Annotated in this window: 27 protein-coding genes, 5 tRNA genes, 1 rRNA gene and 3 pseudogenes; 22 read left to right on the top strand and 14 right to left on the bottom strand. The window is 42.0% G+C overall.

The annotated features are described in order from the left end of the window. Positions 1–74: ribosomal RNA gene (rrf, locus tag SB724_RS22225) — 5S ribosomal RNA — on the top strand; the annotation flags it as partial. A 94-nt stretch (positions 75–168) separates the two neighbouring features. Here rrf and SB724_RS18810 read toward each other — a convergent pair. Continuing rightward, a complete protein-coding gene (locus tag SB724_RS18810) occupies positions 169–1,380 on the bottom strand; it encodes an MFS transporter (protein ID WP_171006735.1) in 1,212 nt (403 codons plus the stop codon). Positions 1,381–1,608: 228 nt separating this feature from the next. On the opposite strand from SB724_RS18810, the gene SB724_RS18805 reads away from it, so the two are divergent. The 5 genes from SB724_RS18805 (at position 1,609) to SB724_RS18785 (ending at position 7,601) form a co-directional block, all read left to right on the top strand. Further along, positions 1,609–2,877 carry an aspartate aminotransferase family protein gene (locus SB724_RS18805; protein WP_029326112.1) on the top strand — a complete coding sequence of 423 codons (1,269 nt, stop codon included), beginning with the start codon at positions 1,609–1,611 and terminating at the stop codon, positions 2,875–2,877. Continuing rightward, complete coding sequence (locus SB724_RS18800) at positions 2,874–3,824, top strand: inositol monophosphatase family protein (protein WP_061581703.1); 951 nt, start codon at positions 2,874–2,876, stop codon at positions 3,822–3,824. Before SB724_RS18805 ends, SB724_RS18800 begins: the two co-directional genes overlap by 4 nt. Next, positions 3,799–4,845, top strand: a complete 1,047-nt coding sequence (locus SB724_RS18795) for a zinc-dependent alcohol dehydrogenase (protein WP_061581704.1) — start codon at positions 3,799–3,801, stop codon at positions 4,843–4,845. Before SB724_RS18800 ends, SB724_RS18795 begins: the two co-directional genes overlap by 26 nt. A 230-nt stretch (positions 4,846–5,075) precedes the next feature. Next, a complete protein-coding gene (locus tag SB724_RS18790) occupies positions 5,076–6,509 on the top strand; it encodes a SulP family inorganic anion transporter (RefSeq protein WP_410572287.1) in 1,434 nt (477 codons plus the stop codon). 150 nt (positions 6,510–6,659) lie between these two features. Then, the gene (locus SB724_RS18785) at positions 6,660–7,601 is read left to right on the top strand and encodes a bile acid:sodium symporter family protein (protein WP_099567254.1); all 942 of its coding nucleotides are present in this window, start codon (positions 6,660–6,662) and stop codon (positions 7,599–7,601) included. On the opposite strand, the pseudogene SB724_RS18780 reads toward SB724_RS18785, so the two are convergent. The 12 genes and pseudogenes from SB724_RS18780 to SB724_RS18725 all read right to left on the bottom strand — a co-directional run bounded on the left by SB724_RS18780 (position 7,590) and on the right by SB724_RS18725 (position 21,150). Next, positions 7,590–8,343, bottom strand: a pseudogene (locus tag SB724_RS18780) (alpha/beta hydrolase). The gene SB724_RS18785 and the pseudogene SB724_RS18780 sit on opposite strands and share 12 nt — an antisense overlap. Then, a complete protein-coding gene (gene feuC / locus SB724_RS18775; protein ID WP_032872817.1) occupies positions 8,340–9,350 on the bottom strand; it encodes an iron ABC transporter permease FeuC in 1,011 nt (336 codons plus the stop codon). Before feuC ends, SB724_RS18780 begins: the two are co-directional and overlap by 4 nt. Before the next feature lies 1 nt (position 9,351). Beyond that, complete coding sequence (locus SB724_RS18770; RefSeq protein ID WP_007609051.1) at positions 9,352–10,359, bottom strand: FecCD family ABC transporter permease; 1,008 nt, start codon at positions 10,357–10,359, stop codon at positions 9,352–9,354. Positions 10,360–10,378: 19 nt separating this feature from the next. Continuing rightward, positions 10,379–11,335 carry an ABC transporter substrate-binding protein gene (locus SB724_RS18765; RefSeq protein ID WP_410572284.1) on the bottom strand — a complete coding sequence of 319 codons (957 nt, stop codon included), beginning with the start codon at positions 11,333–11,335 and terminating at the stop codon, positions 10,379–10,381. Between the two features lie 87 nt (positions 11,336–11,422). Further along, on the bottom strand, positions 11,423–13,018 hold the full coding sequence (btr, locus tag SB724_RS18760; RefSeq protein WP_410572282.1) for a bacillibactin transport transcriptional regulator Btr: 1,596 nt from the start codon (positions 13,016–13,018) through the stop codon (positions 11,423–11,425). 137 nt (positions 13,019–13,155) lie between these two features. Further along, entirely contained in the window at positions 13,156–14,400 is a 1,245-nt protein-coding gene (locus SB724_RS18755) for an exo-beta-N-acetylmuramidase NamZ family protein (RefSeq protein WP_410564456.1), read from the bottom strand. A 15-nt stretch (positions 14,401–14,415) separates the two neighbouring features. Beyond that, a complete protein-coding gene (locus tag SB724_RS18750; RefSeq protein WP_410572280.1) occupies positions 14,416–16,329 on the bottom strand; it encodes a glycoside hydrolase family 3 protein in 1,914 nt (637 codons plus the stop codon). Positions 16,330–16,375: 46 nt separating this feature from the next. Beyond that, complete coding sequence (gene pbp4b / locus SB724_RS18745; RefSeq protein ID WP_265973579.1) at positions 16,376–17,659, bottom strand: penicillin binding protein PBP4B; 1,284 nt, start codon at positions 17,657–17,659, stop codon at positions 16,376–16,378. 18 nt (positions 17,660–17,677) lie between these two features. Continuing rightward, positions 17,678–19,045: a PTS transporter subunit EIIC gene (locus SB724_RS18740; protein WP_410572278.1), complete on the bottom strand. Its 1,368-nt coding sequence runs from the start codon at positions 19,043–19,045 to the stop codon at positions 17,678–17,680. 128 nt (positions 19,046–19,173) lie between these two features. After that, entirely contained in the window at positions 19,174–20,103 is a 930-nt protein-coding gene (gene murQ, locus SB724_RS18735; protein WP_224181510.1) for an N-acetylmuramic acid 6-phosphate etherase, read from the bottom strand. Between the two features lie 99 nt (positions 20,104–20,202). After that, a complete protein-coding gene (locus tag SB724_RS18730; protein ID WP_265973576.1) occupies positions 20,203–20,679 on the bottom strand; it encodes a GNAT family N-acetyltransferase in 477 nt (158 codons plus the stop codon). Positions 20,680–20,697: 18 nt separating this feature from the next. Beyond that, positions 20,698–21,150, bottom strand: coding sequence for a 2-thiouracil desulfurase family protein (locus tag SB724_RS18725; RefSeq protein ID WP_007408014.1), 453 nt, complete (start codon positions 21,148–21,150; stop codon positions 20,698–20,700). A gap of 180 nt (positions 21,151–21,330) precedes the next feature. Here SB724_RS18725 and SB724_RS18720 point away from each other — a divergent pair. From SB724_RS18720 to SB724_RS18660, 13 genes and pseudogenes are all read left to right on the top strand, one after another. Beyond that, positions 21,331–21,402 (top strand) — tRNA-Glu (locus SB724_RS18720). Positions 21,403–21,405: 3 nt separating this feature from the next. Beyond that, a tRNA-Val gene (locus SB724_RS18715) sits at positions 21,406–21,481 on the top strand. Positions 21,482–21,486: 5 nt separating this feature from the next. After that, positions 21,487–21,559, top strand: a tRNA-Thr gene (locus tag SB724_RS18710). A gap of 19 nt (positions 21,560–21,578) precedes the next feature. Beyond that, a tRNA-Tyr gene (locus tag SB724_RS18705) sits at positions 21,579–21,663 on the top strand. Between the two features lie 4 nt (positions 21,664–21,667). Next, positions 21,668–21,739 (top strand) — tRNA-Gln (locus tag SB724_RS18700). Positions 21,740–21,969: 230 nt separating this feature from the next. Beyond that, positions 21,970–22,533, top strand: a complete 564-nt coding sequence (gene sigW / locus SB724_RS18695) for an RNA polymerase sigma factor SigW (protein ID WP_003156766.1) — start codon at positions 21,970–21,972, stop codon at positions 22,531–22,533. Between the two features lie 13 nt (positions 22,534–22,546). Next, positions 22,547–23,173 (top strand): anti-sigma-W factor RsiW, encoded by a 627-nt coding sequence (rsiW, locus tag SB724_RS18690; protein ID WP_003156765.1) that lies wholly within the window; start codon positions 22,547–22,549, stop codon positions 23,171–23,173. A 165-nt stretch (positions 23,174–23,338) separates the two neighbouring features. Beyond that, positions 23,339–24,160: a diadenylate cyclase CdaA gene (gene cdaA / locus SB724_RS18685; protein WP_003156763.1), complete on the top strand. Its 822-nt coding sequence runs from the start codon at positions 23,339–23,341 to the stop codon at positions 24,158–24,160. Beyond that, positions 24,153–25,592: a CdaA regulatory protein CdaR gene (gene cdaR / locus SB724_RS18680; RefSeq protein WP_410572275.1), complete on the top strand. Its 1,440-nt coding sequence runs from the start codon at positions 24,153–24,155 to the stop codon at positions 25,590–25,592. The genes cdaA and cdaR overlap by 8 nt, the downstream gene beginning before the upstream one ends. Positions 25,593–25,609: 17 nt before the next feature. Next, positions 25,610–26,956: a phosphoglucosamine mutase gene (glmM, locus tag SB724_RS18675; protein ID WP_007408011.1), complete on the top strand. Its 1,347-nt coding sequence runs from the start codon at positions 25,610–25,612 to the stop codon at positions 26,954–26,956. 431 nt (positions 26,957–27,387) lie between these two features. Beyond that, entirely contained in the window at positions 27,388–29,190 is a 1,803-nt protein-coding gene (gene glmS, locus SB724_RS18670; RefSeq protein WP_007609074.1) for a glutamine--fructose-6-phosphate transaminase (isomerizing), read from the top strand. A gap of 419 nt (positions 29,191–29,609) precedes the next feature. Beyond that, a complete protein-coding gene (locus SB724_RS18665) occupies positions 29,610–30,482 on the top strand; it encodes an ABC transporter ATP-binding protein (RefSeq protein WP_410572272.1) in 873 nt (290 codons plus the stop codon). Then, positions 30,460–30,555: pseudogene (locus tag SB724_RS18660) on the top strand (ABC-2 transporter permease); the annotation flags it as partial. The gene SB724_RS18665 and the pseudogene SB724_RS18660, both read left to right, overlap by 23 nt. A gap of 3 nt (positions 30,556–30,558) precedes the next feature. Here SB724_RS18660 and SB724_RS18655 read toward each other — a convergent pair. After that, positions 30,559–31,031: pseudogene (locus SB724_RS18655) on the bottom strand (helix-turn-helix domain-containing protein); the annotation flags it as partial. 527 nt (positions 31,032–31,558) lie between these two features. Here SB724_RS18655 and SB724_RS18650 point away from each other — a divergent pair. The 3 genes from SB724_RS18650 to SB724_RS18640 all read left to right on the top strand — a co-directional run. Further along, entirely contained in the window at positions 31,559–35,401 is a 3,843-nt protein-coding gene (locus SB724_RS18650; protein ID WP_410572270.1) for a beta-ketoacyl synthase N-terminal-like domain-containing protein, read from the top strand. 220 nt (positions 35,402–35,621) lie between these two features. After that, complete coding sequence (locus SB724_RS18645) at positions 35,622–42,599, top strand: amino acid adenylation domain-containing protein (protein ID WP_410572268.1); 6,978 nt, start codon at positions 35,622–35,624, stop codon at positions 42,597–42,599. Between the two features lie 120 nt (positions 42,600–42,719). Then, the coding region (locus SB724_RS18640) for an amino acid adenylation domain-containing protein (protein ID WP_410572266.1) at positions 42,720–48,162 on the top strand (5,443 nt) is incomplete at its 3' end.

Below are 48,162 nucleotides of genomic sequence, written 5' to 3'. Positions count from 1 at the left end.
AACACGGAAGTTAAGCTCTTCAGCGCCGATGGTAGTCGGGGGTTTCCCCCTGTGAGAGTAGGACGCCGCCAAGCTATATTACCCAGTTCTTGATGAACTGGGTTTTTTATATGAAAGATCACATAGATATATAAAGCTAATGCCTTTCAAAGGCATTAGCTTTTTTGTTTACATTGATTTTGCTTTGCTGTTGTGATGTTGAAGATTGTTTGATTTTATTGTCTCGAGCATTCTTAAACTGAACACAATCAGCAGCATAAGGAGCATCAGTGCAGTAAACAGCCAGAACGCAGTTTGTGCGGGATATTCATCTAAGCTCCAGCCGACGGCGATCGGAAGGAGTGAACCTCCTAATCCGTTTGAAGCGAGCAGAATACTGGTAGTCGTTTCTGTCTTTCCGGGATAAAAATGATTCGTGATGATTAGGGCTATCGCAAACATGCCTGCCATGAACAGTCCTAAAAAGAAGCAAAGGGCAAAACCGAACCATACGTTTTTGCTTAATGCTAATACGGTAAGTGCAGCCAGACCGCCAATGCTTATGAGACGAAGATAACGGTGATATGTCAGCTTTTCTGATACCGGGCCTGTTAATAACCTTCCGATGATCATACCCGTCCAATACACTGTAACTGTTATCGTTGCCAAAGAGTTGGGGATATCCCATTTCTCAGCGAAGATGGAGGGGATAAAATGTACAATGGAAACTTCACTGCCGCCGTAAAAGAAGAAGTAAGCACCCGCCAAGGCAATAAACAGCAATCCGTGTGACCGATAACCGGTGCTTTCTTTTTGAGTGTCATCGGAAGGGACCTCTTTGCGGATGAGAAGCTGATCAATACTGCCGAAACTCATCTGCTTCCATGCAATTAATAGTGCAAAACTAGATAACCCTAATACTAAAAAAGCAATTGTCCACATGTGGTTGTTGATAAGAAAGCCTGAGAGCAGGGGCATGAAAAGCGCACCCAATCCGTAGGCCACTTCCATCTTGCTCATGGCCACAGCTTGTCTTTCTTTAATAGCGGTGAGGATGATTGTGCCTACGCAGGATTCCACCAACCCGGCGCCAAGCCCCGCGATGCTGACGAGAAGAAAGAGCAGCGGCCAGGGCGGCAGGAAGGTGATGAACATTTCACAGCTGATGAGGGCCAGACCAAAGATAACGACGTTTTTGCGCCCAAGCTTTTTCACCATGTAAGGCATTCCGATGACACCAATGAGAAAGCCCATGAACTGAGAGAATACCAATACTCCGCCATTACTGTAGCTTTGTGAATAATGTGTGAGTAACTCAGGCAGTACGGCTCCCAGAATAACAAGTGTAAAAGCAATCGATCCATAAGAAAAACAGCTTATCCACAGCAGACGAGTTTTCATCATTTTATCTCCTTATTGGTAAAATCATATTTCTCTCTACTCGTATGACATGACGTTTTTACAAAAAATCCAATTATTGTTACTATATCACATAACTTTTGCTCGTACATCCCTTATGGTAACGTTAACAAATTGTTAACATTTTTTACAAGAAAGATCGTTGACATTATTTTCAATAATTTATACGATAAAAAGCGAAATTCTAATAATTTCATAGGGGTGGTATTTGTGGGAACGAAGGAAATCACGAATCCAGACAGCTTGTATTACAGTGTTGACGATGTAGTAATGGAGCGCGGAGAAGGGATTTACCTGTACGATCAAGAGGGAAATGAGTACATTGATTGCGCCTCTGCCACGTTTAACTTGAATTTAGGATACGGTAACAAAGAGGTCATTGATACGGTTAAAGAACAAGCCGATAAACTGATCCATGTAACATCATCTTTTCAAACAGACGCCGTAAATAAACTGGCAGAAAAACTAGCAGAAATCGCCCCCGATAATCTCACAAAAGTACACCCTAAAGTCAGCAGCGGTTCCGGTGCAAATGAAGGAGCTATTAAAATGGCTCAGTATTACTCCGGAAAAACCGATGTCATCTCCTTATTTCGAAGCCACCTCGGACAAACGTATATGACTTCCGCTTTGTCCGGCAACTCATTCAGAAAAGAACCTTTCCCGCCGCAAATTTCTTTTGGCCTGCAAGTCCCCGATCCCTATTGCAGCCGCTGTTTTTATAATCAGAAACCTGATTCATGCGGTATGCTGTGCGTAGAAAGAATTAATGATTTTATTGAGTATGCGAGCAATGGAAAAATTGCCGCAATGATTATTGAACCGATATCCGGAAACGGTGGAAACGTCGTTCCGCCTAAAGAGTATTTTAAACAGCTGAGAAAGCTTTGTGATGAACATGATATCGCTCTGATTTTTGATGAAATTCAGACCGGATTCGGACGGACGGGCAAAATGTTTGCCGCGGACCACTTCGATGTGAAACCTAATATGATGACGGTAGCAAAAGGGCTCGGGGGCACAGGCTTCCAAGTCGCCGCCACTCTGACGGAGGACAAGTATACCGGGCTTCCGGGGTATACGCACTCCTTCACGTACGGCTCAAATGTGATGGCCGCCGCTGCCGCGTGTAAAACCATAGATATCATGCAGCGCCCGGGATTTTTGGAAAATGTAACGACGGTCGGTCATTATATTATGGATCGCTTAGAAACGATGAAAGAGGATTTCGCTTTTATTTCTGAGGTAAGAGGCGTCGGTCTTATGATCGGTGTGGAGATTGTTAAAGAGAACAATGAACCGGATGTGGAGCTGACCAATTATATTGCTAAACGGGCAATGGATTACGGGCTGATTCTCCGGACATCCCGTTACGGATTCGGAAATGTATTTAAGATCCGTCCGCCTTTAACCATAACACTTAGTGAAGCCGAAGTGCTCTGCTACAGACTTCGTAAGCTATTGGAGGAAATCAAGTGAGAGACTATATCATTGGGCTTGGACAATTTGTTTATCAAAAGGTGAAAAATCAAAAAGGCACACTGAAAAACCGGCTTGTAAACGGCTATTCCCCGGGAGGCGACGCCCAATTTAACATAGACGCCGCTGCTGAGGAGGCGGTGCTGGATTATATTCAAGAAAAGGGTCATCCGGTTGCTTTTTACACGGAGGATGGCGGCCTGAAGCTGATTGGAGAAGATCCGCAATATATTTTAATTGTAGATCCGATAGACGGAACGCGCCCGGCCGCCGCGGGACTTGAAATGTCGTGTATTTCGATTGCGCTTGCTTCGTATAAGCCAAACGCAAAGATTAAGGATATCGAATTTGCTTTTTTACTTGAATTGAAATCAGGCGCTTTTATGTACGGTGATATATACAGCGATGCCATTCATTTTGAAGGGTATCATGGAGAATTGCCGAATTTGAGCGGAGTGCGGGATATTAAAAATATGTTTTGGAGCCTTGAATTTAACGGGCATCCGGCGCAGCTGATGACGGACGCATACGGCCATCTGATTGACCAGTCAGCCAATAATGGCGGGGTTTTTGTTTTCAACAGCGCTTCTTATTCGATTTCACGAATTATCACGGGACAGATGGATGCTTATGTGGATATCGGCAATCGTCTGCTGAAAGATGATCCGAAGCTGCTTTCAGATTTTCAGCAGGTCGGGAACGGGCAGGTGCTGCATTTGTTTCCTTATGATATTGCCGCAAGCGTCTTTTTGGCGAAGAAGGCGGGAGTGATCATTACGGATGCATACGGCCGGTCTTTGGACGAAACACTTCTGACAGATTTAAGTTATCAGAATCAGCAATCATGTATTGCGGCATCAACGAAAGAGCTTCATCAAACATTGTTAGACCAAATCCGCTGGGGCAGAAAGGAAGAGAAATATGAAGGCGTTGGTCTGGACTCCTAATGATAAGCTTGAATATCAAGAGGTGGACGAGCCTCAAATTCGGAAATCCAATGATGTGAAAGTGAAAATTTTCGGCACCGGTATCTGCGGAACGGACTTAAATGTGCTGAAAGGAAAAATGAATGCAACCCATCATATGATTATGGGGCATGAATCGGTGGGAGCGGTCGTGGAAATCGGACCGGACGTGACAAATGTAAAAGTCGGAGACCGCGTCGTGATAGATCCTACGCAGTTTTGCGGGAAATGTCATTATTGCCGGAGAGGGCTGACGTGTTATTGCGAAACCTTCGAGGATTGGCAGCTCGGAATCGGGGCGCACGGAACGTTTGCGGAATATTACGTGGGGGAAGACAGGTTCATGTACAGAATTCCGGATTCAATGGAATGGGAGCGGGCCACATTGGTTGAGCCTCTCTCCTGTGTACTGAATGTTGTGGACAAGGCTTCGATTCAGCCGCAGGACTCGGTCTTGGTTTTGGGCTCCGGACCGATCGGACTGCTTGTGCAAATGATGGTGAAAAAACTGGCGCGATTGACGGTTGCGACTGAAATAGGCAGTTTCCGAAGCGAGGCGGCGAGCCGGATATCGGATTATGTCTACCACCCTGAAGCATTAACCGTGGATGAAGTGAAACGGATTAATCAAGGAAGAAAATTTGATGTGATTTTTGACGCCATCGGCAACCAGCTTGATTGGGCTTATCCTTTCATTGAAAAGGGAGGCAGAATCGTGCCGATGGGCTTTGATGATACGTATGAGATGACGGTCAGGCCGTACCAGCTGCTGTCAAACGGCGTAACGATTGTGGGCACAGGTGAAGCCCGCCAGATCATGGAGGCTGCGTTAGCATGCGCGTCCGACCTTCCGCAGCTCTATGATTTTATTACGGAAAAGACGGAACTGAAGAATTATGAAGAAGCCATTGATCATCTCATGGGCATCGACCCGGTGACAAAAGAAAGAAAGGATATCAGCGCAATAAAAACGATTCTTGTGTCTGATCCGGAACTTTTATAAAAGCGGAAACGGCTCCAGTGAGAGTCGTTTTCTTTTCTTATTTATACGGTCTTGCACATTTCTTTAAAATTTAATATGATACTCTTTGTTAACAATTCCTTTCCTCAACGACATTATACTCTGAGCGTGTCCTCTTTTTCCCCGTAAGCTTGCCTCATATTCCACAGAGAAAATCAATGTTTCCAACTGATAGGGTGCGGATTTTTATAGTGAAAAGGAGTCGTTATCATTTGAAAGATTATACATTACAGCAGCAATGGTTCGGAAATGTCCGTAAAGACATTCTGGCCGGTATTCTGGTTGCTCTCGCTCTGATCCCTGAGGCGATCGGATTTTCAATTATTGCAGGTGTCGATCCGATGGTCGGCCTTTATGCATCATTTTGTATCGCGATTATTATTTCTATCTTCGGCGGCAGACCGGGAATGATTTCAGCCGTTACGGGTTCAATGGCGGTTGTCATGGTGACATTGGTGGCTGATTACGGGCTGCAGTATTTGTTTGCGGCAACCATTCTGACAGGTATTATTCAATTTATTCTTGGTGTCAGTAAGATAGCGAAATTGATGAAATTTATTCCGCGTTCGGTCATGATCGGATTTGTGAATGCTTTGGCGATCTTGATTTTTTCTGCGCAGCTGCCGCAGTTCAAAGGAGCTTCATGGGTCATGTACGCCATGCTTGCCGGATCACTGGCTATCATATATCTATTGCCGAAGGTTACGACGGCTGTGCCGTCTCCGCTGGTGGCGATTATTGTCATGACGATCATTGCGGTGGTCTTCCATGCGGATGTCCGCACGGTCGGTGATATGGGCGGGATTACAAGTTCACTTCCGCATTTCTTGATACCGGATGTTCCGTGGACGTTTGAGACATTGCGGATTATTTTCCCGTATTCTCTGGCGCTTGCATTCGTCGGATTGCTCGAGTCATTGCTGACAGCCCAGATCATTGATGAAATGACGGATACGGATAGTGATAAGAACAAAGAAAGCCGCGGACAAGGCATCGCCAATATTGTGAACGGATTTTTCGGAGGCATGGCCGGATGCGCCATGATCGGCCAGTCTGTCATTAATACGAAAGCCGGCGGACGCGGCCGGTTATCGGCTTTTACGGCCGGCGCGTTTTTAATGTTTTTAATTGCCGTATTAAGCGGTATCGTCGTGAAAATTCCGATGGCTGCGCTGGTGGCCGTGATGGTTATGGTGTCCGTCGGCACGTTCGACTGGTCATCGATTAAAGGTTTGCGGAAAGCGCCCCTTACTGATTCGATCGTTATGGTTATTACCGTCGTGACGGTCGTCCTGACAAATGATTTATCAAAGGGTGTCTTCGCGGGTGTGCTGCTAAGCGCGATCTTTTTTACGGCGAAAATTTCTAAGCTGAAGATTGTGTCACATTCCGAACAGAAAGATGTCAGAACATATAAGGTAACGGGACAGATCTTTTTTGCTTCCGTGTCTGAACTGATGAATGCCATCGTTTATGATGAAGACGTGAAGCGGATTGTCATTGATTTGACCGATGCCCATGTGTGGGATGATTCGGGAGCGGCGGCTCTTGAGAAAATTGTCGCCAAATGTAAAGAATACGGAATTGAGGCTGAATTAAAGGGATTAAATCAGAAAAGCCGAGATTTAATGAAACAAATGGCATAGAATTTGTGAAGTCCGGATGAATATATCCGGGCTTTTTTTCGGTTAAATTTGCCGGGGTGCATTGTTATAATGAATGAGACTTGAAAACCGTATATAGGAGACTTGCATATGATGTGGCTTCATAAGTTGAACCAAGTGTTGGGGAGAATCATGCCGCTTTTGACTCCGTCAAGTGTGGCGGCGGGTGTGCTGTTATCTCAGCATATCAGCTGGATGGCCGGCGCTGTGCCGTGGATATTTGCATTTATTACATTTACGGGCAGTCTGAGTGCCAATTTTCAATCGCTGAAGCGCAGTATCGAGAAGCCGCTCCCGATGATCATGGCATTGTTTGTTCTGCATATTTTCATGCCTGTTTTTGCATGGGGAAGCGGCCATCTGATTTTCAGCGGTGACCCTTTAACTGTGACGGGGCTGATTATGGGTGTGGTGATTCCGACCGGAATTACGAGTTTGATTTGGGCTGCGATGTATAAGGGAAATGTCGGATTGACGCTGTCTATTATCCTGGTTGATACCGTGCTTTCTCCTTTTATCGTGCCGTTAAGCCTGTCTGTCCTGGCCGGGGCGAATGTTCAGATGGATGTGTGGGGAATGATGAAAGGGCTGGCGGAGATGGTGGTGATTCCATCCATCGCAGGGATGATAGTCAACCAGTTTTCCCCGCCGGTAAGGACTCAGGCGATAAGCCGGTCGCTGTCTCCTTTTTCAAAAATCTGTCTGATGATTGTCATTGCCATTAACAGTTCGGAAATCGCGCCGTATGTCACGCACGTGGATATCAAATTTGCGGGCATCGCAGGCATGGTATTTTTTATTGCCATGACGGGTTATGCCGTGGCTTGGCTGATCGGAAGACTGATGAAGCGGAGCCAGGATGAAATCGTGTCTCTGATTTATACGGGGGGCATGCGCAATATCAGCGCCGGAGCCGTTCTCGCCGTGTCTTTCTTTCCGTCTCAAGTGGCGGTTCCGGTCGTCATCGGGATGCTTTTTCAGCAAATCCTTGCCGCTTTGTTCGGCTATTTGCTGAGACGCTTTGAACTTAAGCCGGTCGTGATGAAGTATGAAAAAAACCGCTCAGCTACGTGAGCGGTTTTTTTCCGTACAGCCATCTTAGTGCTGCATTGAATTGTCGTTTGAATGCTTCTTGATGGTGCACGGTGCCTTCTTCAACAGTGAAAGAGAGCTGAGATTGAGAAAAGCCTTTTTGCCTCAGGCTTTCATGCACGTCTTGATTTTGTCGGATCATGGTGTTTTGGATGTTGTTTTTATGCTCAGCTTCGCGGCTGCCGACAGACATATAGATACGCCGCCGTGCCGGACGCAAAGATGCGGAGCGGACATACTCTGTTGATTTTTCATACCAGAAGGAACCGGAAATACAGCCGATTCTGCCGAATATTTCAGGCTTCTGTAACATCGCGTATACCGAAAACAGTCCGCCTAATGACGCGCCGATCAGGCCTCTCGTTTCCGGATGTGCAGAAATGTGATGCATATCTTCAACAGTGGGAATGATGACATTTGTCAGCTCCTCGAGAAAGAGCCTCCCTTTGCCGCCGAAATCATGAAACGCAGGGCTCAGGGAAGGCGCGGGCCACGGCGTGTACTCATCGAGCCTGTCAGCCGGTTTGATGCCGATGAAAATCAATTCGGGAAGTGTTCCGTTCGCAAATTGGGATTCAAGGTTATCCATCTGTTCTAAAAACAAAGAACCCCCGTCCAGTACGTATACACAGGGTACAGCCCCTGTTTGAACCGAATAGGAGTGAGGAAGATACACAGTGCATTCCTTTCCGTTTATCCGGTGTTCTGTAAGGGTGCCTCTCATGCATCCAGCCCCTTCTTCTGCTTAAACAGAAGAAAAAAGAAATAAGGAACGCCGAGAATCGCAAGAATAATTCCCGCCGGCACTTCTGAAGGCTGAAAGAACAATTTGCCCGCAAAGTCGGCGGATATGACGAGGAGCATACCGACCAATCCGCTGACCGGTAATGAGTATCTGTGCTCAATCCCGGCGAGCCTGCGGGAAATATGGGGCGCGATCAGTCCGACAAATGCCATGCTGCCCGCTGCGGTTACACATGCGCTGATCAAAGCGATGCAGGCAATGAGTAAAATCGTTTTTTCTTTATTGGTTGAAACGCCGAGGCTTTTCACCGTGTCCTCATCGAAACGAATGGTATCCAGCAATGACGTTTTCGCCATAAGAAGAGGAATGAACAAGATCAGCCACGGAAGGATCGCCGTAATGGTCATCCAGTTTGCCGACCAGATGCTGCCGTTTTTCCAAACCATCGCCATCTCATAATCCTGCGGGTCCATTTTTAATGAAAGAAATAAAGACAGCGCGCTGAAACCGGAATTCATGGCGATCCCGACGAGAATAATTCTGCCCGATTCCAGATGCCCCCGGTGCCAGGCGAAAATATAGATCAGCACGGCCGCCATCAATCCTCCGATGAGGCCGAAGACAGGCATACCCATCGCAGAGGCAAGTGCCGTCGCTTCAGATTGTCCCTGAAACAGAAGCATAAACGTGACGATTCCGGCTCCGGCTCCTGCATTAATGCCCAAAATACCGGGATCGGCAAGACCGTTTTTGGTAATGGCCTGAATAACAGCTCCGGCTATCCCCAACCCGAGTCCGATGGCAGCAGCCATGACAATGCGCGGCAGCCTCAGCTGAAACAGCAAAATGTCATATTGCGGATTCGGATGGATGCGGAAAAGCGTACTGAGCAGTTCACCCGGCTTTGCGGAAAAAGAACCGCTTGTCATGCTGAAATAGCTTACGAGCAATATGAGAGCAATCAGAATGATATAAATTCCGGCCATTTTACGCACCACGCTGATCCCCTCCTTTTCTTTTAATCAAATAAAGAAAGAAAGGAACACCGATGATAGAAGTGACAACTTCAATAGGCGTCTCAAACGGGTAATTGATGAATCGGCTGGCAAGGTCACAAAGGGTCAGGAAGACGCCGCCGATGATGCACGCGCATGGGATCAGCCTGCTGTAGTCCGATCCGACGAGAAAACGTGTGATGTGCGGAACGACCAAACCGACAAAGGCAATTTTTCCGGCGAGTGCCACCGAGCTTCCGGTCAATATGACAACGGCCGCCATCGCCATGAGTTTGATGGTTCTTTTCTGTTGTCCCAGACTTTTTGAAATGTCGTCTCCTAATGATACGGCAGTGACCTTTTTGCTGAGAATCATGGCCGTGATGATTCCGATCGCAAAAAACGGGACGGCCAGTTTCAAAAAATCAGGGTTCATTTGATGCAGTCTCGCACTGTACCAAAAACTGAGATCCTGCGAAATTTGAAAATAAATCGAAAGCGCAGCCGACAGACTGCTGAGAAGCATACTGGTCACCGTTCCGATAATGGCAAGCTGCACCGGGGTAAAACCGCCGGGAAGAATGGAGGCCAGCCCGAAAACAAGAGCGGCGCCGAATGCGGAACCGATAAACGAGTATATGATCATTTCAATGGATGTCGATTGAGGGAGCAATACCATGCAAAGGGTGATGATAAAAGCGGAGCCGTCCGACACACCCATGATCGAAGGCGAGGCCAGATAGTTCCGTGTGATTCCCTGCATGAGCGCTCCGGAAACAGCAAGGGCGGCGCCGATAAACATAGCGCCGGCAGCCCTCGGGATTCTTGAATGCCATATGATCTGATGGTCGGTATTCTCCGGATTAAAGTGCAGCAATGCGGAGAACACGGTATGGAAGTCAAGCTGCTTTGCGCCGTATAAAACGGAAAGCAGCAGTGACAGAACAATGGCAATCGGTGAAGCAATGATAATAATGTGTGTCCGCCGTTTTGCATACATGTGAAAAACCTACTCTTTATTAGTCTTGAGTCAATTTGTCAGCCGCAACCTGTAAGAAGCGGATTTTACTCCAAGCGGTTCCGCCTTGGGCTAATGGATCGATCGTATTGACGTATACATGGTCTTTTTTGACTGCCGTCAGGCTCTTCCAAATCGGATTTTTCTCTAAGTCTTTCAAAGCGTCCGGCTTATCTGCGTTTTCGTCATCAGAGAATTGTACGAAGATATGGTCAGGGTTCATTTCGCTTAATTTTTCAAGAGAAATCAGTTCCTGCGCTTTCGCCGCTTTAACTTCGTCCGGCGCCTTCAGGCCTAAATCACCGTAAAGCGTGGAATTGAAATAAACTTGTTCAGGATAAATATAAATATTGCCTTGTCTGATTCTGATGACCAGCGCGTTTGACTGTTTCGCTTTGCTGTTGATCTTTGTTTTTGTCTTTTTCAGGTCCTGTTCGTAATCTGCGATGATTTTTTTCGCTTTTTTCTCTTTATCTGTAAGCTGGGCGAGCAGCATCATGTTTTCTTTCCAGTTTGATGAGATATGAGAGACAGGGATCGTTTCAGCGGTGCCGCTCAATTTTTTCAACGTTTTTTCCGGGAATTTGGTTGATGCCAGAATGACGTCTGGCTGCAGCTCAAGAATTTTTTCCATATTCGGCTGCATTTTTTCTCCCGTTGATACGGATTTATCTGTAATATCTTGAAACAGTTCCGGGAATTTGCCGGAGAAAGAAATTGCTCCTGCCGGATGAACGTCAAGCAATTTGGCGTCTTCCATTGACTCTACGCTGCCTGTAATGGCGATTTTGTCAGTCGGCGCTTTGACTTCATATGTTTTTCCGAGATATTCGATTTTCTTTTTATCTGAAGAAGCGTCCTTTCCTTTACTTGCTGTATCAGATGTTTCTGAGCTTCCGCAAGCCGCGGCCGTGAAAGCCAAAAGCAAAATCATGAAAGCGAATGCCAATTTCTTCATCTATTGTTCCTCCTGTTCAATTGATAACTATTATCAATTGGAATTATAGAGAAGGAACAGGGATAAGACCATGGATAATTTCCGGTATTACCATGGACGATCTTCGGATAAAATGGAAATGCTTTGCTCGATCATCCGCTGATGTCCGCTTGGAGAATATTCAATCCACGGGTCAGATGATATGGGAAACACGCGTTTATTGCTGACGGCTCTAAGGTTCTGCCATATCCCGGTCTGCTGAATCCGCTGAAAATAACGAAGCGTTTCCGGTTCTTTACAAGTGAAAAGCATGATGCAGTCAGCCTGGCAATCCGCCAGCATTTCCAAGGAAATCTTTTCGTCAGGAGCAAAAGATTCCGGTTTTGCGGAGGCAAAGCCTAAATCACCGAAGAAGACATCCTCAATACTGTTGTTATGGGCGATGTACATATTTTCTTTATATACACGGATAAATAAGAACCGCTGATGCCGCACGTGTTTAAGAGCATCTTTCGCTGAATGGGCGAGACTTTGATAAGCTTTAAGCCAGTGCCGCGCTTCCTGCTCTTCATTCAAATATGCGGCTGTGCGAAGAAACTGGTCTCTCCAATTCTCTTGAGCCGGAAGGTAAAAAACGTCAGTGATGTCATTCAGGCGCTGTTTTTCTTCTTCACTGACAGAATCAAGACTGAAAATGATGTCCGGGGCAGCTTGGGAAAGCGTGTGCAGGTTCTCTTCCCAATTTGCATTATAGCGGTAAGCACTCAGGTGAACCGGAATATCAGAAGAGAATTGTTTGTAATAATAGGCCGTCCATTTCGGGTGCAGCGCCGCAGCGTAAGGCACGTGATGCAGAGGAATCAGATGCCCCATCGTTTCTTTTCCGTAAGCGGCCATTTTTGTGCGCCTTTTTTTCATATAGCTTGTAGGTGAGCTGCCGGTATGTTTTTTAAAGATGCGGCTGAAATAAAATTCGTCCTGGTAGCCGATTTGATGAGCGATTTCCCGCAGTTTGCAGTTTGCCTTGGCCATCAGTTTTTTCGCATTGGTTATGCGGATGTCTGTGATATATTCAGTTACGCTCTGCCCGTATAGTTTTTTAAAGGTTTCACTGTAATGCTTGGGACTGATTCCCGCCATATGAGCGAGCTGGGTGAGCGTGATTTTTGTGTCGGACTGAGCATGTATGAATTGTTTTGTCTGTTCGATCGCCGCTTTCGTATTATTTTGATGGCATACTTTTGCGGCATAAAGGTCGTACATCAGCTGCTGAAAGTCGGCTGTATATTTCATTTTCTGCAATGCATCCGCCGATCGCACGTTTTCAGAAAGTGACTGAAGACGGCTTGTCAAATGATCAACCGTTTGTAAATTCATTTGCTGAAGTCCGTGGAAGATGTCTTCCCCATTATCCGGAAGCATCGCTTCATCATCTGATAAATAGGAGAAAACACGGAGTCTGACGATATACAAATGGATGCCGCCTGACGATATAGGGGCAATATTGAATGTCTCATCACAAGGACAGATGTAGAGCGTTTCCTTCTGCAGCGGAAAGCTGTCTGTTCCGATATCAATTTGTCCCTCGCCTTTCACATGAAAGATCAATACGGGGGAATCAGTGAGCTGATGCTCTGACAGAAGGTCGGCTGTTTTTTTTACGGAGATGATATCAATGGGCTGAAAGAATAATGTGTTTTTCATGAGAAACCACCTTTTAGGAAACATTCATTTAAATGATAACTGTTATCATTTAAATTGTACCAAATAAATGAATGTTTTCCTATAAAAAGCGGAAATGTGAAATGTGTCAAAATGTTACACGTGTAACACGAATGTTGTCAGTATATGAGGTATTGTTTTCTTAGAGTTTTGAATTGGTCCAGCCGGCGTTGATATGTGCCGGTGATGTCTTCAATGGAAGCGCCTTTTTCTATTTTTTTGCGTACCCAGCCGTTTCCGATCAGCTTGTCAAAAGAGCCTGTCGGCAAGAAGGAAAAGTCATTCGGATATAAGTCATGCATGGTTTTCAGAATGGAAAGCCCTGTTTTTGCCGCTTCAAATGTGTTTCTGTTTGTTACGTAGACTTGAACGCCGTGGCACAGCTTGCCCTGGTGCTTGGAGAAGCTGGGGGTAAATGATGCGGCTCTGAAGGCGACGCCCGGAAGCTTGAGACTGTTCAGGCGTTCTTCGAGCTCGGTGCTTTTCATATAAGGCGCGCCGATAAGTTCAAACGGCTTTGTCGTGCCCCTTCCTTCGGATACGTTTGTACCTTCGATTAGTCCTGTCGCCGAATATGCGAATATGCTGTCCGGGGTCGGGATATTAGGCGAAGGGAGGACGAACGGCAGACCGGTATCTTCAATTGTCATCGTCCGCTTCCAGCGCTTCATTTTTACGACGGTGAGGTCGGCGCCAATATGAAACTCTTTATTGAATAAAAGAGCAAGCTCACCGATCGTCATGCCGTGCTTCAGCGGGATCGGATATAGTCCGACAAATGAAGCGTAATCCGGTTCAAGAACCGGGCCGTCCGGATTTCGTCCGCCTTGCGGATTCGGCCGGTCCAATACATAAAAAGGTATGCCTTTTTCTTTGGCAGCTTCCATGGCATAGGCCATTGTATAAATGTAGGTGTAGTATCGTGTTCCGACATCCTGAATATCGAAAATCAGCACATCTGTATCTTTCAGCATGTCAGGCGTCGGTTTCCTCGTTTCCCCGTACAGGCTGTAGACGGGAAGCCCTGTTTTTTCGTCTATATAGGATGTGACTTTGTCTCCGGCCTGAGCATCGCCGCGGACACCGTGCTCCGGTCCGAATAATGCCGTCAAGTGGATGTCTGGTGCCTCATACAGCACGTCAACGCTGCTTTTCAATGAATTATTCACACCGGTCGGGTTGGTGATCAGCCCGACCCTTTTTCCCTTCAGTTCCTGTTTATAATCTTTCAGCAGGCGGTCGATGCCTGTTTGGATGCTTGGTTTTTTGGCGGTATGAAGGTTTCTGTCAGAAGCCGCCGAGACTGCCGTCATAGCACTGATGACGACTAATCCGGCAAGAAGCGCAGCCGTTTGTTTTTTCATGATCTGTCCTCCTGTTTAAAGCGGTTTTCCGGTCTTCAGATTGATACCGAAACCATAAGGATAGAGTGTCGTTCCCGGATGAGTGACGGAAGGAATGTCAGCGGGCAGCCTGCCTTGCGGTTTTGTCTGTCCGAATATCGCTTCAACGCCTGCCGGAATGTTTGGCTGGAGAAATTGTCCGTCTGTAAATCCTTTAAAGCCGTAGACTGCGATAAGGGCTTCAGCTTCTTCAAAGTTCGCAGCGTCATATGGATTACGCAGGCTCATCAGCACAAAGGGTTTTTTGTTCGATTGTGCGGCTTTCATGACGGCCCGCGGAAATGCAGTCGTCCACTTGCCGGGATCTGTGACGGAATCGTCAATGACGCCGTCGTTTACGACAGGATCATTTTTCACGACATATGAGCCTGTAATCACGTAATCAGCGTCAGATATCAGCTTTTTGTGCTCATCATGAAATGTGCGCTCGGCGAAGTTCATTTTACTGATGGTTACCGGTCGGATTTTTTTCTTCTTGATGAGCTGCCGAATGGTTTGTTCCATTGACGCTGTCTGATCTTCATAAGGAGCGGCAATGAGAACGCGGCTGTTCTTTTTCGGTTTGAATGGGAGCGTGCGGTTTTTGTTTTGTAAGACGGTGACGGATCTTTCCGCGATTTGTTTTTCAGCTTTCAGGTGATTTTTGCTGCCGACGGTTTTCTTTGCTTTTGCAATCTTCTTTTTCAGATTTGTCTCTTTCGGTGCGGGATATATCCCTCGTTTTATTTTCAGGGAAATGATGCGTTCCGCTGATTTGTTAATTTGCTGCAGCGGAATATCCCCTTTTTGTACCGCCTTTTTTAAAGCGGAATGAACCCGGGCAAAGCGATTTTCCGTTTGCAGCGATGTCACTTGGGCCGGCATCAGGGCAATATCGACTCCTGCTTTTACTGCCATGACGACCGCCTCTTCCTGGCCGAAATGATCGGCAATGGCTTTCATATTTAATGCATCCGTAACGATGACGCCGTTAAATCCCATTTCCTCACGGAGAAGATGAGTCATCACTTTTTTCGAGAGTGTGGCGGGTACGAGAATGTCTGAACCGTCCAGCTTGCTTTTATAGGTTGTATCGTCAAAAGCGGGAAATTGCACATGGGCTGTCATGATCATATCAGCTCCGGCCTGAATGGCCTTCCGGAACGGATAAAGTTCAATCTGACGCAGCCTTTCTTGATTGTGGGTGACAAGCGGAAGGCCGTAGTGGCTGTCGACATCCGTGTCGCCGTGTCCCGGGAAATGTTTGACGGCGGCAGCGACATCCTGCTTTTGCTGAGCCTTCATTGAGGCAAGGCCGAGTGAAGCTGTCAGATCACGGTCTGAACTGAACGACCTGACGCCGATGACAGGGTTCCCGGGATTATTATTGATATCGAGAACGGGAGCGAAATTCGTATTAATGCCCAGTACTTTCAGTTCTTTGCCGATAATGGCGCCGGTCTGGGACGCGTAAGCTGTTTTTCTCGCGGCTCCGAGCGCCATATTGCCTGGGAAATGAGTACCTTCACCAAGTCTGGTTACGATGCCGCCCTCCTGATCAATACCTAATAATAGCGGAATGTCAGGGCTCGCCTTTTGAAAGGCATTTGTCAGGCGTACTGTTTGCTCAGTGTTTTTTACATTTTCTGCAAATAAGATAACGCCGCCGAACCGGTACTTTTGAATAAGCCCTGCAACTTCGTCATTCATTTGGGTAAGAGCCTCAGGTGATGACTGCCCCTTTTTTTGCCAATTTCGAAAATCAGGCATGAGCATCTGCCCTAATTTTTCATCTAATGTCATACGGGATACTGCTTGTTCCGCCTGTGACGGAATGTCCGGTTTTGTCGATGCATGATGCGTGCCGAAAACAATGAACAACAGTAATACAGCTGAGATGACAAGTTTCATGATGGTGCCCTCCTGCCGTCATAGTTTGGACAAAAGACATGGGTTGTCATTCAATGGCTTCATAAATCGTTTTTATGACGCTGCCGTAGCTTCCGGTGGGGAAAAGATCCCCTTCAAAAACATTCGGGTTTTCACCGGGACTGACGACGGGGGAATGCTTTTTATTGGTCAAAAGTGCGATCCCCAGCTTATAAGCGGGATCAATAATCGTGACGGTGCCGGTCCATCCTGTATGGCCATATGCCTGCCTGCTTGCATAAGGGCCGAACATCCACTCCATATCCGGGCTGCCGTTTTTCCGCCAGCCGAGAGCGAAAGTCGGATCAGAGGATGCCGCCGTTGTGAACAAATCGGCCGTTCTTTTATTGAAGAGAGAAACGTGTTTATAACTGCCTCCGTTCAGCATGACTTGAAGAAGGACGGCCATGTCATCAGCCCTGGAAAACAGCCCGGCGTGACCGGACACCCCTCCCATGGAGTAAAATGCTTTTTCATCGTGAACTTCCCCCTGCAGCGTATACGTCCTGATGTGAGGGAAATGGATGACTCCGTCACGTGTGTTGCCTAAACGTTCAGTAGCTGCGAATGCTTTTTCTTTAAAGCCTTTTTGCAGCGGGTTGAACAGTGTGTGCGTCAGTTTCAGCGGTTTGTACAGTTCTTGTTCCGCATAGGCATCAAGGGTTTTTCCGGTTATGCTTTCAATGATGCAACCGAGAAGCATGTAACCGATATCGCTGTATACGTGTTTTGTTCCCGGTTTGTATTCAAGCGGGATTTGGGTGAGAAAACGGATCGTTTTATCCCGTTCTTGTGAATATAAAGGGCCTGCGGTGTCCGGCTGATAGAAATAAAAGCTTGCCGGCAGACCGGATTGATGCTGGAGCACATCGATGACGCGAATGCGGTCTTTTTCTTGAATCGGATCGCTTTTTCTGTCTTTGAAATCAGGAAGGTAAGCCGAGACTTTTTGATACACATCAAGCTTTCCCTGGCTGACGAGTCGCTGTAATGCAAAATTCGCCGCGTACATTTTTGTATTGGAAGCTAGATCAAACATGGTTGATGTTTTCATTTTTTTCGGACGGGATAAAAGGATGTTCCCGTCATATTTTTTGCTGTAGCCGTATGCTTTCTTTTTGATCACCCGTCCGTCCTTTACGACGACAAGGACGGCTCCGGGGAATCCTGCTGCGATGTCTTTTTCAATCATTTGATCAACCTTTCTGAGCTTTGCTGCGTCGTATAATTTGGATTGGGCTTCGGCTTTGTGCTGCGGCAGGAAAGAGAGGCTGATGACCATTGTGAGTATGGCGGCTGTCAGTGTTTTCATATTCTGATCCCTCCCGGTTTATTCAAATTCAGCAGCCATATCATCCTTAAATCCGAACGCATAAGTGAAGACAAAGCCCGCCGCGTAAGAGATGAAGAGACCGATGATATACAAAACGATTTGAGCCGGCTGTACGAGAAACGAGAGCGGAAGGCCGGAGACACCGATTGAAAAAGTAGCCACCTGAAAATGGGCTTGAAAGGCGCCGCCGATTCCCGCCCCTAAACACGCCGTCAAAAACGGCCGGCCGAGCGGGAGTGTGACGCCGAAGATGAGCGGCTCTCCGATTCCGAGCAGACCGGATGGAAGTCCGCCGCCGATCGCTCTTTTCAATGAGGCTTTTTTTGTTTTCATAAAGATGGCGAAGGCCGCCCCTACTTGACCCGCGCCTCCCATCGCGAGAATCGGAAGAAGCGGGTCATCTCCAATTGATCGGATTAATTCCAAATGTACGGGAGTCAAGCCCTGATGCAGGCCGGTGACGACAAGCGGCAGGAAGGCGGCTCCCAGTACAAACCCTGAGAGCACTCCCCTGACATTCAGCAGCGACAATAAACCGGATGTAATCAGATCAGAAATAAAACCGCCTGCAGGGATAAAAACGACATATGTCACCAGCCCGGTGATAAGTAAAGACAAGGTAGGCGTGACGATAATGTCGATGGATTGATGGACGTACTTTCTGATAAACCGTTCGGTATAAGCGATAAAAACCGCAGCGAAAAGAACACCGATTAATCCTCCCCTGCCAGGGAGCAGATTCTCTCCGAACAAACTGATATTGGCGATCTCAGGGTTAAGGATCAATATGCCCGCAAGGCCGCCCATCGCGGGAGTCCCGCCGAATTCCTTCGCCGTGTTGATGCCGACAAGGACGCCGAGGTAAGTGAATAAGCCTGAACCGATAACCGTTAAAATAAGTGCGATTTGGGATTCTTTCGGGAGCCAGCCGGCCTGAATGACGGCTTTCGTAATACCGGTGATTAAACCTGATGCAATGAGTGCGGGAATAAGGGGAATGAAGATGCTTGATATTTTTCTCAGAAACAGTGTGATGGGTGTGGTGTTTTTTCTGTTGAGATCGGCTTTTTTTCGTGAGGCGGCTTCTTTTAAATCAATGTTTTTTCGGGATGACATAAGTTTTGCGAAAGCGTCGGCGACATGATTGACGACACCCGTGCCAAGGATGATCTGCAGTGTTTCGGCTTCGACGACGCCTATTACCCCGTCCAGCCGTTTCAGCGTTTCAATATCCGTTTTGTCCTGATCTAAAGGTGTAATCCTCAGGCGTGTCATACAGTGGGTAAAGCCTGAGATATTCGATGAACCGCCGCAATTGTCCAGAATATCTTTGGCCAGTGACTGATAAAATGCCTCTTTGCTCATGGAGATCCTCCTTTTTCCGTACGATTTTTCCCGGGGAGCTGTGGCTGAAACGCGTCCTAAAAGCGCCTGCGCCGATCATGAAAACGGCGCGGGCTCGTAAAAGCACATTATTTTTCACCAAAGAACGATCAGCGTTCTTTTTCTTTTGAAAGGTGCTGTTCAATGGCTTTATCAATGAAGCCGTCTGATTCTTTGAGCAGTGCCTTTGCGTGTGTTTCGTCCGAATTCGTCTTCAGCATGACGATTGCCGTTTTGACATGGCTGCCTGCGGCCTCAAGCGTTTCTTTTGCCTTGTCGTACGGAACGCCCGTGATGCTTTGGATAATGCCGATTGCGCGTTCTTTCAATTTTTCGTTGCTGACATGAACGTCCACCATTAAATTTTCGTACACTTTGCCGCTTTTGATCATCACGGCCGTGGAAATCATGTTCAGAATCATTTTATGTGCCGTCGCCGCTTTCATTCGTGTTGACCCTGTAATCACTTCGGGTCCGACGACGACTTCAATGCTGTGATCGGCATAAGTGCTGATCAATGAGTGTTTATTGCATGTGAGCGCGACGGTTTTGGCGCCGATTGTTTTTGCGTATTTCAGCGCACCGGCCGCATACGGCGTGCGCCCGCTTGCCGCGATGGCGATCACGGTGTCTTCTGCGGTAAGCCCGATTGTTTTGAGATCGAGAGCGCCGGTTTCCTCGCTGTCTTCTATACCTTCAGCCGCTTGCAAAAAGGCGTCTGCTCCTCCGGCCATCAGACCGATGACGGTGTCGGGACTTACGCTGTATGTAGGCGGGCATTCAACCGCATCCAGTACACCGAGTCTGCCGCTTGTGCCCGCTCCCGCATAAATCAGCCTGCCGTTTCGCCGTAAGGACTGATGGGCGAATTGAACGGCAATCTGAATATCGGGCAGCACCTGCTGAACGGCTTCAGCCACTTTGAAATCCTCTTGGTTAATGATGCGGAGAATTTCCATCGTGTCTGCTTGATGGATTGAAGCGGTCTGCGGATTTCTGGTTTCTGTGGTCAATCTGTGAATGTTAAGCCGGTCTGTCATGATTGTACCCTCCCAAGTCGTTAATACTTGAAGTATATGGGCTTCTGAATATATGTTTCAAGAAAAATCGGCAGGGATGAGATAAATAATCAAGCGCTTTCACAAAAAATGATGCAGAATGTGCTGTTCGCCGATGGGGCCGATCGTGCGACGACCTTTATCAATAAAACCGGAAGACCGGTACAGGTTCTTTGCACGATGATTGCGATGGTTTACAGCAAGCACGATTTCATCACACCAAGGAAAGTAATTTGCGACAAAAGCGGGGAGCTGCAGCATCGCTTGTTTGGCATAACCTTTTCCCTGATGCGGCGCATGTAAGGACAGCGCACTCAGCAAAATGGCAGACACATTGTTCGAATACGGGGCAATGGTTTCTTTTGAGGTATGTAAAATGAAAAAACCGACGGGGCGGTCTTCTTTTAAAATGACTGTCGGGTAGCGATCCCGGATGACGAGAGCCTGCGGCAGGACATCTATCGGCAGAGCTGTGAACTTTTTATCTTCTTCACTCAGCACAAACCCGTTCAGCCCGTCTGCATGCTCCGGTTTATAAAAGGACAGGGCTACACCCATGATATCTACTCTCCTTTTTTATAATTGATCCAATTCATCTTCTGATAGAACACGGCAGCCTGCCCGTTTTAAAAGAGCGGAAGTGATGCCGTCTCCGATTATTTTTTTTCCTGAGAAAGTGCCGTCATAGATAAAGCTGCTGCCGCAGGACGGACTGTTTTCTTTAAGGATGACCGTTGCGGCGCCTATTTCTTTTGCGTATGCTAACGTTTTTTCCGCGCCGTCCATATATAAAGCCGTAACGTCTTCGCCTGATGCCGTTACGATTCTTGCTGTTCCGTTCAGCACGTCTTCGCCCGTACCGCCGATGATTTCCGCCGGTTCGCGGGGAGTGGTGAAGCCGCCCAAAAGTTCGGGGCAGACCATAACAGCTTTCTTTTCTTCTACGAGTCTGCGGATTTTTTCCGAAGCGGCGTGAGAGCCGTTATACCTGCATTCGATACCGCCGAGACAAGAGCTGACTAAGATCATCTGTGTCCATTCCCTTCAATATTTTGATACTTTCATCATAAATGAAATAAGAGAGGAGGGATGAGTTTTTCAGTTAAAAAACGGGTAAAAAAGTTTGAAAATAAAAAAAATAATTTTTCTCTTTACAAATGGGGTACAACCTGTATATAATAACTTTTGTCAGCTCGACGCGGACACAACGGCCCGTTGGTCAAGCGGTTAAGACACCGCCCTTTCACGGCGGTAACACGGGTTCGAATCCCGTACGGGTCATATGGAGGATTAGCTCAGCTGGGAGAGCATCTGCCTTACAAGCAGAGGGTCGGCGGTTCGAGCCCGTCATCCTCCACCATATTTGCCGGCCTAGCTCAATTGGTAGAGCAACTGACTTGTAATCAGTAGGTTGGGGGTTCAAGTCCTCTGGCCGGCACTGTTTTCCAAAAAAATACGGAGGGGTAGCGAAGTGGCTAAACGCGGCGGACTGTAAATCCGCTCCCTCAGGGTTCGGCAGTTCGAATCTGCCCCCCTCCACCATTTTTGGGCTATAGCCAAGCGGTAAGGCAACGGACTTTGACTCCGTCATGCGTTGGTTCGAATCCAGCTAGCCCAGTCTCAGACACCTTTTGCATAAAGGTGTCTTTTTTTTATCAGCATTTTGTTTCAATTTATGATTGTTCATCAGATATACTATTTTTAAGCTGCTGTTAAGGCAGTATATTCTGTATTTTCCATCTACACCCTGCCTGAAATTTGGTAAAATAAATGTAATAAAAAAATGAAACCTTTTAAAACAATCAACGTATAGATACAGACCGGTGAAGGGCAGAGGTAAGATAAAACATGGAAAACCTGATTAAAAAAAGAATCAAGCAAGTCAAAAAAGGCGATCAAAATGCGTTTGCAGAAATCGTTGACCTTTATAAAGATAAGATTTACCAGCTTTGCTACCGCATGCTCGGCAATGTTCACGAAGCGGAAGATATTGCGCAGGAAGCTTTTATCAGAGCGTATGTCAATATCGACAGTTTCGATATCAACAGAAAGTTCTCAACGTGGCTTTACAGAATTGCGACCAACCTGACCATTGACCGAATCCGCAAGAAAAAGCCTGATTACTATCTGGACGCAGAAGTAGCGGGAGCAGAAGGGCTGACGATGTATTCGCAGATCGCCGCGGACGGGGTTCTCCCTGAAGACGCCGTATTGTCATTGGAGCTGTCGGACACAATTCAGAAAAAGATTTTAAAGCTGCCTGACAAGTACAGAACGGTTATTGTATTAAAGTATATTGACGAACTCTCTTTAATTGAAATCGGGGAGATTCTGAATATCCCTGTCGGCACCGTCAAGACAAGGATACACAGAGGCAGAGAGGCTCTTAGAAAACAATTGAGGGATCTTTAAGTGGGGTGATGAAATGAGCTGTCCTGAACAGATCGTGCAGCTTATGCATAAGCATCTTGATGGAGATATCCTTCCTGAAGATGAAAACGTATTAAAACAACATTTGCAGTCATGCGGGAATTGCAAACGGCATTTTCATGAAATGGAGAAATCCGTAGCACTCGTCCGAAGCACATCGCATGTCACGGCCCCTGCTGATTTTACTGCCAAAGTTATGGCGAATCTTCCAAAAGAGAAAAAACGCGCTTCTGTAAAACGATGGATCAAAACTCATCCGATGATTGCAGCCGCAGCGGTTTTTGTGATTTTAATGGGCGGCGGTTTTTTCAACAGCTGGCATAATGACCACAATTTCAGTGTGTCCAAACAGCCGAACCTTGTCGTGCAGAATCACACGGTCACCGTCCCTGAAGGCGAGACCGTAAAGGGCGATGTCACAGTAAAAAACGGCAAGCTGTTCATTGAAGGAAAAGTTGACGGCAATGTGACTGTCGTCAACGGAGAAAAATACATGGCCTCAGCCGGACAAGTCACCGGGCAGATTGAAGAGATTAACCAATTGTTTGACTGGGTCTGGTACGAACTGAAATCGGCGGGCCAGGGCGTCGTGAGCGCTTTGGACCCGAATGAAGATGAGTAAAGCGTATAATCGCTTTACTCTTTTTTTGTGCATCGCCGCTCTGGCTCATTTCACTTGAGAAATCAAAATGTGGTATAATGAGCACGCTATATGATGTACATATTGCTCATGCAGCACAATTCATAACAGAAAAACGAAATGACTGAATTCTTGGAGGACGAGGAAATGGCTTTTGAGGACATCCCATTTTTGCAATACCTCGGCAATGCCGTTGATATTCTCCTTGTTTGGTATGTGATATATAAATTAATCATGGTCATACGCGGGACGAAGGCGGTTCAGCTTTTAAAAGGAATCGTCGTCATCGTATTGGTCCGGATGGCCAGTTCATATTTGGGACTCAGCACGCTTCAGTGGCTGATGGACCAAGCGATAACATGGGGATTTTTAGCGATCATCATTATATTCCAGCCTGAGCTGAGACGGGCGCTTGAACAGCTCGGACGGGGCCGGTTCTTTTCCAGGAGCGGAACCCCCGTGGAGGAAGCGCAGCATAAGACAATTGAAGCGATTACAAAATCGATCAGCTACATGGCGAAACGCCGCATCGGCGCACTCATCGCGATTGAGCGCGATACGGGAATGGGCGATTATATTGAGACGGGCATCCCGCTTAATGCGCAGGTCAGCTCGGAGCTTTTGATTAATATCTTCATCCCGAATACACCGCTGCATGATGGAGCGGTCATTATGAAAAATAACGAGATTGCGGCGGCTGCCTGTTATCTGCCGCTTTCTGAAAGCCCGTTTATTTCAAAGGAGCTGGGGACGCGTCACAGAGCGGCTGTCGGCATCAGTGAAGTGACGGACAGCTTAACCATTATTGTATCTGAAGAGACGGGCGCCATCAGTGTGGCCAAAAACGGAGACCTTCACAGAGAATTGACGGAAGAAGCACTGAAAGAAATGCTTGAAGCCGAGTTTAAGAAGAACGCCAGAGATACTTCTTCTAACCGCTGGTACTGGAGGGGCAAGAAAAATGGATAAATTCTTAAACAACCGCTGGGCTGTAAAGATCATTGCATTGCTCTTTGCGCTGCTGCTTTACGTTGCGGTTAACAACAACCAGGCGCCGACTCCGAAAAAGCCGGGGGAATCCTTTTTTCCGACATCAACGACTGACGAGGCTACGCTTACTGATATTCCTGTAAAAGCATACTATGATGAAGCGAACTATGTCGTCACCGGCGTGCCCCAGACCGTAAATGTCACGATTAAAGGCTCGACAAGCGCGGTGAAAAAGGCGAGACAGACGAAGAATTTTGAGATATACGCCGATATGAATAAGCTGAAGACCGGGACTCATAAGGTCGAATTGAAGGCGAAAAACGTATCGGACGGACTGACGGTCTCCATTAACCCGTCAGTCACGACGGTTACGATTCAGGAAAAAACGGCTGAGAGTTTTCCCGTGGAAGTTGAATACTACAATAAAAGCAAAATGAAAAAGGGATATACCCCTCAGCAGCCGATTATCAGCCCGAAAAACGTGCAGATTACAGGTTCGAAAAATGTGATTGATAACATTTCACTTGTCAAAGCATCCGTGAACCTTGAAAATGCAAATGAGACCATTGAAAAGGAAGTGAAAGTGACCGTCTATGACAAAGACGGCAACGCACTTCCTGTTGATGTTGAACCGTCAGTCATTAAAGTGACGGTTCCCGTAGCCAGTCCGAGCAAAAAGCTTCCTTTCAAAATCGAAAGGAAGGGAAGTCTTCCGGACGGGGTGAGCGTTGCGAGCATTGACTCGAATCCGAGTGAGGTGACGGTTTACGGCCCGCAGGATGTGCTGGATTCACTTGAATTTATTGACGGCGTATCTCTTGATTTAGGCAAAATTGATAAAGATACCGATATCCATGCCGATATCCCGCTTCCTAAGGGTGTCACTAAGGTATCACCGGAAAAAATCACGCTTCATGTCAAAGTGGACAGTGAAGACAAAAAGGATTTTGACAATGTCGGAATCAAGACGGTCGGACTGGGAGGCTCACAGCAGATTGAGTTTCTCGATCCTGAATCGCAGGCGATAAATATTACGGCCAAAGGCTCTCCCGCCAACATTAAGGCGCTGAAAAAGTCGGACATTGAACTGTATGCCAATGTCTCGGACCTGGATGACGGAGAGCACTCTGTAAAGCTTGAAGTAAACGGCCCGCAAAACGTCACATGGTCCCTGTCAAAAGACACGGTTAAGATCAAGCTGACTTCTAAGAAAAACACAAGTTCAAATAAAAATAACGGCGGCTCCTCTGATTCCGGCAATAAGAACGGCACAAGCGGAGACGCAGACAAAGACAAGAACAAGAACCGGGAAGACGACACTGACAGCGATCAGAATAAAAGTCAAAACCAGGATCAAAATCAAGATCAGGATGAAGACGGATCAAGCGCTGATTCTTCTTCAACAGAATGAAAAAGGAGCGATACAAAATGGGCAAGTATTTTGGAACAGATGGTGTAAGAGGTGTTGCCAACAGCGAGCTTACGCCAGAGCTGGCCTTTAAAGTTGGGCGTTTTGGCGGTTATGTCCTGACCAAAGATAAGCAGCGCCCGAAAGTGCTGATCGGCCGTGATACACGTATCTCCGGACATATGCTGGAGGGAGCCCTTGTCGCCGGACTTTTATCGATCGGAGCTGAAGTGATGCGCCTCGGCGTTATTTCTACGCCGGGGGTATCCTATTTAACGAAAGCCATGGATGCTGAGGCGGGCGTCATGATCTCCGCTTCTCACAACCCCGTACAGGATAACGGAATTAAATTTTTCGGAGGGGACGGCTTTAAGCTTTCTGATGAGCAGGAGGCCGAGATTGAACGTCTCATGGATGAACCGGAAGATAAGCTGCCGAGACCGACAGGCGCGGACCTTGGGCTTGTGAACGATTATTTTGAAGGCGTTCAAAAGTATCTGCAATTTTTAAAGCAGACGGCGGACGAAGATTTCACAGGCATTCATGTAGCGCTTGACTGCGCCCATGGTGCGACATCTTCCATTGCGACGCACCTTTTTGCCGATCTCGATGCTGACGTGTCTACAATGGGGACGTCTCCGAACGGATTAAACATTAATGATGGCGTCGGTTCTACACACCCGGAAGCGCTGAGTGCTTTCGTCAAAGAAAAAAACGCCGATATCGGCCTTGCGTTTGACGGCGACGGCGACCGCCTCATTGCCGTTGATGAAAAAGGAAACATCGTCGACGGTGATCAGATTATGTACATATGCGCGAAGTATTTGAAATCAGAAGGTCGTCTGAAGGATGATACCGTCGTATCGACCGTGATGAGCAACCTTGGTTTCTACAAAGCGCTTGAAAAAGAAGAAATCAAAAGCGTTCAAACGGCAGTCGGCGACCGCTATGTCGTAGAAGCGATGAAAAAAGACGGCTATAATGTCGGTGGCGAGCAGTCAGGGCACCTTATTTTCCTTGATTACAACACTACCGGCGACGGTCTCTTGTCCGCGATCATGCTTGTGAATACGCTGAAGGCGTCCGGCAAAACCCTTTCAGAACTTGCGGATGAAATGAAAAAATTCCCGCAGCTATTAGTGAATGTGAAAGTGACGGATAAATATAAGGTAGAAGAAAACGCTAAGGTGAAGGCCGTTATTTCTGAAGTGGAAAAAGAAATGAACGGAGACGGCCGGATTTTAGTTCGCCCGTCAGGCACCGAACCGCTCGTCCGCGTGATGGCCGAAGCGAGAACAAAAGAGCTTTGTGACGAATATGTCACAAAAATCGTGGATGTCGTGCGGACAGAAATGGGAGCGGAGTAGCGAAGTTTATAAGCAGAGAGCGAACAAGACAAGTGCGATCAGCATAAAATGATAGTAAACATGATGCCGGGGCGGCAAAAAATAATTGACCGTCCTTGGCACATGCTGTAAAATCAAGCTTGTTCAGCCTTTGTTTTTCACTTGCAGGAAAGGCGGGATTGTTTGCATCTTTTATAATTACAGCGCCCGAACTAAGCGCCCGAAAAACGGCTTAGTTGACGAGGATGGAGGTTATCGAATTTTCGGCGGATGCCTCCCGGCTGATTCATTTAGATCACAGCCGTAAGGATTTCTTCAAACCGGAGGGGCGACTCTCCGAACAAAGAGAAATCACATGATCTTCCAAAAAAACATGTGGGAGGGGACGATTGAAAGTCCCCTTGTAATTTGACTTTCTTCGTCTCCTTTTGCACCTTTAGGAGGAAGAAAATATGTGTGGAATTGTAGGTTATATCGGTCAGCTTGATGCGAAAGAGATTTTGTTAAAAGGATTAGAGAAGCTTGAGTACCGCGGTTATGACTCTGCAGGTATCGCTGTGGCGAATGAGCAGGGCGTGCATGTGTACAAAGAAAAAGGCCGCATCGCCGACCTTCGTGAAGTGGTGGATCACACGGTTGAATCTCAAGCGGGAATCGGCCATACACGCTGGGCGACTCACGGCGAACCAAGCTTCCTGAACGCTCACCCGCATCAAAGCGCACTCGGCCGCTTTACACTTGTTCACAACGGTGTGATCGAGAACTATGTTCAGCTGAAGCGCGAATATCTTGAAAACGTTGAACTGAAAAGCGACACGGACACTGAAGTAGTCGTTCAAATGATCGAGCAATTTGTGGCGGGAGGACTTAGCACAGAAGAAGCGTTCCGCAAAACACTGACTCTGTTAAAAGGCTCTTACGCAATTGCATTATTTGACGGTGAAAACACAGACACCATTTACGTTGCAAAAAACAAAAGCCCTCTGTTAATCGGTCTTGGAGATACGTTTAACGTCGTGGCATCTGACGCGATGGCTATGCTTCAAGTAACGAATGAATACGTTGAGCTTTTGGACAAAGAAATGGTGATCGTGACAAAAGACGAAGCCGTGATTAAAAACCTTGACGGTGAAGTCATGACACGTGCGTCTTATATCGCTGAGCTTGACGCCAGTGATATCGAAAAAGGCACATACCCTCACTACATGTTAAAAGAAACGGATGAGCAGCCGCTTGTTATGCGCAAAATCATCCAAACGTATCAGGACGAAAACGGCAGACTGGCCGTAGCCGGCGATGTCGCTGACGCCGTGGCGGAAGCGGACCGCATTTATATCGTGGCTTGCGGAACGAGCTACCATGCCGGTCTTGTCGGGAAACAATATATTGAAATGTGGGCAAACGTACCGGTTGAAGTGCATGTAGCGAGTGAATTCTCTTACAACATGCCGCTTCTGTCTAAGAAGCCGCTCTTTATCTTCCTTTCTCAAAGCGGAGAAACAGCGGACAGCCGCGCTGTGCTTGTTCAAGTCAAAGCGCTGGGTCACAAAGCGCTGACGATTACAAACGTTCCGGGATCAACGCTTTCCCGTGAAGCGGATTACACATTGCTTCTGCACGCAGGTCCTGAGATCGCTGTTGCATCAACAAAAGCGTATACGGCTCAGATTGCCGTGCTTGCGATCGTTGCGTCTGTTGCAGCAGAACGCAATGGCGTTGATATCGGTTTTGATTTGGTCAAAGAATTAGGTATTGCGGCAAACGCCATGGAAGCCCTCTGCGACCAGAAGGACGAAATGGAAATGATCGCACGTGAGTACCTGACTGTTTCAAGAAACGCTTTCTTCATCGGCCGCGGCCTTGACTACTTCGTGTGTGTCGAAGGCGCCCTGAAGCTGAAAGAGATTTCTTACATCCAGGCGGAAGGCTTCGCCGGCGGCGAGCTGAAGCATGGAACAATCGCTCTGATTGAAGAAGGAACACCGGTCTTTGCACTGGCGACACAAGAACACGTCAACCTGAGCATCCGCGGAAACGTGAAGGAAGTCGCAGCCCGCGGCGCCAACACTTGCATCATCTCGCTGAAAGGCTTAGAAGACGCAGACGACAGATTCATCCTGCCGGAAGTCAATCCTGCGCTTGCTCCGCTGGTTTCTGTTGTGCCATTGCAGCTGATCGCTTACTATGCGGCACTGCACCGCGGCTGTGACGTTGATAAACCGCGCAACCTTGCGAAGAGTGTGACTGTGGAATAATATATTTAACCCCTTTGGTTATTAGCCAGAGGGGTTTTTTAATGTGGAAATTTAGAAATACATACTCTATGCGATTTTAAAGAAATCCCCTTTTATATATTGAAAAGGATTAACACCTGCTTTATAATACGTAATGCATTCCGGTTAAAATCCATAAATGTAATCATTAGTAAATCGTTTTGTGCATGCCTCATCGGAAAGTAATCACCTCCAGCAATTTTCATCATGAATATCCATTATATAAATGTAATCAATCGATTACACATCCACATTATGCTTAAGACTTTAAAATCCCTGTTGTATTTGCCGGCTCCTGATCCATTATGAATTCCTCAACTAGATATAAAAATAACAACATTTTTGCAATAATCCGGTTCAATCCTCAAAAAAGTCCTGACAGCAATGATAGGAGTGGAATGATGTCAAACCTTTTAGAAATCAGAAACATCAGCAAATCTTTTGGTCATAAAGCTGTTTTAAAGGATGTTACATTCAATGTGCCTGCCGGATCAATTGTCGGTTTTATCGGTGATAACGGCGCAGGCAAGTCAACAACATTTAAAACGATATTAGGATTAATCTCTCAGGATAGAGGTAAAGTGAAAATCTTTGGTAAAGAGAATCTGGATAAACATATAAAGTTCAAAGAAGATATTGGGGTCGTATTTGATGCGATGAATCTTCCTGCGCACCTTACGATAAAGCAGCTGAATCATGTATTTAAAAAACTATTCGGTGCTTGGGACCAAGATCATTTTTACCGGTTGGTTCATTCTTTCTCTTTACCTATGGACAAAAAAGTGAATACATTCTCGCGCGGCATGTCAATGAAGTTATCCGTAGCTGTTGCTTTGTCGCATAATGCAAAATTATTACTCCTGGATGAAGCAACGGGAGGGCTTGATCCCTCTTCAAGAGATGATCTGTTAAATGAATTAAAAAGCTTTGTGAGTAAAAGCAACGGCGGTATTTTACTTTCATCGCACATTATGACTGATGTCGAGAAGATAGCCAGCCATATCATTATTATGAAAGATGGCGAAATTTTATTAAATGAAGAGAAAGATAAGGTTCTTGAAAGCTATACGTTTATAGACGTTGATGAAGGCCGATTGGCTGAGCTTGACGAAGATATCGTTCTAGCAAAAAGGAATCATGGATCTTATTGGAGTGTGCTTGTATCGGATCAACAGAAATTGCCGAATGGCGTAACGGCCAACACCATTTCCATAGAAGAAATCAGCGTCTTTTTAACGAGGAGTGAAAACATTGAGAGGTCTGTTACTGACTAACTATTACTTGGTTTATCGGAGTTTCTTTGCATACACGGGGTTGGCCATATTGGTATCAGCAGTCATTTTTCATAGGGCATAATGTGCCGGTTTGTTTTTCTAAATGGTATTTAGGGTCATCTTTCATCAGATTCTTCTTCCAACGATAATAAGATGCTCGTGAAATACCTAAATGAATACAGATATCCTGTATGATCATTGTGCCGCACAATGCTTCTACAAGCTCGACTGGCGTTTCGCTATCAGCGTCCTTTCCAATTCGTTGTACTTTTTTAACACTTCATTCTGTTGTCTCAGATAAAGATTTTCTGTCTGCAGTTTCTCTAATTCGGAAGAATACTTTGGACCTTTTCCATAAGTATATTGCTTTCCGACAGGTTGTTCGAATCGGTGTGTATCCCCAGCTTTATACCACCTGACCCATGTCTGAACCTGCGTCTTATTCTTGATATTCAATTCCTGCATGATCTCCTTCACAGGCACGCCCGCCACTTTCATTTCTACAGCCTTCTGTTTGACTTCAACCGGATAACTCACTCTTATCCCCATAGAAAAAAACACCTCCAAGTTTTATTTGGGATAACAACTATCCGTTTTCAAACTTGAAGGTGTTATTTGTTTGTCTCATATTATGGGGTCAGTCCCTTTTTTATTTTCTCATTTTTCACGTAAAACCTTTTGGCAAAGCAAACAGAACTAATTGTAATAATAAGAAACTTCAAGGTGAGGTATTCATAGCTTGATATCTTATCCGTTAAACTCTGGAAAGAAATATGGAGTATTCGGCATACCAATAATCCTCTAATTAATCGGAGTTACTCTTAAAAAACATTGTATGAGACAATTTGAATATTGTCAAAATAAGTTATAAGAACTAATCAATAAAAGAATTTCATTGAAAAGATAACAAATATTAGGTATATTAGTAATTGTTAGGATTAGAGACGATGAGCTTTTTCTGATGCATACAGAGTCTAATATACTGGTTAATTTGCTTTTAATTGATATTAAATAGTAATTTGAAACATTTTGAAAAAAATGATATCAATCGTCATTTCATTCGGGGGGATAAAACAATGACTTTATTAAGTGCTATTCAAAAAAAAGCAAGTGAAGAAACCAAAGGAATTACGTTTGTTAAAAATAGAAAAAAAGAAAAGCGTGTATCATATAAAGAATTGTTGATGACGAGTTTGAGGATATTAGGTTTTTTACAAAGTAAAGGAGTTACTTATAAGGATGAGATAGTTTTTCAATTAAAAGATAATGAGGACTTCATCAATGTATTCTGGGCGGGAATACTTGGTGGTTTTATTCCAGTACCAGTTAATTCAGGTACCAACGATGAACATAAGTTGAAATTTTTTAAGGTTTGGGAAAAATTAAATAATCCTTATCTGATATGTGATATGGAACAATATGAGAATTTAATGAAATATGCACAGCATGCAGGAATAGATACTGTAAAAATACGCAATAGAGTAATTGATATTCAAGAAGTTTATAATTTCGAGGAAGAGGGCCACATCCACGAGTGTACAGAAGATGATATTGCATTTGTACAGTTTTCTTCGGGTTCAACTGGTGACCCCAAGGGGGTTATATTAAAACACCGCAATATAATGGCAAATATAGATGGCATCATTACCAATGGTGAAATGAGTATGAGTGACAGTTTATTAACTTGGCTGCCTTTAACGCATGACATGGGGATTATTGGCTGTCATTTAGTACCGACATTTTTGAATATTAATCAAGTGCAGATTAATACAAATGATTTCATTAGAAGACCTACTCTATGGCTTGAGAAAGCCACTCAGCATAAATCAACTTTATTATTCTCTCCTAATTTTGGATACAGATATACCTTGAAATATATGAAAAAATTTTCAATGAACTATGATTTATCACATGTTCGGTTAATTATAAATGGTGCTGAACCAATTTCGGCTGACTTATGTGAAGAATTTTTATCTGAAATGAGTCAGTATGGTTTAAAAAAGAGAACGATGCTTCCATCATATGGACTTGCTGAGGCCTGTCTTGGTGTAGCTTCACCTAATCCATCTGAAGGAAAAATAATAGAGTGGGTCATTGATAGAAGAAAAATGAATATTGGTGATACCGTAGCTGTAATGGACAATGAAGAAAGTCGTTTTGCTACAGTTTTTATTGATGTGGGTTCCCCTATTAAACATACAGACGTGAGAATCACAGATAAAGAAAGAAATGTGTTAGGTGATAATACCGTAGGGTTTATTGAAATTCATGGTGCAAATGTTACTAGTGGATATTACAATATGCCGGATAAAACTAAAGAAGTATTAAGTGATGAAGGTTGGTTAAATACAGGTGATTTAGGTTTTATGCATAACGGAAGACTAATTGTTATTGGCAGATACAAAGACGTTATATTCTTAAACGGCCAAAATTTCTATGCGCATGATTTAGAAAGAATTATTCGAGATGTTGCCGGAATACCTTTAACTGAGGCAGAGGTTGCTATTGGCGGGGTCAGAAATTATAAAGAGCAGTCAGAGAAAGTAGTAGCATTTGTTAGATTTAGACAACCAATTGATAAATTCCTTGATGTTGAGCGAAATATAAAAAGAGAGTTAAATATAAAATTGGGAGTCAAGGTAGATCATGTAATTCCAATCAAACAAATTCCGAAGACCACAAGCGGAAAAATACAAAGATTTAATCTTGTTCAAAAGTTTGAAGAAGGTATATTTGATCCTGTAGTTAACGAAATAAAGAAAATAAAGCTCCAGCTTCAACAAAAACATAATGAAGAAATTGGACAGTTGGAGGGAAAATTACTTGACGTTTGTAAAGAGTTTATTCCAGACAGGGAATTTGGTATAAATGACAACTTTTTTGAAATAGGGATTGACTCTCTTACTTTGACTCAGATGTCATCAGAGTTGCAGAAATTATATACTGAAAAGATTACGATTGCTGATTTTTATGCAAATCCTACTATCAAAGAATTGGCTAGATACATAAAATACGGAGATTCATTGTCAGAAAAAAAGGAAAAGTGTATTAACAAGTTGTCTGTTCAAAATGAGGACGTAGCAATTGTTGGGATATCAGTAAGAGTAGCACATGCAACAGGACTAGACGAATACTGGGAATTAATTCGTAATGGATTAGAAGCAGTGAGAGAGTTACCTAATAATAGAAAAAATGACCTTTATGAATATTTAAAGAAAGAAGGACAAGCCACAGAAAACCTTGAATTCCAACAGGCCTCTTATCTAGATGAAATTGATAGCTTTGACTATAAATACTTCAATATACTTCCAGTGGAAGCCGTTTCCATGGCACCGGCTCAACGATTGTTTTTAGAAGAAGCTTCAAAAGCAGTAGAGGATGCGGGTTATTCGGGTGATAAATTGAAAGGGACAAAGACCGGAGTTTACGTAGGTTATATGAGTGATATGGATGGTTTTAAATATCAGCAAATTGTAAAAACATCTGAAGATTTTTCAACTCCAACAGGATATTTGTCATCTAATATTGCTGGGAGAGTCTCTTATTTTATGGATTTAAAAGGACCCAATTTAATGGTCGATTCAGCGTGTTCCTCTTCTTTAGTAGCACTGGATTTAGCCTGTAGGGGATTAAGGGACGGAAGCTGCGAGCAAGCAATCGTTGGCGGAATTAGATTAAAAACAATTCCTGTCGAAGACGGTTTTAAAGCTGGTTTTGAATCAGACGACTATCGAACCAGACCATTCGATAAAAACGGAAATGGAACAGGTGAAGGAGAAGGTGTCGTCGCTATAATGATTAAACCGCTAAGTGCAGCGGAAGCAGCAAAAGATCATATCTATGCTGTCATAAAGGGTACTGCAATTAACAATGATGGAACATCATTAGGATTATCTGCACCAAATCCAGCGGCACAAACAGCTGCTATTTTAGAAGCATTACAAAAGGCAGATGTGGATCCGAGCACTGTGAGTTATATAGAAGCACAGGGGACAGGAACACCTATTGGAGATCCAATAGAAATTCAAGGTTTAACCAATGCTTATGGAAGAAGCAATGGGAAACAATATTGTTCTATTGGTTCGGTTAGAGGAAATATAGGGCATCTATATGAAGCATCGGGACTATCTAGCTTGGTTAAATGCTGTTTAATGATGCAGCATAAAATCATTCCACCGTTAGCTAATTTTAAAGAAGCAAATAAAAATATTCAGTTTGAAAAAACACCATTCTTCCCAACTACTGTTGAAATGAAATGGGAGCCTGTTAAAGGCGTTAGAAGGTGTGGAATCAATAACTTTGGTTTTTCTGGGACAAATTGCCACGTCATCCTAGAAGAGTATTCAGTTAAGAAAGAATTTCATCCAGAAAGTCATACAGAATTGCCTCTCATTTTTACTATATCCGCAAAAAACAAACAAGTATTAAAACAACTTATTGAAAGTTATATCAGATCCCTTGAAAAGAATAAGGATATGAGGATTGAGGATATTTGTTACACCTCAAATGTAGCTCGTGAACATCATGAGATTAGAGCAGCCATCATAACAGATTCAATAAAAGATTTACTTAATAAACTAAAGAGGTTTACGTTTAAGACTGACCTTTCAACCAAAACATTCTATGGAATCCATAAAAGGTTGAAGGAATCTGCAGCATTTAAAAAAATCGGACAGTTAAGTAAGGATCAAGTTAGCCTGCTTAGCAAGAATGGAAATACTTTAATTTCTGAGATTGATAGAAATAACCGACTAATTCAATTGAATAGAATATCACAAATATATACAAGAGGAGCAGACCTTTCTTGGGAGGGCTTTTATAGTTTGTCCTATGTCAACAAAGTCAGTTTACCGTCTTATGAATTTCAGAAGCTGAGATGCTGGCCATCCTTTACATACAATGAGAAGGTTTTAAATTAAACCGTACTTGATGTATAAGATATACGTAAATATCTGCCAGTGTTTTTCCGGTATATAGAATTTAACGGAAATAATCGAATTATAAGGTTTCGAAGCCTAGTATTTAAGGGATAGCCATTGTGTAAAGAGTATTCTCTGTCAAAATCATTTGATTATCCCTTTTGAAAAATCAGATTTGTCACCTCTAGATGGTTAACACAAAGAGGGCAGGGGGCAGAAAATGAAAACTAAAAATTTAAATGAAACTCTGGATGAATTACTTACTATCGTCTCAAAAATAACTAAAATAAATAAGAGTGAAATCGATATAAATCAAAACCTTGTAGAAATGGGCATGGATTCTATTGTATTTACTAAAATAAATTACTCTATCATACAACATTTCAGTGTAGAAATTCCTTTTTCAAAAGTATATGAAGAATTAACCGACCTATATAAAATAGCCGAATACCTTTCGGAGAAAACAAAATATCAGTCGATTTTAAATGAGACAACTCAACCTTTGAAAATAGGGGAAATAGAGGAGTCCACAACTGTTATAAAAGCCGACAAAGAGACTATAATTCAAGAAACATCCAACAGATATAAAGATATCCATGAACTCATCACCAAAGTAAAAGCCAGAACAAAATCAAAAGACATTAAAAGAGAAGCTGATGAAGCATTCCTTTGTGAGATTCCACTTACGAAAGAACAGGAGAGTATTCTCGTACAACATGATTTATCGGAAAAAGCTTTTAACGAATCGATTGCTTTAAGAATTCATGGGAAAATTAATATATCCTTTTTAGAAAAAGCTATTAATAAAGTAGTTGAGAGACATGAATCTCTTCGGACTAAAATCAATAAAGAAGCAAGAATGCAGCAACTTTTAAAGGAACAATTCATACCCTTAAGAGTTGTCAAGGATTCTGGATTATATACGAATCAAATTGTTACGGAGTTTGCAGAACAGCCTTTCAAATTATCTGAGAGTCTATTTAGGGCGCTGCTGGTAGAAGAGGCAGAAAATCAATCTGTTTTCGTACTTGTAATTCACCATATCATTGCGGATGGCTGGTCAATTGGCGTTTTGTTAAATGAAATCACAGAAATATATAACAGTATATCAATTGGTGACATGCCGAAAATGGATGATCCACTTCAATTCAGAGAATTCATCCAAGTAAGGGATGAATGGCTGTGTATGAATGAAGATAAAGGAACGACATTTAGAGAAAAATATCATTCGAAAACCGATAATTTTATGGACCTGAATTTTAATCATGAACCAAAAAGTAAGGAATATGTCGGAGCTAGGCTAGATTTAATTGAAAATAAAGAAACATTTGATCAAGTTAGAAAAATTTCAGCAAAGAACAATATGAGTTTTTTTCATACCATGTTTTCTTCTTTTATAGCACTTATCAGTAAGGTTAGCCAAAGTCAGCATATATCCATTGGTGTTCCTTTTGCAGGTCAAAATATTATAAATATTGATAATCTCATAGGAAACTGTGTAGAGATGATAGGGGTTCATTTAGATGTCGAAGAAACGGATGACCTGGTTAGCCTTTCACAGAAAGTATCTCAATTTTTTAAAGAATTAAACGAATCAAGTTACCTTCATAAACAAAATGCGGAGCAGAGTTACAATGTAGTTTTTAATATGATTAAAAATGTTAATAATAGCTTTAATGAAACAGAGTGCGAGTTTTATCCTATTACAATAAGTGAGAGCAAATATGACTTGTTTTTGACCATTATTGAATTTAATAGTCAAGTGATCTTGCGATTTGATTATAACAAAGAGGTTTTATCTGACAAAACAATCACTAGATGGGCAGGCTATTTTAAGGGAATACTAAAAGCGATAATAGAGGAAGATCTGACTGTTATTTCCGAGATGAATGTAGTCTCAAATGAAGAAGAAGTTAATATATTAAGCCATTTCTCCTCTTTTTCATATGAATACATTAATAGTCTTGCAGGAATAAACTTAAGTCAATATGGACTATCAAATGGAGAAGAAGCTAAAGTATTTATCCTAGATCAGAATATGCAGTTACTGCCTACAGGAATGGTAGGAGAAATTTATATTGGACCGAATACCACAGAAATTTATAATACAAACCTGTTAGGCAAAATAAATGAGGAAGGTCAGTTAACTGTACTTGGAGAAGAAGAAAAACAATTCGTATTAAAGGGCAGAAAAGTAAGTTTATATAAAATTGAAGAACATATAAGAAGAAATTCCAAAATTAAAGATGTTTTATGTGAATATGATCCACAGAAATTAGAGCTGATAGCCTACATTATACTTAATGAGACGATAAATGACGCAAGTGAACTTGTTAAAGGCTTGAGAAAGAGTTTACCAGCGTTTATGATCCCCACTGCTTTTATCAAAGTAAGCAATCTAGAAAACAGAGCAGACAGTGTAATACTAGATTTTTATGAGCAGTTGACTGATACGGAAAAGAAACTAATACCATTATGGAAAGATATATTAGATTTGAGAAATGTTACTACGGAAGACCAATTTTTTGAACTAGGTGGCAATTCTCTTAAAGCAATGAAATTAATAGCAAGTATAGAAAGAGATTTTAATAAAAGTATACAAATTAAAGAACTATTTACAGAGCCCACCATAAAGAATTTAGCCGCAATTATTGACGCTACAGCCGTAAATCCGAGCGAACAGATTGAAATAACAAATCTTAGCTCAAAAGAATTTTACCCATTATCTTCAGTACAAAAAAGAATGTATATGCTTCATAAATTAGACCCAGCAAGTTTAAATTACAATATCTCCACAGCTATAGAAATAGAAGGAAAAGTAAACGTCAGGAAGTTACAGGGTGCTATCCATAACATTATCAAAAGGCATGAAAGCTTACGAACATACTTTGATGAAGTGAATGGAAAGCTAGTTCAAAAAATAGAAGAACCTTTTAAACTAAACGTTCAATACTCACAAAACGAGGATTTCATGAACGAGAAGGAATTTCTTGATAAAGAGGTAAATAATTTTATAAAACCTTTTGATTTGAATGTGTTACCGCTTATGAGAGTCAAGATAGTTAAGCTTGAACAGAATAAGCATGTTTTACTGCTAGATGCTCACCATATTATATTTGACGGGGCAAGCGCAGTGGTATTTTTACATGAATTATTAGCTGATTACAATGAATTGGAAATACCTGCGCCTAAAGTGCAATACAAGGATTATATGCTCTGGAAAAGTCAAGTTGCTACCAAAGCAGAAAAAGACAAAAAGGAAAAATTTTGGCGATCGCTTTATCAGAATAATGTTCCTGTTCTTACTATAGAAACTGATTTTCCTAGGCCTGTAAAGCAAACTTTTAATGGAAATAACATTTCATTCGTTCTGGATGAAAATGTTGGTGATCAAGTTGAAAAATTATGTTTAACCAATAAAGCGACGCCTTACATGTTCTTTTTAGCCGCTTTGAATGTTCTCCTAGCTAAATATTCAAATCAAGAAGATATAGTAATTGGTACTGCTATTGAAGGAAGAAACCATCTCGATATTAATAATTTAATTGGAATGTTTGTAAATACCATTCCACTTAGAAATCAACCTGAACCTCACCATTCCTTCATTGAATTTTTAAGTCTTGTAAAAGAAGGTACTTTAAATGCATTTGAACATTCAGATTATTCTCTTGAAGAGCTGCTTGAATTAGTTGATGTAGATAGAAGTGCAGGTAGAAACCCACTATTTGATGTGCTTTTTACTTTCCAAAATAATCTTATGAAAGAATTTAATTTTAGAGATCTGGACATTAAGAGTTATGAAATAAAAAAAGAAGGCTCTAAGGTTGATTTATTTTTTGAAATTAGCCAAGAAAAACAATTTCAATGCAACATTGAATACAATTCTGACCTTTTTACCAAAGAAACCATCGAAAGGATGGTTGAGCATTTCAAACAAATCGTGGCCAGTATCTGTCGGAATCCAGACGCGAATTTATCTGAAATAGAAATGATTACGGAAGCGGAAAAGCAACTGATGCTGCATGATTTTAAGGTAACAAAGGCGGATTATCCAAAAGAAAAGACTATTGTGGAATTATTTGAGGAACAAGCTGCTAAAAATTCAGATCGCATCGCTGTAAAATTTGAAACAGAAGCATTAACATATAACGAGCTTAATCAAAGAGCTAATCAGCTGGCGCGTGTCTTACGGGAGAAAGGTATAAAGGATGAGTCAATAGTTGGGCTGATGGTAGGTAAGTCGCTTGAATTAGTTGTAGGAATATTGGGGATTTTAAAGGCCGGAGGAGCCTATTTGCCGATTGATCCGAAACTCCCGGAAGATCGTAAAGACTATATGATAAAAGATTCAGGACTGGAATTATTAATTACCTCCAACACGTATAAAAGAACAGAGGTTGAATCAATAATCATTAGTCTTGAAGATCATTCAATATTTAAAGGTCCAAGTGGAAACCTTCCATTAATAAATAAATCGAAGGATTTAGCTTATATCATATATACATCGGGTACCACAGGTCATCCCAAAGGTGTCATGGTCGAACACCGAAATGTAGTTAGCCTTATGATCAATGATCAAATGGAGTTCGATTTTTCAGATAAAGATGTCTGGACGATGTTCCACTCTCCATCTTTTGACTTTTCTGTATGGGAGATGTATGGAGCCTTACTCTATGGAGGAAAGTTGGTCATTGTTTCTGATTTGACAGCAAAAGAAACTGCGAAATACTTATCCTTATTAAAAGGTGAAAAAGTAACAGTATTAAATCAAACACCTACTGCTTTTTACAACTTAATGAAGATAGAGCTTCAGAACTTTTCAAAGGAATTATGTCTAAGTTACATCATTTTTGGTGGAGAAGCTTTAAAGTCGACCACGCTGGATGAATGGCTAAAAAAATACCCTGAGACCAAACTGATCAACATGTATGGAATCACTGAAACGACAGTACATGTGACATTTAAGGAAATAGGGGAAAAGGAAGTGAGAGATGGAGCAAGTAATATAGGGAAACCTATTCCTACCTTAACAACTTTAATTGTTAACAAGAATTTAAATGTTCAGCCAATCGGTATCCCTGGGGAGTTGTGTGTAAGCGGAGCAGGTGTAACCCGTGGGTATCTCAACAGAGAGCAACTGACAAAAGAAAGATTTGTTCAAAATCCATATTCTGATAATGAAAAAATGTATAGATCTGGTGATCTAGTGAAATTACTGCCTAATGGAGAAATTGAATATATGGGTAGGATAGATCATCAGGTGAAAATCAGAGGTTTTAGAATAGAGCTCGGAGAGATTGAAAATCGGTTGGTCAGTCATGAATGTATTAAGGAAGCAGTCCTGATAGCAAAGGAAGATGAACAAAATCAAAAATATCTATGTGCTTATATCGTTTGTCAAAAAGCTTTAGATAAATCCGAATTGAAAAATTACCTTAAGGAGAGCCTTCCGGATTACATGATCCCATCCTACTTTATGGAGATGAATAAAATTCCGTTGACGAATAATGGAAAGGTGAATCGGAATGCATTGCCGGAACCAGATGATTCTGGGCTTATCACAAGTAATTATGAGATTCCTCAAACAGCTATTCAGAAAGAACTAACAACTATTTGGATAAAAGTATTAAAAGTGAACTCGGTTGGAATTCATGATAATTTCTTTAATCTTGGCGGCCATTCTCTGAAAGCAACAGTTGTTATCAGTGAAATTCATAAAGTATTTCATATTGAGGTTCCATTGAAGCAATTCTTTATGAATCCAACAATCTTGGGGTTGAGCAGTTACATTGAAACGACCGCCGAGGATCCCTATGAAACGATTGAGCCTTCTATTGAAAGGGATTTTTATGAAACATCCTCTGTTCAAAAACGCATGTACACCTTTCAGCAAGTTGAGAAAACGAGCACTGCTTATAATATGCCGGGGATTTTAAAACTTGAGGGAGAAGTACATCATGAAAAATTAGAAAATGCTTTTAAACAGCTTGTCCAAAGGCATGAAGGGTTGCGAACTTATTTTGAGACTGTGGACGGAGAAATTGTACAAAAGGTTCAATCTTTTCAGCAATTCTGTTTGGAGCGCGAAAAGATTAGAGAAACGGACATATCTGAAATAGTGAAGACATTTATCCAACCGTTTGAGTTAGATAAAACACCTTTGTTCAGGGTAAAAATTTTGGAAAATAATAATGGTGAATATTTATTTATTGATATGCATCATATCATCTCAGATGGGGTGTCCATGAGCATCTTTATTAAAGAACTGACAAAACTCTACAACGGTGAAATATTAAAACCTTTGAGATTACAGTATAAGGATTTCTCACAATGGCAAAATGCATTTCTTCTATCAGGAGGGCTGGAGAAGCAGGCGCTATATTGGAAGAATCGATTCCAAGGGAATGTTCCCGTACTTCATTTGCCATATGATTATGAGAGGCCATCAAAGCAAAGCTTCATAGGAGAGAAAATCTTTTTCCAATTAGATGAAAAAACCACAGCAGGACTTAAGAATGTGGCAAAAGAACAGGAAGTTACACTGCATATGCTCTTATTGACTGCTTTCAATATACTTTTATCAAAATATAGCGGGCAGGAGGATATTGTCGTAGGAGTACCAGTTGCAGGGAGGACTCATGCAGATCTACAAAATATCATAGGAGTATTTGTTAATACACTTGCAATAAGAAATCTTCCAGTTAAAGAAAAGGTTATAAAAGATTTCATTATGGAAGTAAAAGAAAATTCTATCCAAGCTTATGACAACCAAGGTTATCAGCTTGAAGAATTAATTAGAGCTATTTCACTTAAGCGGGAACAAGGACGAAATCCCTTATTTGATGTGCTGTTTGATATGACGGACGCAGATATTTATTCAGACATTAAATTAAATGACGGAATTTTAAAACCAAAAATATTTGAAAATGGGATTGCAAAGTTTGATCTAATGCTTGTGGGATTAGAGAGAAAGCAAAATATAGAGATGTATTTTGAATACTCTTCACAGTTATTCAAGAAGACAACAATAGATAGAGCTATAAGAGATTTTAAAACAATTATTAATAATATAACCACAAATTTAGAAATTACTTTAAGCCAGATCTCGATTAGAACAGAAGAAGAGAAAGAGTTTCTATTACGAGAGGAAAAAGTTTTAGATGAGTTCAAAGATCAAGATTTCTCATTCACTTTTTAAGGCAAGAAAGATGGCCCTTTAAAGGTAAAAAAAGGAGGGGCAAAAATAATTATTTGTCCCCCTGCTTTATTAATAACCTGTTTAATGTTTAAAGGTATCTTCAAGAATGGAGGATGGGATATGAGCGTTAATAAGCAAGAGGCTTTACTACATAAAGAGGAAGACTCAAGAAGATACTGGGAGAGTTTAGATATAGCAAATGAGAAAAAAGTTGAACTCCCTCATGATTTTTTAAAAATAGAAGACTACAAAAAATCTACTACCTCATTTTCTATAGAAGAAGCTCTGAAACAAAAAATGGTTGTAATGACTAAAGGAAATGATTTTCCGCTATTTTCAGTGTTTTTAGCTGCTTTACATATACAATTGTACAAATATACAGGTAAAACTGAAAGTATATTAGGCATTCCCATATATATAGCAAACATGCAAAAAAATGATATCGAGTTTAATAAAGTCTTACCCTATATAAAAGAGGTGGATAAAAACTCTAATGTAAAGACTTTAATTATGCAGGTAAGAGATAGAATTATAGAAACCTATAAACATAAGGACTTAAATATAGATAACATGTTAAAGGGGTTAGGATTGGCAGAAAATACTTTGGAACTTACTCCTGTTAGTATGGCTTTAAACACCCTTCACTCACCTGATTTCGTGAATTATATATGTGATTCACCTAAAAATGAAATAACAATATATATTATAAAGAAAGATAATACACTTGGTTTTGATCTTATCTATAATGCCAATGTATTTAAGAAATCTACGATCGAAGCATTTGGAAATAGATTTATAATGATACTCCAAGAAATTGTTCATAATGTTGATGTGCAAATAAAAGATGTAGAAATTATTACAGATGAGGAAAAAAATCAAATCTTAAATCAATTTAACGAAAGAGCTATTCCATTTCCAAAAAACAAAACCATACAGGAATTGTTTGAAGAGGAAGCAGCGAAACAACCAGATCAAATTGCAACTGTATGTAAGGATACAAGACTTACCTATAAAGAGCTAAATGAAAAAGCGAATGCACTTGCAAGACTATTAAGAGAAAAAGGTATAAAACCCGAATCTATTGTTGGACTTATAGTAGACAGGTCAGTGGAGATGGTAGTAGGGATGCTGGGTATCCTTAAGGCTGGGGGAGCATACCTGCCAATTGATCCTTCATATCCACCTGATAGAATTGATTATATGCTTAAAAATAGTAAGTCTGAGATAGTAGTCACCCAGCGATCGATAAATGATCATTTAGATTATGACGTAACAAAAATATATTTAGATGAAAATTTCACTTATTCTAAATCACATTTAAATTTGGAGCCTATTAATAATGCAGAAAACTTAGCATATGTAATCTATACTTCTGGTTCTACTGGGAAACCTAAAGGGGTACCTATTCATCACAGAAGTGTAATCAATATTTCATCCTGGTTAGGGCGCATTTGTAAAATAAATGAAAACAAAAATGTTTTACAAAATACCAGCATTTCTTTTGATGCTTCAGTTGTAGAGATTATTTCCCCACTTTTAAGTGGAGGAACACTTTATATAACAACTGAAAATGAGAAATTCAATAGGGAAAAGTTTAGAGAGTTTGTACAGAAAAATCAAATTAACATCATTCAATTAGTACCATCAAGCCTTCAGGAATTTATATTAGATGGGGAAAAATTGGAGAGTGTTAACGTGTTGATGAGTGGAGGCGAAGCCCTTCCGCAATCTATAAAGCAAGAAATTATTACATTGGGGTATGACCTATACAACTGTTATGGGCCGACTGAAACGACAGTAGATTCAATCACAGCAAAATGCGATAACAGCGAATATGTTGTGATTGGAAAGCCGATTGACAATACTCAAGTGTATATTATGAATTTTGACAGTCAACTTCAACCAGTAGGGATACCTGGAGAGTTATGTATAGGTGGAGAAGGAGTCTCTAAAGGGTACTTAAACAGACCCGATTTAACTGTTCAAAAATTTGTCTGTAACCAGTTTAATCCTGGAACTAAACTGTATAAAACTGGTGATATGGCTAAATGGAAAGAAGATGGGACTATTGAGTATTTAGGGAGAATAGACCATCAAGTAAAAATTAGAGGATTTCGAATTGAGCTAGGAGAGATTGAGAACAAGCTCTTGCAATTCAAAGAGATAAAACAGGCTGTCGTGTTATCAGGCGATGATGACAGCATAGGTAAATATCTATGTGCATACATAGCAGGAAATAAAAAGATCGACACCATGCAATTAAGAGATTCATTGAAAAAGAGTTTGCCCCATTATATGGTGCCTTCTTATTTTATTCAACTTGAAAAAATACCCACCACTCCTAATGGGAAGCTCGATAGAAAAGCACTGCCCAAACTAAATTTAGAACATCTTACAAATAATAGATATGAAGCGCCAAATAATAAAAAAGAACAAATGTTATCACAGATATGCTGTGAAGTATTAGGGATTAAGAAAATTGGAATGAATAATGACTTCTTTGAGCTTGGCGGTGACTCCATAAAGGCAATTAGAATCAACTCTAAGTTGCAAAAATTTGGGTATAAATTGGAAGTGAAAGAGATTTTTAATAACAGTAATCTTAAATCTATTGCTTCTAAAATCAAAAAAAACGAAACAATTATTAATCAAGAGCCAGTCACTGGGGATGTTCCATTAACGCCCATCCAACACTTGTTTTTCAAACAAAATATTTCTAATAATCATCATTGGAATCAAGCAGTTATGCTGTTTCGCGAAGATGGATTTCAAGAAGATATTATCAGAATGGTTTTTGAACAAATAGTCATTCATCATGACGCTCTAAGAATGCAATATAAAAGAGATAATAATAAAATTAAACAGTTTAACAGGGGAATAGAGAAAGCAAGTTTAGTTTCTATAAAAACTTATGATTACCTTGCTGTGAACTATTTTGAAGATGAAATAAAGGAAAAATGCAATGAGATTCAAAGCAATATTGATTTAGAAAACGGTCCTCTTGTGAAATTAGCACTATTTAAGACCAGCAAAGGAGATCATCTATTAATTGCCATTCATCACTTAGTGGTAGACGGAGTTTCTTGGAGAATACTTCTTGAAGATTTTTCTGAGGGATATAGTCAAGTAACACGAGGAGAAAATGTAAAGTTCCAAACTAAGTCGAACTCGTTTAAGGAATGGGCGGAATACTTACAAAAGCAAATTAAAACTCCAGAACTTTTAGAGGAGTTTCAATATTGGGATGAAATCGAGAAAATTAAAGTGAAACCCTTGCCTTCAGATTATTCATGCAGTGAAGAGGACAATAAGTTTAAATACTTTAAAGAGGTAACGATTGAATTAAGTGAAGAAGAAACAGAGGACTTATTGAAAAAAGCCAACAGAGCTTACAACACTGAAATAAATGATTTATTAATAACAAGTCTTGGTTTAACAATAAATGAGTGGACTTCAGAAGAGCAAATCATACTTAATCTCGAAGGACATGGAAGAGAGATTTTACAAGGCGATATTGATATTAATAGAACGGTTGGCTGGTTTACCGCTCAGTTCCCATTGTTGATAAGTGAAAAAAACATTAGTATTTCCGACTCGTTAAAGAGAGTAAAAGAAAGTTTAAGGCGTATCCCAAACAAGGGAGTGGGCTATGGTCTTTTAAAATATATGGGTCCAGTGAACAATTGGAATAATCGTGAGCCAGAGATCGGTTTTAACTATTTAGGACAGTTTGATGATTCCATAAAAGAAGAAATAATTGAGATTTCTAAACTATCTACTGGAAATAATATGAGTTTAGAAGGAAAGCGAATAAATCAAATTGATATTAATGGAATGATCACTAAGAAAAAATTAAGCTTTACATTCTTATACAACTCCAAAAGATATCGGGATAGCACCATGTCTAATTTAGCAGTCAGATACAAGAGAAATCTCATAGATGTCATAGAACATTGTAAAAATAAAGGCTCGGTTGAATTTACGCCATCTGATTATTCAGATAAAAGACTAACAATAGAAGAGTTAGATAGCTTAAGAGAGACATATGAAATGCATGGAAATTGTAAAATATCTGACATTTATGCTCTTTCTCCAATGCAGGAGGGAATGCTTTTCCACTCTCTTATGGATCAACGGTCTTCCGCATACTTTGATCAAACTTCATATTTGGCTATAGGACATCTTGATATTGAATTGATGCAGAAGAGTTTTGATGTTTTGGTAAGTAAATATGACATCTTGAGAACAGTTATCGCCAATAAAAATCTCAATAATCCAAGACAAATTGTTATGATGGAAAGGGAATCCAGAATATTCTATAAAGATTTAACAAATATGAACGAGAATGATAGAAGTGCTTTTGTGAAAAAGTTTGAACTAGCGGATAGAAAAAATGTCTTTAATTTAAGTAAAGATTTGCTTATGAGAATATCGATACTAAAGGTAAATAAGGAAAGTTATAAAGTAATATGGAGTACTCACCATATACTGACAGACGGTTGGAGCAAATGGATTTTAATGAGGGACTTCTTTGAAATCTACGCTAACTTAAAGAACGGTAGACATTTAGATTCTAATAACGTCAAACAATATGTTCATTATATTAATTGGCTGCAACAACAAAATAGTGGTAAAGCAAAATTATATTGGGATGAATATTTAAAAGGTTATGATACATCTATGGAGCTCCCGGCAATTACTAAAACGTCTAAAACAAGGTCCAATGAATATTTACCAAAAGAAGTTCAGTTCAAAATAGATAGCAAGTTGATAACAGAAGTAGAGAGAATATCCAAATTAAACAAGACTACTATGAATACTGTAATGCAGGCCATTTGGGGGCTTCTTCTTCAAAAATATAACAACACGAATGATAGTGTATTTGGATCAGTTGTATCAGGAAGAAATCATAGAGTGGACGGTATCGAAGATATGGTCGGATTATTTATTAATTTGATACCTGTCAGGATTAAATGCAGTGAAAGCAGCACTTTTGAAGAAATTTTAAGAGAAACTCAAAGAAATGCATTAGAATCTGAGCAATATGATTACTGTCCTCTGGCAGATGTCCAATCACTTACGGATCTTAAAAATCAATTGATAACTACTAAATTGACATTTCAAAATTTCTATATCGATGAAAAATTAAGGAATTTTGATTTCCTAACTGAATTAGGATACAGCGTTGAATATGTAAGTGGAGTCGAGCAAACGAATTACGATTTTAATGTTAAAGTAGTGCCTTCTGAAGAGTTTAACATAACGTTTTCTTTTAATGGATATGTGTTTGATGAGGAAACTGTAACGAATATAAAAAACCATTTCATTAGAATGATGGAAATCATTTCAGAAGACCCCACAGTCAACATTTCGGAGATTGATATCACGATAGACAATGAACGGCACCAACTCTTAGAAGAGTTTAATGATACACAAGCAGATTATGACAGAGAAAAAACACTACAGGAGCTATTTGAAGACCAAGCGGATAAACGCCCTGATCATATAGCGGTGAAGTTTAGAGATCATTATCTTACGTACCGGGAACTCAATGAGAAGTCGA

Source organism: Bacillus sp. SIMBA_031 (assembly GCF_046535225.1).
Lineage (GTDB): Bacteria > Bacillota > Bacilli > Bacillales > Bacillaceae > Bacillus > Bacillus velezensis.
This window is presented reverse-complemented; position numbering and strand designations above follow the sequence as displayed.

Excerpts from the sequence above, each read along its gene's own strand:
- SB724_RS18810 (WP_171006735.1), bottom strand. The coding sequence starts at position 1,380 with ATGAAAACTCGTCTGCTGTGGATAAGCTGTTTTTCTTATGGATCGATT.
- SB724_RS18795 (WP_061581704.1), top strand. The coding sequence starts at position 3,799 with ATGAAGGCGTTGGTCTGGACTCCTAATGATAAGCTTGAATATCAAGAG.
- SB724_RS18785 (WP_099567254.1), top strand. The coding sequence starts at position 6,660 with ATGCCGCTTTTGACTCCGTCAAGTGTGGCGGCGGGTGTGCTGTTATCT.
- feuC (WP_032872817.1), bottom strand. The coding sequence starts at position 9,350 with ATGGCCGGAATTTATATCATTCTGATTGCTCTCATATTGCTCGTAAGC.
- SB724_RS18770 (WP_007609051.1), bottom strand. The coding sequence starts at position 10,359 with ATGTATGCAAAACGGCGGACACACATTATTATCATTGCTTCACCGATT.
- SB724_RS18765 (WP_410572284.1), bottom strand. The coding sequence starts at position 11,335 with ATGAAGAAATTGGCATTCGCTTTCATGATTTTGCTTTTGGCTTTCACG.
- btr (WP_410572282.1), bottom strand. The coding sequence starts at position 13,018 with ATGAAAAACACATTATTCTTTCAGCCCATTGATATCATCTCCGTAAAA.
- SB724_RS18755 (WP_410564456.1), bottom strand. The coding sequence starts at position 14,400 with ATGAAAAAACAAACGGCTGCGCTTCTTGCCGGATTAGTCGTCATCAGT.
- SB724_RS18750 (WP_410572280.1), bottom strand. The coding sequence starts at position 16,329 with ATGAAACTTGTCATCTCAGCTGTATTACTGTTGTTCATTGTTTTCGGC.
- pbp4b (WP_265973579.1), bottom strand. The coding sequence starts at position 17,659 with ATGAAAACACTGACAGCCGCCATACTCACAATGGTCATCAGCCTCTCT.
- SB724_RS18740 (WP_410572278.1), bottom strand. The coding sequence starts at position 19,045 with ATGAGCAAAGAGGCATTTTATCAGTCACTGGCCAAAGATATTCTGGAC.
- murQ (WP_224181510.1), bottom strand. The coding sequence starts at position 20,103 with ATGACAGACCGGCTTAACATTCACAGATTGACCACAGAAACCAGAAAT.
- SB724_RS18730 (WP_265973576.1), bottom strand. The coding sequence starts at position 20,679 with ATGGGTGTAGCCCTGTCCTTTTATAAACCGGAGCATGCAGACGGGCTG.
- SB724_RS18725 (WP_007408014.1), bottom strand. The coding sequence starts at position 21,150 with ATGATCTTAGTCAGCTCTTGTCTCGGCGGTATCGAATGCAGGTATAAC.
- sigW (WP_003156766.1), top strand. The coding sequence starts at position 21,970 with ATGGAAAACCTGATTAAAAAAAGAATCAAGCAAGTCAAAAAAGGCGAT.
- rsiW (WP_003156765.1), top strand. The coding sequence starts at position 22,547 with ATGAGCTGTCCTGAACAGATCGTGCAGCTTATGCATAAGCATCTTGAT.
- cdaA (WP_003156763.1), top strand. The coding sequence starts at position 23,339 with ATGGCTTTTGAGGACATCCCATTTTTGCAATACCTCGGCAATGCCGTT.
- cdaR (WP_410572275.1), top strand. The coding sequence starts at position 24,153 with ATGGATAAATTCTTAAACAACCGCTGGGCTGTAAAGATCATTGCATTG.
- glmM (WP_007408011.1), top strand. The coding sequence starts at position 25,610 with ATGGGCAAGTATTTTGGAACAGATGGTGTAAGAGGTGTTGCCAACAGC.
- glmS (WP_007609074.1), top strand. The coding sequence starts at position 27,388 with ATGTGTGGAATTGTAGGTTATATCGGTCAGCTTGATGCGAAAGAGATT.
- SB724_RS18665 (WP_410572272.1), top strand. The coding sequence starts at position 29,610 with ATGTCAAACCTTTTAGAAATCAGAAACATCAGCAAATCTTTTGGTCAT.
- SB724_RS18650 (WP_410572270.1), top strand. The coding sequence starts at position 31,559 with ATGACTTTATTAAGTGCTATTCAAAAAAAAGCAAGTGAAGAAACCAAA.
- SB724_RS18645 (WP_410572268.1), top strand. The coding sequence starts at position 35,622 with ATGAAAACTAAAAATTTAAATGAAACTCTGGATGAATTACTTACTATC.